We start from the raw sequence: 57397 nt of genomic DNA on the forward strand, positions 1-57397 counted from the left end.
GTACTTGCGGCGTGTCCCGCGATGGTGGGCGGGCGAGGGCCCTGCAGCCAAGCCTAAGATCATCGGCTCTACAAGCGATCTATCTGCATCGTCCAAACGTTCCTAACTTTCCGTGTGTCCCACGATGCTGGGCTGGCAAGGGCCCTGCAGCCAAGCCGAAGATCATCGGCTCTACAAGCGATCTATCTGCATCGTCCAAACGCTCCCAACTTTCCGTGTGTCCCACGATGCTGGGCGGGCGAGGGGCCCTGCAGCCAAGCCGAAGATCATCAGCTCTACAAGTGATCTATCCGCACTCCTTCAGCGCTTCAACCGAGATCTCATAGCCCTGCTGCCGTAAAGCGGACGGTCACGCCTGTAACTTTTCCCAGGCCGGTTGGTCCGCGCAAACTGCTGCTGCAATCTGCCAGAATCGGCCGTCTTGTCTTGTCTGGATGCCGATCAACGATGACTGCTGCCGCGCCGCTTGCTTCGCCCATCAATTCGCCTGCGCGCGTGCTATTCGCCAGTTTGATCGGCACCACCATCGAGTTCTTCGATTTCTATATTTATGCCACTGCCGCAGTGCTGGTGTTCCCAACCTTGTTCTTTCCTGCCGGCGATGGCAGCGCCGCGATGCTGCAGTCGTTGGCGACATTTGCCGTCGCATTTGTCGCGCGGCCGGTGGGCTCGGCCGTGTTTGGCCACTTCGGCGATCGGGTCGGGCGCAAGGCCACGTTGGTGGCGGCGCTGCTGACGATGGGCTTGTCCACGGTGGCGATCGGCTTGCTGCCCAGCTACGCGCAGATCGGCGTGTTTGCGCCTGCATTGTTGGCGTTGTGTCGCTTCGGACAGGGCCTGGGTTTGGGCGGCGAGTGGGGCGGGGCAGTGTTGCTTGCCACCGAAAACGCGCCGCCTGGAAAACGCGTGTGGTACGGCATGTTTCCGCAGCTGGGCGCGCCGCTGGGCTTCCTATTGTCCACTGGCACCTTCCTGGGCATGGGCGCAGTGCTCGACGATGCGCAGTTCATGCAGTGGGGCTGGCGGGTGCCGTTTCTGGCCAGTGCATTGCTGGTGCTGACCGGCTTGTGGGTGCGCCTGAGCATCACCGAGACACCCGATTTCCAGAAGACCCTGGACCACAAAACACGCGTACGCCTGCCATTGGGCACGGTGATCACCCAGCACTGGCCGGCCTTGATCATCGGCACGCTGGGTGCGTTCGCCACCTTTGTGCTGTTCTATCTGATGACGGTGTTCGCGCTGGGTTACGGCACCAAGACGCTGGGCTACGACAAGGAGCAGTTTCTGCTGCTGCAGATGGCCGGTATCGTCTTTTTCGCGATCGGCATTCCGCTTTCGGCCAAGTTTGGTGATCGCCATGGCGCACCGCTGGCGATGATGCTGGCCAGCATCGCGATCATTGCGTTCGGGCTGGCATTTGCGCCGCTGTTCCAGGCCAATCATCCGTTGCAGGTGTTGATCTTCCTGGGGTTGGGCTTCTTTTTCATGGGCCTGACCTACGGCCCCTGCGGCACGCTGCTGGCCGAGTTGTATCCCACCGAGGTGCGTTACACCGGCGCCTCGTTGTCGTTCAATCTGGCCAGCATTCTGGGTGCGGCGCCGGCGCCGTATGTGGCCACGCAACTGGCCGCACGTTATGGCGTGCAGGCAGTCGGGCAGTATCTGGGTGGCGCTGCGGTGTTGAGTCTGTTGGCATTGATCGCGGCGCGTGCGATGCGGCGCCGCTCCAGCGAAGCGCATCCGTTCGTGTAGGAGCGCGCTGGCGCGCGATGAAGCGCTATCGATCATGCTTGATTGCATGCCGGCAGGCGCTTGCTGCGCGGCTCAGCCGGCCTCGATCAGACTGCCAGACGTACCTGATTGCGACCGCCGGCCTTGGCCAGATACAGGTGCTTGTCCGCCTCATTCAACAGATGATGCAGCGACTGGTCGCCTTCGCTGGCGATGCACACGCCGATGCTGACCGTCATGCTCAGCGTTTCGTCGCCCACGCGTACGCGCAAGGCGCTGATGCGCTCACGCAAGGTTTCGAAATAGTCGCTGGCGTTGGCGATATCCAGCCCCGGCACCAGCAGGCAGAACTCTTCGCCGCCGAAGCGCGCTACCAGATCCTGCGGCCGCGCATGCCCGGAGACCGAGGCGGCCACCGCACGCAATGCCTGGTCGCCGGCCTCGTGGCCCCAGGTGTCGTTGATATGTTTGAAGTGGTCGATGTCCACCATGGCCGCGGTGACCGTCTGGTCCTGTGACAGCAGGGTGGGGATCACCCGCTGGCTCTGTTCCAGAAAATAGCGCCGGTTGGGCAGGCCGGTGAGGAAGTCCCGGGTGGCTAGGTCCTGCAGCGTGCCGATCAGTTCCAGCTGGTCCACGTTCTGCGACACGCGGCAGAAGAATTCTTCGCGTGAGAACGGTTTGCGCAGGAAATCGTTGGCACCGTTCTTGAGAAAACGCGGGATCAGCGACGAATCGCTGTTGCCGGAAATGCCGATCACGGCAACCTTGTCGCGCGACCGGATCGCACGCAGCCGGCGGGTGAATTCCACGCCTTCCATGCCGGGCATTTCCTGATCGACGATGGTCAGGCGAATGCCGGGGTCGCGCTCGATCGCCTGCAGGCCAGAGGCACCATCGGCAGCGAGCACCACGCGGTAGCCGTACATCGACAGCAATGCGCCGGCATAGGTACGCGCAGACAAGGAGTCGTCCACTACCAGAGCGGCGATACGGCGATTGCGCTCCAGGCGCTGCACCAGCCAAGCCAGATATTCGATGGCACCTGGCGCATTTTTGAGCACGTAATCGATGATCTGCTGCTGCAGCACGCGCTGGCGCAGATCCTCGTCGTAGACCCCGCTGACCACCACGGTGGGCAGTTTGCGCGAGAGGAAAAATTCCACGACCTTGTCGCGGTCGCCATCCACCAGCACCAGCCCGGTCAGGACCAGGAACCAACCATCTTCTTCGTCCAGTACGCGTGCCGCTTCGGCCAGAGTCGAGACAACCGTCACGGGCAGTTCCACGCGTTGCTCGATGGCTTCGCGCAGCATGCTGGTGAACGTGCGCGAGTTTTCCACCAGCAACACGCGTTGCGGCAAGACTGCGCTTTCACTATTGCGATGTAGGGTGCCTGGGGACATCGGTTAGCCGTGCGGATCGAACCGTCATACCAGCTAACGGCTCTGCTCGCCAAAACTTGAGCGCTTCGTCTCAAAGTGGCGAAGACTAAGAGCGGTTAACAAATGAGTGCAGTGGTTTTGTCGGCGGTATGTTGGTGGATGCAGTCAGAGGTCCAGATCAAACGCTGCGTGGGTCGAGGGCGCGGTGCCCTCACCGCTCGCGGGACACGCCGCAAGTACGTCCATGTAGGCTCGGTGGCGGCATCCATGCCGCCACACGGTCCCGCAATCGGTGAGGACACCGCACCAGAGAGTTTGTCGGTTGCTTTCTTAAAGCTTGTCCATCGCTCGGCTTACATTGAGAAGATGAATCAGGCGTGCCGTTATCTAAGCAACCCACGTAAGGCATTGCTTGCACCATGCACACCGACCATCTTGACTGGTCCTTGCCCGCCCACCGTCGCGGGACCTTACGCGGCATGGATGCCGCGTAAGAGCCTACACGGACGTACTTGCGGCGTGTCCTGCGATGGTGGGCGGGCAAGGGCCCTGCAGCCAGGCATCAGATCAGCCGGCCCGCAGTAGACTGGCGTGAAGTAGTTTGGTCAGCCGCTCTTGGGCCCAGATCACCACAGCGCATCGCGTAGCCGGTACCAGCTCATCGCCGCCACAAGTAGCGGGGTGCGCAGCCGCCGTCCGCCGGGGAAGGGCAGGTGCGGGATGCGCTCGAACACGTCCAGACGCTGGCTTTGACCGGTGATGGCCTCGGCGATGACATGACCGGCAAGACCGGTGGCTGCCACGCCATGGCCGGAGAAACCCTGCGCGAAATACACGTTGGCCGCCAGCCGGCCCCAGTGCGGGGCGCGGTTGCGCGAGATGTCCACGTAGCCACCCCACAGCGTTTCCAGCGGCACACCGCGCAACTGCGGGAACACCGTGTGCATGCGCTGGGTCATCAAGCGATTCAGGCCAGGCGGCGGACGTGAGGAATAACTGGCGCGGCCGCCGAACAGCAGCCGGTGGTCGGCGCTGAGCCGGTAATAATCCAGCGCCCAGTTGGTATCGGCCACGGCCATGTCGTTGGCGATCAAGGCGCGTGCGCGGGCCTCACCCAGCGGCGGGGTTGCGCCGACATAGGTGCCCACGGGCATGATGTGGCGTTCCAGCGATGTAGAAATGCCGTGCAGCAAGGCGTTTCCGGCGATCACGCCGAAGTCGGCGCTGACGCTGCCCTGGGCGGTGTGCATCACCACGCGGTCGCCGTGCTCCTGCCGGGTCACCGCCGAGCCTTCGTAGATGCGCACGCCGGCCGCCAGCGCCGCGCGTGCCAGGCCGAGCGCGTAGGCCAGGGGATGCAGATGGCCGCTGGCCGGGTCGAACATCGCGCCCAGATACAGCGGGCTGTCCAGTACCTGCCGGGTGCGTGCGCGGTCCCACCATTCCAGCGGGTAGTCGTAGCGCTCGGCCATGCGCACGATGCCGTGCTGCAAGGCCTGCACCTGGCGCGGTTTCAGCGGCACGTGGGCGTGACCGTCGCGCCAGTCGCAGGCGATGGCATGACGCTCGATGCGCGCGCGCAGCAGGCGCATGCCGTCGCGTGAGAAGTCGAACAACAGCCGCGCATCGGCATTGCCGACCAGTGCTTCCAGCGTTTCCTGCTCGCAGCCGTAGCCCACGATGGCCTGGCCGCCGTTGCGCCCGGACGCGCCCCAGCCGATGCGCCTGGCTTCCAGCACGATGACCTTGTAGCCGGCCTCGGCCAGGGCCAGGGCCGCAGTGAGGCCGGTGTAGCCGGCGCCGAGAATGCAGACATCGGCGCGTTCAACGCCTTGCAGGCGCGGCTGCTCCGGCAAGGCGGGCGTGCTGCGCACGTACCAACTGTCGGGATAGCCGTTGCCCGGCGTGTCGGTGTCTGGCAGTGATGTGGCCGTGCGGCTCATCAAACGGTCCGCAGATACCGGGCGTAATCCAGATCCGGCACCAGCGCCTGGTAGTCGAGCAATTCGCGTTGTTTTTGCTGGCCGAACACATGCTGGAACTGGCTGCCGAACTGCTCGCCGATGAAAGCGCTGGCGCCAAATGCATCGACTGCGCCTTGCCAGGTACGCGGCTGGAACACCGCTTGCGCATAGGCATTGCCGGTGACCGGCGCGGTGGGCTCGCCGGGGTGCTGCAGGCCATCCAGCATGGCGGCGAGCACGGTGGCGGCGACCAGATACGGGTTGGCGTCCGCGCCGGCAATGCGGTGTTCGATCCGGGTATTGCGTGCATCGCTATGCGGGATACGCAGCGCCACGGTGCGATTGTTGAAGCCCCAGCTCGCATCCAAGGGCACGAAGGCATTGCTGACAAAACGTCGATAACTATTGGCGTGCGGTGCGAACACCAGCAGCGAGGCATCCGCATGCCGCTGCAGCCCGGCGATGGCGTGGCGCAGGCTGTCGGCCGTCGCATCGGCGCTGCTGGCAAACACGTTGTGGCCATCGCCATCGAGCAGGCTCACATGCAGATGCAAGCCGCTGCCTGCCTGGCCCGAGAACGGCTTGGCCATGAAGCTGGCGAGCTTGCCCTGCTGCTGCGCGATCGCCTTGATGGTGCGCTTGAGCAGCAGTGCCTCGTCGCAGGCGGCGACCGCGTCGGCGCGATGTTGCAGGTTAATTTCGAACTGCCCGGGCGCGTATTCGGCCACCGCCGTATCGGCGGGGATGCCTTGTTGCCGGCAGGCGGCGGTGACCGCATCGGTGAAGTCGCGCTGGTCGTCCAGGTCCTGCAGCGAATACACCTGGGTGCTGTCGCTGCGCTCACCGGTGACGGGGTCGCGCGGGGTCTGCGGACGCCCCTGCGCGTCGGGCACCGCGTCGAACAGATAGAACTCCAGTTCCACTGCGATCACCGGGGTCAGGCCCAGCGCAGCGAAGCCACGCAATACACGCTGCAGCACCGCGCGTGGTGCGACCTCGAACACGCTGCCGTCGGGGTTGTGCATCGCCAGCAGCAACTGCGCCATCGGCTGCGGTGCCCACGGCACCGGACGTAGCGAGCCTTCGATCGGCCGGCAGATGCGGTCGGCATCGCCGATGGCGTAGCCCAGCCCGGTTTCTTCCACGGTATTGCCGGTGATGTCGGTGGCGATCAGCGACATCGGCAGGCACACGCCATCGCGATAGATCTTGCCCAGCGCCTCGCCTGTCACACGTTTGCCACGCAGCACGCCGTTGGTGTCGGGCAGCAGCAGGTCGACCGATTCGCAGCCATCGATGCGCGCCAGCGTGGCGGCATCGGCAGCAGGCAAGGACGCGACGAAGTTTTCGGAAGCCATGGGCACCACCTGCGAAGTCGCCGCCCAGCCTAGCAAAGCCTGCGTGAGCAGTCGCAACCGCAGTCGCGTTGCGCTTGGCAATGCGTGCGGCGGCGCGGTAAGTTCGGCTGCATCGCAAGTGCATTGCACCTGACGTTCAACGCTCTACACCGGGATGTCTGCATGGCTGTCGTTCCACTGGTCGGGTTGCCGACCGATCGCATCCAGCAAGGGCCGCATCCGTTTCTGGCCGCTGGCGAAAAATACATTCGCGCGGTGGTGGAGGCGGCGGGCGCGATGCCGGTGTTGCTGCCGAGCCTGCAGCCCACGCTGGATGCAGACGTGTGGCTGGATCGGTTGGATGGCCTGTTGCTCACTGGTGCGGTGAGCAATGTCGAGCCGCATCACTACAGCGACGAGCCCAGTTGGGAAGGCAACCTGCATGATCCCGCACGCGATGCCACCAGCCTTGGCCTGATCCCGCAGGCGTTTGCACGTGGCCTGCCGGTGCTGGCGATCTGCCGCGGCCTGCAGGAGGTCAACGTGGCGCTGGGCGGGCGCTTGCATCAACGCGTGCAGGAGGTGCCCGGCCTGGCCGATCATCGGGAAGACCGCAGCGCACCGCTGGACACGCAATACGGCCCTGCGCATCTGGTGCAGCTGCAACCCGGCGGCTGGTTGGCCGGCATGAGCGAGACCGATCAGGTGTGGGTGAATTCGTTGCACGGGCAGGGTATTGCGAAGCTCGCCGACGGGCTGGTGGTCGAAGCCACTGCACCGGATGGCCTGATCGAAGCCTTTCGTGGCGCCGGGCCGGGCTTTTTGCTGGCGGTGCAATGGCATCCGGAGTGGCGTGTCACACAGCATCCGTTCTACCGTGCCATCTTTCAGGCCTTCGGCGATGCCTGTCGTCAATACGCCGCTCAACGCGGCCAGTGAGGTTGCATGTCCATCCGCACACGTTCGCGCAAATCCACGCCCAAGCAGCCGGAAAGCGCGCTGCGCCGCTGGCTCAAGGAGCGCAACATCACCGAGGTGGAGTGCCTGGTGCCGGACATCACCGGCAACGCGCGCGGCAAGATCATCCCCGCCGACAAGTTCTCGCACGACTACGGCACCCGCCTGCCGGAAGGCATCTTCGCCACCACCGTCACCGGCGATTTCCCGGACGATTATTACGAGCTGACCTCGCCCTCTGATTCGGACATGCACCTGCGCCCGGACGCCTCCACCGTGCGCATGGTGCCGTGGGCCGCCGACCCCACCGCGCAGGTCATCCACGATTGCTACACCAAGGATGGGCAGCCCCATGAGCTTGCGCCCCGCAACGTGCTGCGCCGCGTGCTGGACGCGTATGCCGAGGTGAAGCTGCAACCAATGGTGGCGCCGGAGCTTGAATTCTTTCTGGTGCAGAAGAACACCGACCCGGATTTTCCGTTGCTGCCACCGGCGGGGCGCTCCGGCCGCCCGGAAACCGCGCGGCAGTCGTATTCGATCGATGCGGTCAACGAGTTCGATCCGATCCTGGATCTGATGTACGACTACTGCGACGCGATGGAACTGGACGTGGATACCTTGATCCACGAATCCGGCGCGGCGCAGCTGGAGGTCAACTTCACCCATGCCGATGCGCTGTCGCGCGCCGATCAGGTCTTCATGTTCAAGCGCACCATGCGCGAAGCCGCGTTGCGGCATGGCGTGTACGCCACGTTTCTGGCCAAACCCATGGAAACCGAGCCGGGCAGTGCGATGCATATTCATCAGAGCCTGTTGCATACCGGCACTGGCAAGAATGTGTTCAGTGGCAAGCGCGAAGGCGGTTTCAGCGACACCTTTGCGCATTATCTCGGTGGCCTGCAGAAATACATTCCGATGGCGATGGGGTTGCTGGCACCCAATGTCAATTCCTATCGAAGGCTGATGTTCGGCGAGGTGTCGCCCAGCAATGTGCTGTGGGGGTTCGACAATCGCACCTGCGGGCTACGCGTGCCGATCGACACCCCGCAGAACATGCGGGTGGAAAGCCGCTTTGCCGGCTCCGATGCCAATCCGTATCTGGCGATGGCAGCGACCTTGGCGTGCGGGTTATTGGGTATCCGCGAAAAGCTGGAACCGACCGCGCCGATCAGCAGCAACGGCAAGGAGCAGGGCTACGATCTGCCGCGCTCGCTGGGTGAAGCTCTAGACGGATTGGAGGGCTGCGAGGCATTGCAGGAGATGTTGGGTCGGCGGTTTGTGCGCGCCTATATCTCGGTGAAGCGGAAGGAATACGAGACGTTCTTTCGTGTCATCAGTTCGTGGGAACGGGAGTTCTTGCTGTTGAATGTCTGAGGCGTTTTCGACTCGCGCAGCGTGCTGCGTCGTCTCCTTCTCCCATCGGGAGAAGGTGCCCGAAGGGCGGATGAGGGTACGGCATATAAGGATGCATGATGCCTCGCGCATTGGACATTGGGCACCGCGCCCCGTTCGCGCGTTTCACTCCTTGTTCGGCATGCGCCACTGAAAGCATCTTGTGCCCGGCCGATCGACCGTAGACTGCACGTACCCCGTAGCCGGAGTGCCCATGGATCCGCAAGCACTGAAGACCTTGCAGCAACTCGATGCCGCCCATCACCTGCATCCGTTCAACGACAACGCAGCATTGGCCGAGAAGGGCACGCGCATCCTGACGCGCGGGCAGGGCGTGTATGTGTGGGATGCGGACGGCAACAAGTTGCTGGATGCGTTCGGCGGATTGTGGTGCGTGAATGTGGGCTATGGACGCAAGGAGCTCGCGCAGGCGGCGGCGCGGCAGATGGAGCAGTTGGCCTACTACAACAGCTTCTTTCAGTGCACCACCGAGCCCACCATCCATCTCGCCGCCAAGCTGGCCGAGCTGACGCCGGGCGATTTGAACCATGCGTTCTTCGCTAACTCCGGCTCGGAGGCCAACGACACCATCCTGCGGCTGGTGCGGCACTTCTGGGCGGTGCAGGGGCAGCCGGAAAAACGCATCTTCATCGGCCGCCACGACGGCTATCACGGCACCACCATGGCCGGTGCCAGCCTGGGTGGCATGAAAGGCATGCACAAGCAGGGCGGCTTGCCGATTCCGGATATTCATCACATCTCGCCGCCGTATCACTTCGGCGATGGCGGTGAGATGGATCCCGAAGAATACGGGCTGCTGGCAGCGCGCCGCTTGGAAGAAAAGATTCTGCAGCTCGGCCCCGAGAACGTGGCAGCCTTCATCGGCGAGCCGATCATGGGCGCGATCGGGGTCTATATCCCGCCGCGCAGTTACTGGCCGGAAATCGAGCGCATCTGCCGGCGCTACGACGTGCTGCTGGTCGCCGACGAAGTGATCTGCGGCTTCGGCCGCACCGGTGCGTGGTTCGGTGCGGATTACTTCGGCTTCCAGCCCGATGTGATGACGCTCGCCAAGGGCATCACCTCCGGCTATATCCCGTTGGCGGCAGCGATGTTCAACGATCGCGTGGCCGGTGTGCTCAAGACGCACGGCGGCGAGCTGGCGCATGGCGGCACCTATTCCGGGCATCCGGTGTGTGCGGCGGTGGCGTTGGAGAATGTGCGGCTGTTGCAGGACGAAGGCATCGTGGAGACCGCACGCACCCGGATTGCGCCGTATCTGGCGCAGCGCTGGGCCGAGCTGGGCGAACATCGCCTGGTGGGCGAGGCACGCATCGCCGGGCTGGTCGGCGCACTGGAACTGGTGCCGGACAAGCGCCAACGCGGCACGTATTTTCCCGAGCGCGGCCGTGTAGGGGCGCTGTGCCGCGACTTCGCACTAAAGCGCGGGCTGATCCTGCGCGCGACTTACGACGCCATGCTGCTGTCGCCACCATTGATCATCACCTGCGAGCAGGTCGATGAGCTGTTCGACAAGGCCTGGGCGGCGCTGGACGACACCGCGCAGGCGCTGGGCAGATGAGTGGCCCTCATGGCGCGCGCACGTCAGCCGGGTGCGCGTGACGCGCGGAAACCGCAATGGTCGAATGCGGCATGCCACCCCGTCCAATGGCCGCGCCCGCCAGGCGCAGCAAACCTCGTTTTCGATAGCCGCTGCAAGCCAGGGAAATAAGCTGGGCAAACAGAAACCCGATGCGTAGGCTGGAACCTCGACCGGCCACACCGCCGGCCCCGCCATGACCGCACTGCTTTGGAGATCCACATGACGTTGCGATTGCTCGCCCTGACGCTGTCCACCACCTTGTTGGCCGCCTGCGGTGGCGGTACTGCGCCAGGTAACGCCGACGCACGGGCCAAGGTGCTCAACGTCTACAACTATTCAGACTACATCGCAGAAGACACCATTCCCGCGTTCGAAAAGAGCAGCGGCATCAATGTCACCTACGACGTGTTCGACAGCGACGAGATGGTGGAAGCCAAACTGCTCGCCGGCGGCAGCGATTACGACGTGGTGGTGCCCACGCTGAGCTTCTTCGGCCGGCAGATCCAGGCCGGGGTGTTCCTGCCGCTGGACAAGAGCAAGATCCCCAACCTGGTCAATCTGGATCCGGACATCATGCGCCGCATCGCCGCGCAGGATCCGGGCAATGCCTTTGGCGTGCCGTACATGATCGGCACCACCGGCATCGGCTACAACGTGGACAAGCTCAAGGCCGTCTTCGGCAGCACCGAGGTCGCCAACAGCTGGGATCTGGTATTCAAGCCGGAAAATCTGTCGAAGTTGAAGGACTGCGGCGTCACCATCCTCGACACGCCCTCGGACATGATTCCGATCGCGCTCAATTATCTGGGTCTGGATCCGCACAGCACGGTGCCGGCGGAGATCGAAAAAGCCGCCGCGCTGATCAAGACGATTCGCCCGTATGTGCAGAACTTCCACTCCAGCCAGTACGTGACTTCGCTGGCCAATGGCAATACCTGTCTTGCAGTGGGCTGGTCGGGCGACATCATCCAGGCGCGCGACCGCGCAGTGGAGGCCGGCAACACCGTCAAGGTGGCCTATTCGATCCCGAAGGAAGGCGCGCCGCAGTGGTTCGACATGCTGGCCATTCCCAAGGACGCCAAGCACCCCGACAACGCCTATGCCTTCATCAACTATCTGTTGAAGCCGGAGGTGGCCGCAGCCAACAGCAACTTCATCCACTACGCCAATCCGGTGCGCACTGCCACCCCGCTGGTGGATGCGGCGATCCGCAACGACTCCACCATCTACCCGCCGCCGGAAGTGACCGCCAAGATGTTTACTTACGCGATCAATCCGCCGGAAGTGGACCGGCTGTACACGCGGCTGTGGACCGAGATCAAGACCGGTCGTTGAGGCGTCGGTGGGTTGAAGGCGCGGCCGCGTAGCCAGGTCTTCATAAAGAACCAATCAGTCCAAGCGGCAGCTGACCAGGCTCGTCACGCAATCTGTACCGGGCGGTTCAAATAATTGTATGGTTGCGCCGCCTTCGCCGGAACCGCTGCTGCGGCACGTCGTTGCGCGCGCCTCGCCCACGACACAGGACGCCTGACTTTGAGCAACCACGATCACCAGTCCAACGACGGCCAGGCTTCGGCCCAGGATGCCCAAGGCAACGCTGCACACAATCAGCAGGAGCCGCCCGAGCCCTCGCCGTTGAAGAACCCCAAGGTGAAGTGGACGCTGATCGTGGTCGGCCTGCTGGTGGTGGTGTTGCTGGCGCTGTGGCTGGCCTACTACCTGATCAAGGGCCGCTACATGCAGAGCACCAATAACGCTTATCTGCAGGCCGATTCGGTGGCGGTTGCGCCGCGCGTCAGCGGCTATGTGACCAAGGTGATGGTGGGCGACAACCAGATCGTGGAGGCCGGCCAGCCGCTGCTGCAGATCGACGACCGCACCTACCAGGCGACCCTGCAGCAGGCCGAGGCCGCAATCGCCGCGCGCCAGGCCGATATCGCTGCGGCAACCGCCAACGTGTCCGGGCAGGAGTCGTCGCTGGTGCAGGCGCGTAGCCAGGTGACCTCGGCAGCAGCAAGCCTGAAATTCGCCCAGGCCGAAGTGAAGCGCTTCGCCCCGTTGGCCGCCTCGGGTGCAGACACCCACGAACATCAGGAAAGCCTGCAGCACGAACTGGCCCGCGCACGCGCCCAGTACGACGCGGCGCAGGCACAGGCCAAGGGCGCGCAGAGCCAGATCCTGGCCAGCAATGCACAGCTGGAGCAGGCGCAGGCCGGCGTGAAGCAGGCCACCGCCGATGCCGACCAGGCCCGCGTGGCGGTGGAAGACACCCTCCTCACCAGCCGCATCCGTGGCCGGGTCGGCGACAAGACCGTGCAGGTGGGCCAGTTCCTCGGCGCCGGCACCCGCACCATGACCATCGTGCCGCAGCAATCGCTGTACCTGGTCGCCAACTTCAAGGAAACCCAGGTCGGCCTGATGCGTCCGGGCCAACCGGCCGAGATCGAGGTCGATGCGCTGTCGGGCGTGAAGCTGCACGGCAAGATCGAAAGCCTGTCGCCGGGCACCGGTTCGCAATTCGCACTGCTGCCGCCGGAAAACGCCACCGGCAACTTCACCAAAGTCGTCCAGCGCATTCCGGTGCGGATTCGCGTGCTGGCCGGTGACGAGGCGCGCAAGGTGCTGGTGCCGGGCATGTCGGTCGAAGTGACGGTGGATACGCGCTCGGCCAAGGACGCCAAGCAACGGGCCGAGGAGGAATCCGATCGCGTGCAGGCGCAGGAGCGCGCGCGATGAGTGCAGCCGCAGCCACCGGCCCGCGTGCCGGCGGCAGCGCCCAACGCGAGAAGGCCGAACCGGGCGCCTGGCTGGCGGTACTGGCCGGCACCATCGGCTCGTTCATGGCGACGCTGGATATCTCCATTGTCAACGCGGCGCTGCCCACCATCCAGGGCGAAGTGGGCGCCAGCGGCACCGAAGGCACCTGGATTTCCACTGCGTATCTGGTCGCCGAGATCATCATGATCCCGCTGACCGGCTGGTTCGTGCGCACGCTGGGCCTGCGCAACTTCCTGCTGATCTGCGCAGTGATGTTCACCGCGTTTTCGGTGGTGTGCGGCCTGTCGACCTCGTTGACGATGATGATCATCGGCCGCGTCGGGCAGGGTCTGGCCGGCGGTGCGTTGATTCCCACCGCGCTGACCATCGTCGCCACGCGCCTGCCGCCCAGCCAGCAGACCATGGGCACCGCCTTGTTCGGCATGACCGTGATCATGGGCCCGGTGATCGGCCCGCTGCTGGGCGGCTGGCTCACCGAAAACGTCAGCTGGCATTACGCGTTCTTCATCAACGTGCCGATCTGCGTCGGCCTGGTGGCCTTGTTGCTGCTCGGGTTGAAGCATGAAAAAGGCGATTGGGCCGGCCTGCTCGATGCCGACTGGTTGGGCATCTATGGCCTCACCGCCGGCCTGGGCGGGCTCACCGTGGTGCTGGAAGAAGGCCAGCGCGAGCGCTGGTTCGAATCCAGCGAGATCAACATGCTGAGCCTGATCTCCCTGAGCGGCTTCATCGCCTTGGTGATCACCCAGTTCCGTCGCCGGCCGCCGGTGATCCACTTGTCGTTGTTGCTGCATCGCAGCTTCGGCGCGGTGTTCGTCATGATCATGGCGGTGGGCATGATCCTGTTCGGGGTCATGTACATGATTCCGCAGTTTCTGGCGGTGATCTCCGGCTACAACACCGAGCAGGCCGGCTACGTGCTGCTGCTGTCCGGCCTGCCGACCGTGCTGCTGATGCCGATGATGCCCAAGCTGCTGGAAGTGGTGGATGTGCGCATTCTGGTGATCGCCGGGCTGATCTGTTTTGCCGCGGCCTGTTTCGTCAATCTGTCGCTGACTGCCGACACCGTGGGCATGCATTTTGTCGCCGGCCAGTTGCTGCAGGGCTGCGGGTTGGCGCTGGCGATGATGTCGTTGAATCAGGCCGCGATTTCGTCGGTGCCGCCGGAGCTGGCCGGCGACGCATCGGGCTTGTTCAACGCCGGCCGCAACCTGGGCGGCTCGGTGGGCCTGGCGCTGATCTCCACGTTTCAGGAGCGCCGCATGACCTTCCATACCGAAACCATCGGCAGCGCGATTACCGCCAACGCCTCGCGCGCGCAGGAGTTCTTGTCAGGTCTGGGCGCGCAGATGCAGGGCAGCGCCGGTGCGGAGGCCGCGATCCGCTCGATCGCGCAGCTGGCGCGCCTGGTGCAGCAGCAGGCGCTGGTGATGACCTATAGCGATCTGTTCTGGATCTTCGGCGTGATCGTGGTCTGCACGATTCCGCTGGCCTTTTTGCTCAAGCCGTTACCCAAGGGGGCGCACCTTGCAATGCACTGATTCCATGCGCCTGATCCGCATGCCGCTAGCAGCCGCGCTGAGCGCGGTGCTGCTCGGCGGCTGCATGCTCGGCCCCAACTACACCAAGGCGCCGGTCGTGGCCGATGCGGCCATGCAGGCGCCGGCATTGCATCGCGCAAGTGGCGCCGAGGTGGTTGCCGCTGCGCCGTTGAATCACTGGTGGGAGGAGCTGCACGATCCGATGCTCACCCAACTGGTCACCCAGGCGTTGGCCGACAGCCCCGATCTGCGTGCCGCGCAGGCGCGGTTGTTGGCTAACCGCGCACTGGCACGCCAGCGTCGCGCCGAGCGTCTGCCCAAGCTCAATGCCAGCGCCTTGTACGCGTATGCCGAGCCGCCGCAGACCATCGTCGATACGCTCGGCGAGTTGCAGAATGGCCAGAACAGCCAGCCGCCGGCCGCGGGCAACGAGGAGGCGAGTCTGGACAAGACGCAGATCTACAGCGTCGGCTTCGATGCGAGCTGGGAGCTGGATCTGTTCGGCCGCCGCCGCCGCGCCGCCGAAGGTGCGCTGGCACAGGCGCAGGCCTCCGAAGCCGAGCTGGCCGATGCGCAGGTGCAGCTGGCTGCCGAAGTCGGGCAGGTCTATCTCAACTACCGCGGGCTGCAGGCGCGTCTGGCCATTGCCGACGCCAACCTCGACAAGATCGGGCAGACCTTGCGGCTGACCCAGCAGCGCCGCGAACAAGGCGCTGCTTCGGATCTGCAGGTCGAGCAGATCGCCACGCAAGTGCAGCAGCAACAGGCGCAACGCCTGCCGCTGGACATGCAATCGCAGGAGGCATTGGACCAGCTGGCGTTGATGGTCGGGCGCGAGCCCGGTGCACTGGATACGCAATTGAGCACAGCGCAGCCGTTGCCGATGTTGCCCACCCAGGTGCGTGTGGACGATGCCGGTGCGTTGATCCGTCGCCGCCCCGACGTGCGCAAGGCCGAGCGCGAGCTGGCTGCCTCCAGCGCGCAGATCGGCGAGGCATTGAACGGCTATTTCCCGCAGGTGACCCTGCTGGGCGGTCTGAGCTGGGTGGCAGGTTCGCCAGGCGATTTCAATTCCGATGCATTGACCACGTTGGCGGTGCCGATGTTGCGCTGGTCGATCTTCGATTTCGGCCGCACCAAGGCCCAGGTGGAGCAGGCGCGTGCCGGCAATGCCGGCCGCGAGGCCGCGTACGAGGGTACCGTGCTGGGTGCGTTGCAGGATGCCAATTCCGCGTTGGCGCGCTTCGGCTCGGCGCGCAAGCAACTGGTGGTGGCGCGGCAGGCCGAAGCCTCGGCCACGCGCTCGGCCGGACTGATGCAGCAGCGGCGCGATGCCGGCGCCACTTCGTCGATCGACCTGCTCGATGTGCAACGCCAGCAACTATCCGCGCAGGACGCAGCCGCGCAGGCGCAGGTGCAGTTGCTGGTGAACTACGTGGCCTTGCAGAAAAGCCTGGGCCTGGGCTGGAGCGAACCGGCGCAGGAGGCGCGCTGAGCGATTCCTGATGCGGCGGGCGCAAGCGCTGCAGCCGCAGTCGGGTTTTGCCATGATGCGGTGAGTGGTCGCCAGTGCGGTCCTCGCGCCTTCGCAATCGAGAGGTTTCATGGCAGTTCCCGAGCAGCTCTCCACCGGCGACACCGCGTATCTGAGCATCAGCGAGGTCCGCAAGGAGTTCGACGGCTTCGTCGCGGTCGACGATGTCAGCCTGCAGATCCGCAAGGGCGAGATCTTCGCGCTGCTGGGCGGCTCGGGCAGCGGCAAGTCCACATTGCTGCGCTGCCTGGCCGGCTTCGAACGGCCGACCAAGGGGCGCATCGTGCTCGATGGCCAACCCATCGACGCGCTGCCGCCGTACGAGCGCCCGATCAACATGATGTTCCAGTCGTATGCGCTGTTTCCGCACATGAGCGTGGAGCAGAACATCGCATTCGGATTGAAGCAGGAAGCCTTGTCCAAATCCGCCATCGCCGCGCGTGTCGGCGAGATGCTGGAGCTGGTGCAGCTCGGCAGCTTGGCCAAGCGCAAGCCGCATCAATTATCCGGCGGGCAGCAGCAACGCGTGGCGTTGGCGCGCTCGCTGGCCAAGCGGCCCAAGCTGCTGTTGCTGGACGAACCGATGGGCGCGCTGGACAAGAAGCTGCGCTCGCAGATGCAGCTGGAACTGGTCAACATCATCGAAACCTCCGGCGTCACCTGCGTCATGGTCACCCACGACCAGGAAGAGGCCATGACCATGGCCACCCGCATCGCGCTGATGGACAAGGGCTGGATCCAGCAGGTCGGCACCCCCGACGAGATCTACGAACAACCGGCCAACCGCTTCGCTGCCGAATTCATCGGCTCGGTCAATCTGATCGACGCGGTCATCGTCGAAGACGAGCCGGATTACGTCAGTTTGAAAACATCGGCATTCGCTGCACCCATCCGCATCGGGCATGGCATCACCGGGTTCGCAGGGCAAACGGTGGCGTTCGCGCTACGTCCCGAAAAACTCGCCATCGGCAAGGACGAACCCGCGCAGACCTGCAACAAGGCGCACGGGGTGATCGAAGACATCGCCTATTTCGGCAGCCATTCGGTGTATCACGTGCGCTTGCCGAGCGGCTTCAAGTTGATGGCCCATTTCGCTAACCGCCAGCGTTGGGCCAGCGAAGCGCTGACCTGGGGCGATGCGGTGTGGGTGGGCTGGGGCGAGGACGATGGCGTGGTGCTGACCGCATGAGAGCGGCCAGCAAAACTACTGCGCAGCCGCCAGGGGCGCGCGGCCGGTGCTCGGAATCCTCATGTACCACTCGTACACTGCGGTTCCTCCGCGCCGTCCGCGCCCCCCTGGCGACTGCTCGCTACGTTTTGCTAGCCACTCTTCGCCATGCACTGCCGGGCGCACGCTGGGGCGTGATCGCCGCACCGTATCTGTGGCTGCTGCTTTTCTTCGCGATTCCGTTCCTGATCGTGCTGAAGATCTCCTTCGCCGAGCACGCCACCGCAATGCCGCCGTACACGCCATTGTTCGCCGTGGCTGCCGATGGCGCGGTGAGCATCAAGCTGCATCTGGGCAACTATCTGGTCTTGTTGCGCGACAGCCAGTACGTGGCGGCGTATGCGAGTTCGATCAAGATCGCAGCGATCTCCACGGCGCTTGCGCTGCTAATCGGCTACCCGATGGCCTACGTGATCGCGCGCCTGCCGCTGGCCACGCGCAACGTGGCGATGATGCTGGTAGTGCTGCCATCGTGGACCTCGTTCCTGATCCGCGTGTACGCCTGGATCGGCATCCTCGACGGCAACGGATTGCTCAATCAGGCGCTGCTGGCACTGGGCGTTATCCGGCAGCCGTTGCACCTGCTGTACACCCCGATCGCCGCCTACATCGGCATCGTCTACTGCTATCTGCCCTTCATGGTGTTGCCGCTGTACGCCAATCTGGTCAAGCACGATCAACGTTTGCTTGAGGCGGCCTACGATCTGGGCGCGCGGCCGTGGCAGGCGTTTGTGCGCATCACTTTGCCGCTCTCGCGCAACGGCATCGTGGCCGGCTGCATGCTGGTGATGATTCCGGCGGTGGGCGAGTTCGTGATTCCGGAAATGTTGGGCGGCCCCAACACCTTGATGATCGGCCGCGTGCTGTGGGGCGAGTTCTTCAACAATCGCGACTGGCCGGTGGCCGCTGCAGTAGCCACTGTGATGTTGTTGTTGTTGCTGGTGCCGATCGTGATCTTCCACCGTTATCAACAGCGCGAGCTGGAAGGGCGGCTCACATGATGCGCGCCTCTCGCAGTAGACGCGTGCTTGGCGGCAGCGTGCTCGCGCTGGGTTTCGGCTTTCTGTACCTGCCGATCCTGTTGCTGATGGTGTACTCGTTCAACGCCTCGCGCCTGGCCACCGTGTGGGGCGGTTTTTCCACGCGCTGGTATGGCGAATTGCTGCGCGACCGGCAGTTGCTGGACGCGGGCTGGGTCAGCCTGGAAGTGGCATTCTGGACCGCGTGTGCATCGACAGTGCTGGGCACCATGGCGGCGATGGCAATGGTGCGCATGCGGCGCTTTCCCGGCAAAACCTTGTTCGGTGCGTTGATTACCGCGCCCTTGGTGATGCCGGAAGTGATCATCGGCCTGTCGATCCTGCTGTTGCTGGTGTCGATGGGCGGGGTGCTCGGTATCGCACCGCGCGGGGCGGTCGCGATCTGGGTGGCGCATGTCACCTTCACCGTCTCGTTCGTCACGGTGGTGATCTCCTCGCGGCTGCAGGAGCTGGATCGTTCGCTGGAAGAAGCCGCGATGGATCTCGGTGCGACACCGCTGAAAGTGTTCTTCCTGATCACCTTGCCGATCATCGCCCCCGCATTGGCCTCGGGCTGGCTGCTCGCCTTCACGCTATCGCTGGACGATGTGGTGATCGCCAGTTTTCTGGCCGGGCCCAATTCCACCACGCTGCCGATCAAGGTATTCGCCTCGGTGCGGCTGGGCATCAGCCCCAAGATCAATGCGCTCGCGACGGTGATGGTGCTGGCGGTCTCGGTCGCCGCGGTGATCGGGTGGTGGCTGTTGGCGCGCAGCGAAAAACGCCGTCAACGCGATGCGCAATTGGCATTGCAATCCGCTCTCTGAGCGCGTGCCGGTATTGAAGCGGTAGTAGGCAGCGCTTACATCGAAGTGGACTGCACCGCTCGGAACTGCGGTGCACGCAGGGTACATGTGGGTGACGGGCGCCTGCCTTGCTGCTGCGCTGTTGTTTCGTTGGCCGCGCTTACTTGGCCGGAGGCGTATAGCCGCTATCCCATGGCTGCGGTTTGGTCAAAAAGCACTGGTACTCGGCGCTGATCTCGTAACCCTGCTGCTCGGTTCTGGGCTGCTCGGCGGGCCGATCATCGCGGTTGCTTTTGCCATCGCGCTTATTGTCTTTGCGTTCCTGTTTGCTCGGATAGATCGTGACCATGTTCGGCAAGGAACTGGCGGTCACGAACTGGCGGATGGCAGTGTCCGAGCAGGCCCGCACTGCCTCCTCCTCGCATGGCTGGGCAGGGTTGGGCAGGTTGTTGGTGCAAGTCACGGTCACGAATCCGTTCGCGCTGGGGCGTGGTCCGCGCATCACGTCCTGGATGAACGCGCAACCGGGCAGGAATGCGCTTACGACGATCGCCAACGCAGTGCAAAAGAACAAACGCATCGAGGTTCTTCCGTGAGTGATCGATTCTGATCAGAGCCGGAATGCTAGAGCATTTCTGGCCCTGTCATGCCATTGCGCAAAGTAAAGTTGGGCCACTGGCGACAGTCTGTTTCGGGCAGGCGCTTCCGGGCGGTCATGTTGGGGTCGCAAGCGCCATGTGATCGCGCTGCGGCATTCCGTCGGGGTGCGGGCAAACACAGCGTTGCAGCGATTTCAGATGGTTGTGACGCGGCTGCAACTTCCCGGCGACTAGCATGACCGCCTTGCTACAGGAGACCGTCATGTCCTACGACACCGTCAACCCGGCCAATGGCCAGGTCGAGCACACCCAGCAAACCCTGGATGCCGCCGCCATCGAGGCGCGTCTGGCCGCTGCTGCCAAGGCGTTTCCCACCTGGGCGGCGCTGCCGCTGGCCGAGCGGGGCGCCTTGCTGCGCCGCGTCGGTGAAGAGCTGAGCAAACGGCGCGACGATCTGCAGCGCATCATGACTGCCGAGATGGGCAAGTTGCGCCATGAAGCGCTGGCCGAGGTCGACAAGTGCGCGCAGGGTTGCGCGTACTACGCAGATCACGCGGCCGAGTATCTGGCACCGCGCGACATCCCCACCGAAGCGCAATCCAGCTACGTACGTTACGAGCCGTTGGGCTGCGTCTTTGCGGTGATGCCGTGGAATTTCCCGTTGTGGCAGGCGTTTCGCTTTCTCGCACCGGGCCTGATGGCCGGCAACGTCGCGTTGCTCAAGCACGCCAGCAATGTGCCGCGTTGCGCCGATGCGATGAAAGAAGTGCTCGATGCTGCTGGTATTCCGCCGGGCGTGTTCGATGTGCTGCATATCGACAACGACCAGGCGGCTGACGTGTTGCGTGACGATCGCATCGCCGCAGTGACGCTCACCGGTAGCGAGCGTGCGGGCCGGTCGCTGGCCGCAAACGCGGGCGACCAGTTGAAGAAATGCGTGATGGAACTCGGCGGCAGCGATGCCTTCGTGGTGCTGGAAGACGCCGATCTGGAGCACACCGTCACGTCTGCCGTGCAGTCGCGTTTCGACAACAGCGGGCAGACCTGCATCGCCGCCAAGCGCTTCATCGTGGTGGACGCGATTGCCGATCAATTCATCGAACGCTTTGTCGCTGCCGCGTCCAAGCGTGTGCTCGGCGACCCGCAGCAGGAAACCACCACGCTCGCGCCGATGGCACGCGCCGACCTGCGCGACGAGTTGCACAAGCAGGTGCAGGCCAGCGTGGAGAAGGGCGCAAAGGTGCTGCTCGGTGGCGAGCCTGTGGCTGGCTCGCATTCAGGCTATCCCACCACCATTCTCGACCGTGTTGCCCCGGGCATGCCGGCTTACGAGGAAGAGTTGTTCGGCCCGGTCGCCTCGGTGATCCGCGTGGCCGACGAAGCAGAAGCGGTGCGTGTGGCCAACGACACCACCTTCGGTCTGGGCGGCAGCGTGTGGACGGCAGATGCCAAACACGGCGAGCGCGTGGCGCAGCAGTTGCAATGCGGTGCGGCGTTCGTCAATTCGGTGGTCAAGAGTGATGTGCGTTTGCCATTCGGTGGGATCAAGCGCTCCGGTTTCGGGCGCGAGCTGGCCGAGCATGGCATTCATGAGTTCATGAATATCAAGACGATCTATGTGGCTTGATTGCAGGGATTGGTGAGTCGGGATTGGGGATTCGCACAATCAGGATTTGTACAAGCGATGCACTTCCCTTCTCCCGTCGGGAGAAGGTGCCCGAAGGGCGGATGAGGGTACGGGTTACACGCCCGGTCAACGATGCGGCTCTAACCAATCCCGAATCCCAACTCCCCAATCCCGGCCGCAAAGCGGCCTCACAGCCACCGCGCGCGCTTGAACAGGCGATACAGCACCAGGCACGAGCCAACCACACCGGCTACCAGCAGCGGGTACGCGTAGCGTTTGTCCAGCTCGGGCATGTGGGTGAAATTCATGCCGTACCAACTGGTGATCAGGGTAGGGGCGGCCAGCAATGCAGCCCATGCGCCTAAGCGTTTGACGGTCTCGCCCTGGGCCAGGGTCACCATCGACAGGTTCACACTCAGCGCAGTGCCCAGCATTTCGCGCAAGGTGTCGATGGCGTCGTTGATGCGCACGGCGTGATCGAGCACGTCGCGCAGGTAGATGCCGACTTCTTCGTGGATCAGTGAGCCCGGGTTGCGCTTCAGGTGTGAGAGCACGTCCTGCAGCGGCGCCACCACCAGCCGCATCTTGTTGAGTTCGCGCTTGAGTTCGTACAGGCGCACCACGGTCTCGCGCTTGTAGTTATCGGCAAAGATGTCTTTTTCCAGGCCTTCCAGCGTGTCGCGGAACTCATCCATGATCGGCAGATAATTGTCGACCACAAAGTCGAGCACGCCGTACAGACAGAACGAGGCGCCCATGCGCAGCATCGCCGGTTCGCGTTCGACCCGGTGCCGCACCGGCGTATACGACAGCGAGGCACCATGCCGCACGGTCAACAAGAAGCGTGTGCCGAGAAACGCGTGCGTCTCGCCATAGCGGATGCGCTCGTTCACCAGCTGGGCAGTATTGACCACCACGAACAGCGAATTGCCGTAGCTCTCGGCCTTGGGCCGTTGGTGCGCCTTGAGCGCATCTTCGATCGCCAGATCATGCAGGCCGAACTCGTCCTGCAGCTTGTGCAGCACAGATTCCTGCGGCTCGTACAGACCGACCCAGACAAAGCCATCCGGGCGCTGCAGCACGTCGCTGATCTGCTCCAGGCTGATGTCGTGGCGTTCGGCATCGCCGTCGTAATACGCGCAGGTGATGACGCAGGACGGGTTGTCCGGATGGCGGCCGTGATGGTTCATGGGCGCATCCTGGATCAGCGCGTGCGGATGGACAAGTCACGCCGCCGCAAGGCGATCGCGAGCGCTGCGTGGATCGGCAACAGCAGCAGTACCCATTGCAGGTTGTCCTGCGCCTGGAACGACAACCAATGAATCAGCAGGGCCACCAATGCGGCGGCGGCAACCACCCAGCGCAGCACGTCGAACCAGCGTCCGGGCCGGCGCCCGCGGAGCACTGCGATACCGCCGATCAGCAACAGCGCGCACAGCGGGTTGACCAATAACAGGTTGCGGTTGGCCCAGGCCGATTGATGCGCGGTGAAGCCCCATAGATACACCAGCAGCCCGCCGCCGATCGCGCACAGCAGCCAGTACGGCAGCGCAAGTGCGGCCAACAGCCGCTGCCTGCGACCGAGTGCCAGTACGCCGGCAGCGACGATCAGCCCGGTCAGCAGCCACGGCCACCAATGACGTTGCTGTTCGTCCGGCTCCGGTGCGATGCGATGCGGTAGCAACACCTGGGTGGATTGCACCAACGGGCGGCCGACGCTGTTATGCACCTGGGTGAGGCTATCGGCCAGACGCATCGGCACGAAAGCTTCTTCCCAGCGCGACAACGGGCGATCTGCGTACGGCCCCAGGCCCAGGTCGAAGCCCAGCCACATCCACGGGGCAGGGGAGGCCAGGCGCACCGCTTCGCTGCGGAAGGTGTTGCCGCGCGAACGACCGGCCAGCTGCGATTTCAGCGCGCCGCCCATCGCTCTATCCAGCGTGTCGCGGACCATCGTGGCGCAGTTGGCCACGAAATAATCGTAGTGATAGCGCGCGTTCTCGGGCTGGCTGCGCACGGCCAGCCCATCGGCCAGTGCGCGCGCCTTTTCGGGCGGCAGATCCAGCCACTGGATGCTGACCCCGCGGCCGACGTTACGGTACTGCGACAGGTCTTCCTCCAGCGGCAGCGCCACCAGGTAATACATCATCTCGCCGCGGGTAAAACGCGGCACGAAGTCCGGCTCGCTCGGGTCGAAAAAGCCGAAGTTGTACGAGGTGGCCTGCTGGGTGACCGGGTCGACCACCACGATGGCATCGTGGCCGAAGCGTTCGAAAAACACTTCGCCGGGCTGCATGGTGACCACGCCAACGCGCGGTGCTGGCCCGGTCGTTTCGACGGGCGCCTGAGCGACTGCCACCGGTGCGATCAGCAACGCCAACAACGCCAGGATGCAGAACGCAGCCCATCGCCGAACGCTGCCGCGGCGTAACGCTGCAGCGGAAATGCCATGCAACGGGTTCAAGCGTCGTCCTGCGGGTCGGGCGGCAATATGGTGACGTGGAAGGCATGCACGCGCCGCGCATCGGCCTTGGCCACACGAAACGCAAAGCGCCCCAGGGTCAGCTCTTCACCGGTTTCCGGCAGGTGGCCGATCGCATCGGTGACCAGGCCACCGACGGTGTCGTACTCGTCATCGGGGAAGTCGGCACCAAAGCGCTCGTTGAAATCTTCGATCGGCGTCAGCGCATCGACCACGTAGCGGCCATCGGCCTGAATCGCGATCAGCGAATTCTCTTCTTCGGCATCGTCGTGCTCGTCGTCGATCTGGCCGACGATCTGCTCCAGCACGTCTTCAATGGTGACCAGCCCGGCGACGCCGCCGTACTCGTCCACCACGATCGCCATGTGGTTGCGCGACAGGCGGAATTCCTTGAGCAGCACGTTGAGCTTCTTCGACTCCGGGATCAGCACCGCCGGGCGCAGCAGCTCGCGCACGTTGCCAGGGCCGTTGTCGGCGACCACGCCGCGCAACAAATCCTTGGCCAGCAGGATGCCGAGCACTTCGTCCTTGTTCTCGCCGTGCACCGGGAAGCGCGAATGGCCGGATTCGACCACCTGCTGCATCAGGTCCAGAAAGCGCGCCTCTACGGGGAGCGAGACCATTTGCGAGCGCGAAATCATCACGTCGCCCACGGTGAGCTCGGACACGGAGATCGCGCCTTCCATCATGCGTAAGGTGTCAGCGGCGATGAGACCGTCTTGCTCGGCGGTCCGCAGCAGCGCGACCAGTTCGTCGCGGGTATGGGGTTCGCCAGAGAAGGCAGCGCTCAGGCGCTCGAGCCAGCTACGGCGTTTTTCGGGTGTTTCTTGGGATTGGCTACTGTCGTCTTCTGACATCGTGACGGTGGACGGCACCCGGCAAACCAGGCGATAGCGGTCAGTCTAACAGGAAGCCGCTAAGGCGCTGTGGACAGGGCGCAGGGGCGCCCGCTGTCAGGGTAGATCCAGGCTGTAACCGCAGCCGACCACGGTCTTGCCGGGGTGGGATTTCACGTTGGAGACGCTGAGCACCACCGATTCGATCATCGCCTCGCCGGTCTTCGGATTGGTGGTGTCTTCGCTGACCAGCTCGCGGCCGTACATGATCTTGTCGGCGTTATCCACACCCAGTTCCAGGTTCAACTGCTTGGCCAGCGGGCGCGGGTCGGGCAGGTCCAGTAACGCCATGATGCTGGCGCCGGAAAACGCGATGTGGGTGGTGCTGTGGCCGAACACGCTGATCGGCGTGTTGAGCGTGTATTCGGTCATGAACAGGTTGGCCTGCTCCAGCGGCGTCCAGCCCAGCGCGACCGCTTTGAGCGGGTCGGCCAGTACCGGCGCCAGCGCGCTGAAGTCGCCGATGCGCTGGCGGCATTCGATCAACGCGGACAGATCGGGCCGCACCGGCGCGGCCTGGGCCCAGGCGGTGGAGGAGGTCAGCAACAGCAAAACAGCTGCGACGCCGGCACGCATCAAAGTTCCCCCGCGTACGGGTCGTCGATGCCGAGATCAGCCAGGATCTCGCGTTCGAGTTGTTCCATCGCATCGGCCTCCTTGTCGTCTTCGTGGTCCCAGCCGAGCAGATGCAAGGTGCCATGCACGGTCAGATGCGCGTAATGCGAGGCCAGCGATTTGCTTTGTTCGGCCGCCTCGCGCGCCACCACCGGCGCGCAGATCACCAGATCGCCCAGCAGCGGCATCTTGACGCCCTTGGGCAGGCCTTCGGGCAACTCGGCCGGGAAGCTCAGCACATTGGTGGCGTAATCCTTGCCGCGGTAATGATGGTTGAGCGAGCAGCCTTCCTTTTCATCGACAATGCGCACCGCCAGATCGGCCTCGCGGATGCGTCCCTTCAGCGCGGCAGCCACCCACTTGCGAAAACTCACCGCCGAGGGCAAACCGGCGCGCGGCAGCGCGTAACTGACAGCGACGTCGAGACGGACAGGTCCACGGGTCATGGCGAGAGTTTCCTGGGCAAGAGGGATTCAGTGGGAGCAGGTGATCGGCGACTTCACTGCGGGCCCGCCGGCAACGCCGTCACTCGCACGAGCGAGCGGGCCACGGCTGCAGCCACGATTGTAATCCCGGACATTCACGGTTGAAACGACGCCGGATTGTCGCGGTCTGCGGCTCCCGCGAACGACCTGCCTGCCGGCACAGGGCCGGCACGGTGCTGCATCACTCCGTCTCGCTCTTGGCAGCGTCCTGCTGATCGCGGCGTTCATACGCAGTCACGATGCGCTGCACCAGCGGGTGGCGCACCACGTCGCGTGCTTCGAAAAAGGTGAAGCTGGCGCCGTCCACATCGCGCAGCACTTCCACCGCATCGCGCAGGCCGGATTTGACGTGTTTGGGCAGGTCGATCTGGGTCAGGTCGCCGGTGATCACTGCGGTGGAGCCGAAGCCCAGGCGGGTCAGGAACATCTTCATCTGCTCGATGGTGGTGTTCTGCGCTTCGTCGAGAATCACGTAGGCATCGTTGAGCGTGCGGCCGCGCATGTAAGCCAGCGGCGCGATCTCGATGACGTTGCGCTCCAGCAGCTTGACCACTTTTTCCACGCCCAGCATTTCGTACAGCGCGTCGTACAGCGGGCGCAGGTACGGGTCCACCTTCTGGCTCAGATCGCCGGGCAGAAAGCCCAATTTTTCGCCGGCTTCCACCGCTGGACGCACCAGAATCAGTCGCTGCACGCGCGATTCGTTCAAGGCTTCCACAGCGCAGGCGACCGCCAGGAAGGTCTTGCCGGTACCAGCCGGGCCGATGCCGAAGTTGATGTCGTGGGTGGCGATCGCATGCAGGTACTTGGCCTGATTGGCGCCGCGTCCACGCACAGTGCCGCGCTTGACCTTGATCGCCACGTCCTGGGCTTCGTAGGAACGCTCGACCACGTGTTCGACGTTGGCATCGTTCAGGCGCAGATGGATCGCGTGGTTGTCGAAAAGGGTGGAGGCGGCCTCGTCGTACAACGCGATCAGCAGCGTCTGCGCGGCGGTGATGGCCGGCTCCGGGCCGGTGACACGGAAGATGTTGCCGCGGTTGGCGATCTCCACGCCGAGCTTGAGTTCGATCTGGCGCAAGTGCGCGTCGAATGGGCCGGCCAGATTGGCCAGGCGCTCGGTGTCGTCGGGTTCCAGGGTGAAGTCGCGGTGTGCAGATGAGTTCATGGTCGGCTCGGACAGCGCATGCATGCGGCGTCGGTAGGGCGGGGCGAAAAGGGTAGCGCGCAGCGTGTGATCCCACCAACACGCCCGGCGGCACGGCGGCGTGACCATGCGCGTGCCCGCCTGCGCGTTCGAGTTCTCCACAAGCGCTGTGGAGTCACGCATCCACAATCTGTGGATAGAATTGGTGACGCTTACTGGCGTAAGGCCTGGCAGGGTGGTGGTGAAAAAAACGCCAGTGCGCACGCGCTTGTCCACAACCGATGTGGATCGAATTCGGTAAAGCCTGTGGGTAAGTGTCACGCGGCCTTGTGTAGCAAGGCGTTGTGGATGGGTGGCGAATTTTTCGCCACCAGTGCGCGCAGCGAGCGACGCGACGGATCATGTCGATGCTTGTCGTTGTCTGCGACTGCAAAGAGACAGCTCAGGTGAGCCGTATGAGCGTGGCTGGCGCAGGTTGTATGGATCGCCGGCAGTGCGTGCTGCACACAATGCCTTCAACATGGCGCCGAGCAATCCGGCGCCTGCGCTGTATCAGCGTGCGCTTTCATCCAGATGGATGCGACCACGCAGCGAATTGCTCATCGCCTCGGTGATCAGCACATCGACGAATTGCCCGATCAGGCGCGCATTGCCGGGGAAATTCACCGGGCGCATGTTCTCGCTCTTGCCGGTCAATTCGTTGGGATCGCGCCGCGAGGGGCCTTCCACCAACACCCGCTGCACGCTGCCCACCATGGATTGCGAAATACTCGTGGCATGCGCATTGATCTGCGCCTGCAAGCGTGCCAGGCGCGCCTGTTTGACGGCGTCGGGCGTGTCGTCCTGCAGATCCGAGGCAGGCGTTCCAGGACGACGCGAATAGATGAAGGAAAAGCTCTGATCGAAGCCCACATCTTCGATCAACTTCATGGTCTTTTCGAAATCCGCTTCGGTTTCGCCGGGGAAGCCGACGATGAAATCCGAGCTGATCGAAATGTCCGGGCGCACCGCGCGCAACTTGCGGATCTTGGATTTGAATTCCAGCGCGGTGTAGCCGCGCTTCATCGCCGACAGAATCCGGTCGCTGCCGGCCTGCACCGGCAAGTGCAGATAGTTGGCCAGCTGCGGCACGTCGCGATACGCATCCACCAGCGAATCGGAAAATTCCAAGGGATGCGAGGTGGTGAAACGAATGCGACCGATGCCGTCGATCTGCGCGATGGTGCGAATCAGCAAGCCCAGATCCGCGTATTGCGCGGCGTCTCCCGCATCGGCGCCATACGCACCGCGATACGCGTTGACGTTCTGGCCAAGCAGATTGATCTCGCGCACGCCTTGCGCGGCCAGTTGCGCCACTTCCACCAGCACGTCTTCGAACGGCCGGCTCACTTCTTCGCCGCGGGTATAGGGCACCACGCAGAACGAGCAGTATTTGGAGCAGCCTTCCATGATCGACACGAACGCCGAAGGGCCATCGGCACGCGGCTCGGGCAGGCGATCGAACTTTTCGATTTCCGGGAAGCTGATGTCCACCTGCGACTTGCCCGATTCGCGCCGCGCGCGGATCAGCTCGGGCAGGCGATGCAGCGTCTGCGGGCCGAACACCAGATCCACATACGGCGCGCGCTTGACGATGGCTTCACCTTCCTGCGAGGCCACGCAGCCGCCAACACCGATGATCACCGGGGTGCCGCCGGCCTTGTGCCTGCTCTCCTTGAGCAGGCGCCAGCGGCCCAGCTGGCTGAACACCTTTTCCTGCGCCTTCTCGCGGATGGAGCAGGTATTGACCAGCACCACGTCGGCGTCTTCGGGGTTGTCGGTCAGCTCCAGGCCTTCGGAGGCGGCGAGTACGTCGGCCATCTTGGCCGAGTCGTACTCGTTCATCTGGCACCCGTGGGTCTTGATGTACAGCTTGCCGCGCACCACGGCAGGCGCTGTCGGGCGTGCTACGGGCAGCGGCAACAGGTCGGGTGCGTCCACGGCGGTGGCCGCGGACAGATCGGAAACGGATGTCCCGGGCATGGCGCTTATTCCAGGCGGGTAGAAGATAGCCGCGTAGTTTACCCGCTTGCGCCGGCTGCGTCCGGATGCTCAGGACCTGGCATTGATCGCCTCGGCGCGGCCGACTGCCGGCCGGTCGGCCATGCGTGCAATGTAGGCGCGGGTGGTGGCAGGCGGGTCGACCAGGCCGAAATCGACCATCCAGCCAAGCGCGCCGCCCCACAGCACATCGGCCGCGCTGCAACGATCGCCCAACAGATAGTCGCCCTTGGCCAGCTGCGCATCGACCACCTGCAGCACCGTGTCGCAGTCGGCGTACGGCGAGATCGCGCGCGGCGGGGCGTCGCGCTTCATCGCGCGGTCGATGATCGCCGGTTCGAACGCCGAACCGTAGAAGGCCAGCCAGCGCAGATAGGCGCCGCGATCGGCATCGCCCGGTGCGGGCGACAGGCCGGCTTCCGGATACAGCTCGGCCAGGTACTGATAGATCGCGCCCTGTTCGGTGACCACGCTGTCGCCGTGCCGGATCGCCGGGATCTTGCCCATCGGGTTGATCGCCAGATACTCAGGCGCGAGCTGCTCGCCTTTTTCCAGATCGAGGATCTGCAGGCTGTAGCTGGCGCCGAGCTCTTCCAGCAAGACCAGCACGCCGCGCGAGCGCGAGCGGGGATTGTGGAAAAGTGTGATGTGGCGGTCGTCGGGCATTGCGGGTCCTTGGTGGCCAGGAAGAAGAGTGCAAGTAGCGGGCATTGGTGCAGGGACACGTGATGACGCAATCCTATACAGCTATTGCGGACACTTTCTGTCCGCAATACGGTGAGGCGATGGCCTCGACCGCTGCCCGCCTGTTGCGTCTGCTTTCTCTGCTGCAAGGCGGCCGGAGCTGGTCCGGCGTGGCCCTGGCTGAGCGCCTGGAAATTCATCCGCGCAGCGTGCGGCGCGATATCGACCGCCTGCGCGAGCTCGGCTACCCGATACAGGCCGCGCCCGGAACCGGTGGCGGCTACCGGCTGGGGCAGGGCGCAGCCGCCTTGCCGCTGTTGTTCGAAGAAGACGAAGCGCTCACCGTGGCGATCGCCTTGCGCGCGGCCGCGCCGACGATCCGCGACATGGACGCGGCAGCGGCGCGGGTGCTGGCCAAGCTCGATCCGCTGTTGCCGCGACGCAGTGGCCAGCGCGCCAGCGCCGCGCATGCGGCCATGGCCAGTCTGCCGATCATGGACGCCAGCGCGTTGGTGGACGCGGCACTGCTGGCGCAACTGGCCAGTGCCTGCCGCGACCGCATTACCTTGCGGCTGGACTATCGCCGCCACTCTGGCGCGCCGATCACCCGCTGCGTCGAGCCGGCGTTGCTGGTGAATTACGGGCGGCGCTGGTACTTGCTGGTCTGGGACTGCGAGCGCCAGGACTGGCGCACCCTGCGTGCCGACCGTATCGATCAGGCCGTCGCGACCGGCGCGCAGTTCGCCGCCCGCGCGCTGCCGGAAGAACCGCTGCAGTTGTTGCGCAAGGCGATCGGCGAGTCGCCATTCCCATGCCGGGCGCGGGTACGCCTGCAAGGCACGCTGGATGCACTCGCCGCGCGCATTCCGCCCTGGCTGGGGGCGCTGGAAGCCGACGGCCCCGCGCATTGCTGGCTCGGTCTGGGCGCCCCGAGCATGCCGGCCCTGGCGGCCAATCTGCTGCTGCTCGAACTGCCGTTCGAGGCGATCTCTCCCGCCGATATGCGTGAACCGCTGACCCAGGCCCTGAACGCGTTGCGCGCGCAACTGGACCAGCTACCCCGGTAACGCCGGCCGACACTTGGCAAGCCCAGGGCAAGCTGGGACACTCCGCCACATGAAGGGGATGTCAAGAGTGCTGGGGCTGTTACTTGTCACGTTGTCGGCGGCGCCGGCCAGCGCCGGCACCTTGTACAAGTGCGTCAGCGGCGACGGCATCACCAGTTATTTGAGCAAGCGCCAGAGCGGCGCCGCCTGCAGCGTCATCAGCAGCTATACCCCGGATCGATCTGCGCGCCGCACGCCGCCGTCTTCGGTGCGCGCGACGCCAGGCTCGATTGCCGGCCCGGCACGCAGCATCGCCAATATCGACAGCGGCGCGCCGGCCACCATCATCAGCCAGTCGGTCAGCCAACCGGTCAGCCAACCGCCACGTCGCGCTGCCGAGGTCGCTTCAGCGGTGGTGCCGCGCGCGCTGCCGGTGTCGGAGACGTCCATCGTGCAAACGCCTGCCGCCGCAACGGCGGTCAATCCGCGTCGGGTGGTCAGCGGGCAGGTCTATTCCTATATGAAGGACGGCGTGCGCCACTACACCAGCGCCCGCCCGCGTCAGGTCGCCAGCATCGAAGGCCTGCGCACCATCCATTACAGCTTTATCGAGACCTGCTACGCCTGCGGCGCCAAGCCCGGTGTCAACTTCGGTGCGATCCGGCTCAACACCAATGCCTACCAGCAGGAAATCACCGCGGCGGCACGTGAGTTCGGGGTCGAAGAAGCGATCGTGCGCGCGATCATCCACGCCGAGTCGGCCTACAACCCGCTGGCGCTCAGCCGTGCCGGTGCGCAAGGGCTGATGCAGCTGATGCCCGGAACCGCGCGCCGCTTCGGCGTCAGCGACGCCTATGATGCATCGCAAAATATTCGCGGCGGCGTGCAGTATCTGTCCTGGTTGTTGAAACGCTTCAACGGCGATCTCACGCTTGCCGCTGCCGGCTACAACGCGGGCGAGGGCGCGGTGGATCGCTACGGCGGCGTGCCGCCGTACAGCGAGACCCAGCGCTATGTGCAACGCGTCGGCCTGCTGGCCGGTCGCTATCGCGGGCAGACCACGGCAGCCAACTGAGCTGCGTGCGTTATCGACACGCATCTGCATGCAGCGTTTGCACAGCGCAGCTCCGACTGCGTACATTGCATTGTCTGTGCATTAAGCGTTCCGCTACACTGCGGTCGATTCATCGCGGCTGGACCCCCCGCCAGCCGTTGGCAGCCTCACGCTACCTAATCAAGATCGGAGAGCCGGATGGCCAACGATGGGGTTAACGCACCTGCTGATCTCGGGCGTCGTCGGTTTTTGACCGCGACAACCTCCGTGGTCGGTGCGGTCGGAGCAGGATTTGTTGCAGTTCCGTTCGTGAAGTCGTGGAATCCCAGTGCACGCGCCAAGTTGGCCGGCGCACCGGTGACTGCCGACATCAGCGCCTTGCAGGAAGGGCAACGGCTGGTTCTGGAGTGGCGCGGTCAGCCGATCTGGATCGTCAAGCGCTCCAAGGCGATGCTCGACGCACTGCCCTCGCTGGACGACCGGCTCAAGGACCCCAAGTCCGAGAACAAGGACCAGCAGCCGGACTACGTGCTGAAGAATCCCGAGTACCGCTCGATCAAGTCCGATATCTCGGTATTGGTGGGCCTGTGCACGCATCTTGGGTGTTCGCCGGAGATGGTTGCCGAGATCCGGCCCGAGCCCTACGACCCGCAATGGAAGGGCGGCTACTTCTGCCCCTGCCATAAATCGCGCTTCGACATGTCCGGCCGCGTCTTCGACGGCGTGCCGGCACCGATCAACCTGCTGGTGCCCCCACACCACTACGTGGACGACAACACGCTGGTCATCGGTGTCGATCCGGATGGCGCCGGTACGTCGGCCAAAAGCACGGGGGCTGCCTGATGAGCAATATTCTTGTCCGTACCGCGAACGGCGTGTTCGAGTGGGTCAACGAGCGCGCGCCCGGCTTGATGCCGGTCTATCGCAAGCATGTCAGCGAGTACTACGCGCCGAAAAACTTCAACATCTGGTACTACTTCGGCTCGCTGGCGATGGTGGTGCTGGTCAACCAGATCGTCACCGGCATCTTCCTGACGATGCACTACAAGACCAGCGCCGCCGATGCGTTCGCTTCGATCGAATACATCATGCGCGATGTGGAGTGGGGCTGGCTGATCCGCTACATGCACAGCACCGGCGCCTCGCTGTTCTTCATCGTGGTGTATCTGCACATGTTCCGCGGGCTGATGTACGGCAGCTACCAGAAGCCGCGCGAGCTGGTGTGGATCCTCGGCATGCTGATCTATCTGGTGCTGATGGCCGAAGCCTTCATGGGCTATGTGCTGCCCTGGGGGCAGATGTCGTTCTGGGGCGCGAAGGTGATCATCTCCTTGTTCGGCGCCATTCCGGTGATCGGCAATGGCTTGACCGAATGGATCATGGGCGACTATCTGCCCGGCGATGCCACGCTCAACCGCTTCTTTGCGTTGCACGTCATTGCGTTGCCGTTGGTGCTGTTGCTGCTGATCGTGCTGCACCTGGGCGCGCTGCATGAAGTGGGCTCCAACAATCCCGATGGCGTCGACATCAAGAAAGGTCCCAAGGGCAATCGCTGGGATGCGCATAAGCCGGCCGACGGTATCCCGTTCCATCCGTATTACACGGTCAAGGATCTGGTCGGTGTCGGCTTTCTGCTGCTGATCGCGGCTTTCATCATTTTCTTCGCGCCGGCCTTCGGCGGTCTGTTCCTGGAGCATGACAACTTCACCGAGGCCAACCGGCTGGTGACCCCGGAGCACATCAAACCGGTGTGGTACTACACGCCGTACTACGCGATGTTGCGGGTGGTGCCCAACAAGCTTGGCGGCGTGGTGGTGATGTTCTCGGCGATCGCGATCCTGTTTCTGGTGCCATGGCTGGATCGCGCCAAGGTGCGTTCGATCCGCTACCGCGGCTGGATCTCCAAGGTCGCGCTCGGCGTGCTGGTGGTGTGCTTCGTATGGCTGGGCGTAATCGGCTCCGGTCCTGGCACCGACGCACACGAAACCTATGTCGGGCGGGTGCTGACCTTCCTGTATTTCGCCTTCTTCATCACCATGCCTGTGTGGACACGGATAGATAAGACCAAACCGGTACCGGAGCGGGTGACCACGCATGACTAAGCACATCGTGAAGTCATGGAAGTCACGCATGGTCGCGCTGCTATGCGGCTTGGTGGTTGCCGGCGGCGCGATGGCGGCCGAAGGCGGCGCAGTACAGCAGGCCGGAAACGATCTAAGCGATCGTGCCTCGCTGCAACGTGGGGCGCAGTTGTTCATGAACTATTGTTCGGGCTGCCACTCGCTGAAATACCTGCGCTATTCGCGCATGGCCAGCGATCTGGGCTTGAGCGAAGCGGAGGTCATGGCCAACCTCAACTTCACCGGCGCCAAGATCGGCGAGCACATCGAAGGCACCATGCCGCACGATGCAGCGACCAAATGGTTCGGCAAGGCGCCGCCGGATCTGACCCTGATCGCCCGCGTGCGCGGCACCGACTGGGTCTATACCTACCTCAAGTCGTTCTATTTGGATCAGACCCGTCCATTGGGCTGGAACAACCAGTTGTTCCCGAACGCGTCCATGCCCAATCCGCTGTGGGAACTGCAAGGCCTGCAGCAGGCGCAGTACGGGCCGCCGGATAAAGCGACCGGCGACAAGCCGGTGCAGGCGCTCAAGCTCGGTCAAACTGGACGCCAGACACCAGTCGAGTTCGATCAGACCGTGCGCGATATCTCCAACTTCCTGGAATACGCGGGCGAGCCGGCGGCGCTGAAGCGGCAAAGCATGGGCGTGTGGGTGATTCTGTTTCTGGCCCTGCTGACCTTCATCGCCTATCTGCTCAAGAAGGAATATTGGAAGGACGTGCATTGATCGCGCTGTGAGTGCGGCAGCGACCGTGCAATGTCGCGGCCGCCCGACGCAGCGAACACAGCTTGGCGATCGCCAAGCGTTTGTGGAAGCTGCGGAAGAACCGGACTGGACGCGTGGTGCGTGCCGATTTCCGCCACCAGCTACGTCCGTCCGGCTGTCGCGCAATCAGTTCTGTTAGCCGTCTTTGGCGCTATCTCGATGGTCCCAGGCCGTGTTGGCCAGTTGGTCGAGGGCGCGATGCCCTCACCGCTTGCGGGACACGCAGCAAGTACGTCCATGTAGGCTCGGTGGCGGCATCCATGCCGCCACACGGTCCCGCAATCGGCGAGGACACCGCACCAGACAGTTTGCTGGTTGCTTGAAAACATGCACACCAACTATCTCGACTGGTCCTTGCCGGCCCACCATCGCGGGACCTTACGCGGCATGGATGCCGCGTAAGAGCCTACACGGACGTACTTGCGGCGTGTCCCGCGATGGTGGGCCGGCAAGGACCCTGCAGCAAATCCGCAGATCAGCCGCGAACCAACATGCCGATGACGCTACAAGGGCGTGCTTGCGGCGTGTCCCGCGACGGTGGGCAGGCAAGGGCCCTGCAGCAAATCCGCAGATCAGCCGCGAACCAGCATGCCGATGACGCTACAAGGGCGTACTTGCGGCGTGTCGCGCGATGGTGGGCGGGCAAGGGCCCTGCCGCAAACCCGCAGATCAGCCGCAAACCCACCTGTCGATGATGCGTAATCGCCTGGCACGCCCGTCATTCAACAAGACAACATGGCCTGTTCGTGTTTTGAGGCCTTATCACCCTTGGCTTTTGCGTGACGTGATTGCACACTCGAAGGACCGTGGTGACGGTCGGCGTTGGGCCGGCTGCGCCGATGCGGCCGGCGGATTCCGGTCGTCGGAGAGCCTTGAATGGCGACGAGTGTGCGTATGCGAAATACCTTGACTTTGTTTTCGTCCAACGACGACGTGTTGTGCCACCGGGTCCGCTTGGTCCTGGCGGCGAAAGGGGTGACCTACGACCTGGTGCCGGTCGACCCACAAAATCCTCCCGAAGATCTGATCGATCTCAATCCCTATCACTCGGTTCCCACCCTGGTCGAACGCGACCTGGTGCTATACGCCGCATCGGTGGTCAGCGAGTACCTGGACGAGCGCTATCCGCATCCGCCGCTGATGCCGGTCGACCCGCTGTCGCGCGCGCGCCTGCGTCTGGCGATGCTGCGGATCGAGCACGACTGGGTGCCGCAGGTGCAGGCCATCCAGCTCGGCAACAAGACCCAGGCCGAAGCCGGCCGCAAGCGCCTGAAGGAACTGCTCACCGCATCGGTGCCGTTGTTCAAGGCCAGCAAATTCTTCCTCAATCCGGAAATGAGTCTGGCCGATTGCGCCATGGCGCCGATCATCTGGCGACTGGACGCATTGGAGATCGGGCTGCCCAAGGACGGCAAGGCGATCGAGGACTACGGCAACCGGATCTTCCGCAATCCCGGCTTCATCCGCAGCCTGACCGATCAGGAACGCAAACTGCGCGACATGCCGGGCTGATGCCAGGGCTGTATGCCAACAGACCGAGGTCCGATCGTAGCGCCGCCGCTGCGGGCCGTGTGCGGGTAAAATGACGCCATGAGCGAAGATTTCCCCCGCATGACCAGCCATCGCCCGTACCTGTTGCGGGCCTTGGTCGAATGGATCAACGACAACGGCATGACGCCGCACGTTCTGGTGGACGCAGGATTGCCTGGCGTGCAGGTGCCTGCCAGTGCCGTCAAGGACGGTCGCGTCGTATTGAACATCGCCGAGCGCGCCGTGGTCGGGCTGCAGGTCGACAACGAAAGCGTGCGCTTTACTGCACGCTTCGGCGGCGTCAGCTATCCGGTGATGGTGCCGATGGCCGCCGTGCTGGCGGTGTACGCACGCGAGACCGGGCAGGGCATGGCCTTGCCGGACGACATCCCGGGTACCAGCACCGAGCCACCGGATCCCGGTGCACCGCCGCCACCGAGCCCGCCTACGCCGGACGAGCCGCCAAGCGCCGGCAAGCGCCCCCATTTGCGTGTGGTCAAGTAAGTGGGCGTCCGGGCGCGCATTGCGCGTCCGGCGTTTGATGTGTGGCAGGCGCTTCGGTTACTGATGCGCACTGTGCGCATGCGGCACAGATGGACAATGGTGCTGCGACAAGCAGACATGCTGCTGGGCAGGCACGCTGCAGTCGACGCATCGGAGCTGTCGATGCGTCATCAGCGCAGCGCAGACTTCAGTGGCACATGCTCAAGCGCAGACGATGCATTCGGATCTGCGCAAACCAGTCAAGCCACACTTAATTCAAGCGCTGATGATCCGGGTTCAGCGGCGTCACCGTGCCCACTTGCGGGCCGGTAAAGGCGATCAGCTGGTCGCCGCGCAGCACCAGACGGCCACTGTGGCGGTCGACACCATCGTGCGAATACTCGAAACGAAACGTCCGCTCGAAGCCCAGCCAACCATTGGGTTTGCGACAAATACGGATGTTGGTGGAATGCACGCTCTGGTCCAGCCACTGCACATCGGCAGCGCGGCAGGCATTGCGGCCGAGGATATCGGCGCGTTCGGCAGCGGCACGCGAGGAGTTCCAGAACGCGTACAGCGCGGCGCCGGCAATCATGAAGAGAATAAGGCTGGGCATGGGCGCCAATGTGCCACGGCATGTGCCTGATCGACAATCGTCATGCCGGGCCGCAGCGTTGCGTTGGCCGGTAGCAGGACATCCTGCATCGCCCAGTATCCGACGATCACGCAGCTAGCGTCCTCGTTGCACCGGCAATGGCAGCGTCCTCGCTGTCCCAGCAATGGCTGAGCACACGTCGCAAACGTGCATCGGCTTGGCGCGAACGGCGCGCATAGGCCGATATGTATCCGCGATACGTCGATTGCGAGCGCTGAACACACTCGTCTGAAGGCTAGGCAGCAGCATCGATCACCGCACTAAACGATTCACCGCCATCGCGGTGGCTGGCTTGCGTCGGCGACCGCGCACCCCCATCCAGTGAACTCCCGCCGAGTTGAATCCGCGCACCGCTCGCTCTAACTTGACGCGACGGTTCGGGGCATCGCCTATGCATCCTGTTCTGCAGCAGTTCCATCCTGTCGTGGCCGCGTGGTTCGCGCAGACCTTTGCTGCGCCCACGCCGGCGCAGATTGCCGCGTGGCCGGCGATCCAGGCCGGTCGGCACACCCTGGTGGCTGCGCCGACCGGTTCGGGCAAGACGCTGACCGCGTTCTTCGCCGCCATCGATGCGCTGATCCGCGATGGTCTGGCCAACGGCGGCGCATTGCCGGACGAAACCCGCGTGGTCTACGTGTCGCCGCTGAAGGCGCTATCCAACGACATCCATCTCAATCTGGACGCGCCGCTGCAAGGCATCCGCGCAGCCCTGCGCGCAGACGGTTTGCCGGATGTGGCAGTGCGCACCGCGGTGCGTACCGGCGACACACCGCAGCGTGAGCGGGCCAGACTGCGGCGCGTGCCGCCGCATATTCTGGTGACCACGCCGGAGTCCTTGTATGTGCTGCTGGGCTCGGCCTCCGGGCGCAACGCGCTGCGGCACGTGCGCACCGTCATCGTCGATGAAATCCATGCGGTGGCGGCAGACAAACGCGGTAGCCATCTGAGCCTGACGCTGGAGCGTCTGCAACGATTGGCCGAGCGCCCGATCACCCGCATCGGGCTGTCTGCCACGCAGAAGCCGATTGAAACGGTCGCGCAATTTCTGGTCGGCGTCGGCGAAGCCGGGCAACTTCCACCGCAGTGCGAGATCGTGGATATCGGCTACACCCGCACGCGCGATCTCGCGCTGGCCTTGCCGCCGACGCCGCTGAGCGTGGTGATGTCCAACGACCAGTGGCTGCAGGTATACGCCGAGGTAGCCGCGCTGGCGCAGCAACACCGCACTACGCTGGTGTTCGTCAATACCCGGCGCATGGCCGAGCGGGCCGCGCGGCATCTGGGCGATCTGCTCGGCAAACAGCGCGTGGCCGCACATCACGGCAGCCTGTCGCGCGAGACGCGCCTGCTGGCCGAGCAGCGCCTCAAGGCTGGCGAATTGACCGTATTGGTGGCCACCGCATCGCTGGAACTCGGGCTGGATATCGGCGATGTCGACTTGGTCTGCCAGCTCGGCTCGCCACGTTCGATCGCCACGTTTCTGCAACGCGCCGGACGCGCCGGGCATGCGGTTGGTGGCACGCCGAAGGCGCGGCTATTTCCGCAGACCCGCGACGAGTTGGTCGAATGCGCTGCGCTGCTCGATAGCGTGCGCCGCGGCGAGCTGGACGCGCTACGGATTCCGCTCGCGCCGATCGATGTGCTTGCACAACAACTCGTGGCCGAGGCCGCCTGCGAGGACTGGGACGAAGATGCGCTGTTCGCGCTGGTGCGCCGCGCGTGGCCATTCGCTCAGCTGCGCCGGGAGACGTTAGATCGCGTGGTGGGCATGCTGTGCGATGGCTTCAGTACCCGGCTCGGGCCGCGTGCGGGGTATCTGCATCGCGATGCGGTGCACCGCCGCCTGCATGCACGCCGTGGCGCGCGCATGACCGCGCTGACCTCCGGCGGCACCATTCCCGAAACCGGCGATTACAGCGTGGTGCTGGAGCCGCAGGCGGAAAAGATCGGCACGGTGAACGAGGATTTCGCGGTCGAAAGCCTGACTGGCGATGTGTTTCAGCTCGGCAATGCCAGCTACCGCATCCTGCGCGTGGATGCGGGCCGCGTGCGCGTCGAAGATGCCAAGGGCGCGCCGCCGAACATTCCGTTCTGGCTGGGCGAGGCGCCGGGCCGCAGCGATGAATTGTCGGCGGCGGTGTCGCGGTTGCGTGGCGAGATCGCCACACAGCTGGACAGCATGCCCCTCGATGCCACGCCGTTCGAAGGCGCGCTACTCGACAGCACGCCACGCGCCACCGCGCCACATCAAGCCGCCTGTGATTGGCTCTGCAGCGAGTTGGGTCTGGCCGCAGAAGCCGCGCGCCAGCTGGTGGACTATCTCGCGCACGCCCGCGCGGCGCTGGGCACCATGCCGACCCAGCAGTGCCTGGTGATGGAGCGCTTCTTCGATGCCAGCGGCGGCACCCAGCTGGTGATCCATTCGCCGTATGGCAGCCGCATCAATCGCGCGTGGGGGCTGGCGTTGCGCAAGCGCTTCTGCCGCACCTTCAACTTCGAATTGCAGGCGGCGGCGACCGAAGATGCGATCGTGCTGTCGCTGTCCACCAGTCATAGTTTTGCATTGGAGGAGGTTGGCCGTTATCTGCACTCGTCATCGGCCGAGCATGTGCTGATTCAGGCGGTGCTGGATGCGCCGCTGTTCGGAGTGCGTTGGCGCTGGAATGCGACCAATGCGATGGCGTTGCCGCGCTTCACCGGCGGCAACAAGGTGGCGCCGCAGTTGCAGCGGATGAAGTCCGAAGATCTGCTGGCGAGCGTGTTCCCCGATCAGGTCGCCTGCGCGGAGAATCTGTTCGGCGAGCGGCAGGTGCCGGACCATCCGTTGGTGACGCAGACGCTGCAGGATTGCCTGCATCAGGCCATGGACAGCGAAGGCTGGTTGCAGGTGCTGCGTGGGCTGGAATCCGGCGCAATCACGGTGGTGGCGCGCGATCTGGCCGCGCCATCGCCGCTGGCGGCCGAAGCCTTGAACGCGCGTCCGTACGCGTTTCTGGACGATGCGCCACTGGAAGAACGCCGCACCCAGGCGGTGCAAAGCCGCCGCTACACGCCGCAGACCAGCGATGATCTGGGCCGGCTCGATCCGGACGCCATCGCCTTGGTGCGCGAGGAAGCCTGGCCGCAGCCACGCGATGCCGAAGAAATGCACGAAGCGCTGGTCGGGCTTGGCGTATTGCCCGTGGACGAAGCCGCCGATGCGCAATGGCAGGCCTGGTTGGCTGCACTGGCTGCCGATGGTCGTGCCAGTTGTCTCGAATTGAACGGTGTGCCCGCGCTGTGGATCAGCGCCGAGCGCATCGACTGGTTCATGCCGCTGTATCCAGATGCGTCGCCACAACCGCCGTTGCAGGCCCCGGCCGATTGCCGTGTCGCCGAGTGGGAACGCGACTGGGCTGTGCGCGAACTGCTGCGCGGGCGCCTGTCTGCGATCGGCCCGGCGCAGGTGCCGGCATTGGCGGGCGCACTGCATTTGCCGCAGGCCGAGATCGTGCTCGCGCTGGCGGCATTGCAGCGCGAGGGCTATGTCATGGCTGGGCAGTTCAGTGCGCAGGCGCAGTCGGAGGAATGGTGCGAACGCCATCTGTTGGCGCGCATCCATCGCTACACCCTGGGGCGCTTGCGCCGCGAGATCGAACCGGTGTCGCAACGCGATTACGCGCGCTTTCTGTTCGAGTGGCAGCACCTCGACAGCGCCAGTCGTGTGGCCGGGCCGGATGCATTGGCCGGTGTTGTCGGGCAGCTGGAAGGTTTCGAAGCGCCCGCGCTGCTGTGGGAGAGCGAGCTGCTACCTGCGCGGGTACGCGACTACCAACCCGCATGGCTGGACGAGTTGTGCACGGCCGGGCGCACCGTGTGGGCACGGCTGCGTCCCGGCGGTGGCCGCAGCAGCGCCGCGTTGCGCGCAACACCCATTGTGTTGCTGCCGCGTCGCGAAGCGCAGCGCTGGAGCAGCTTGGCACGCGGTGTCGATGACGCCCCGTTGGGCTCGCGCGCGCAGCGCGTGGCGGAGGTGTTGCAGCAGCAAGGCGCGTTGTTCTTCGATGAGATCGCCGATGCCGCCCGCTTGATGAGCACCGAGCTGGAAGACGCGTTGAGCGAGCTGGTGATGCGTGGCCGCGTGCATTGCGATAGTTACGCCGGCCTGCGTGCGCTGCTGGTACCGGCGTCGAAGCGGCCGAGCGCGCTGTCGCGCCACCGTCGCCGCGCCAGTGCACTGGGCATTCGCGATGCCGGTCGCTGGGCGCCGGTGCGCACGCTGCCGGAATTACCGTTGGCCGAAGCCGGCGAGCGGCATCAGGAAACCCTCGAACACGTTGCGCGCACGCTGCTGCGTCGTTATGGCGTGGTCTGTTGGCGCTTGCTCGAACGCGAGGCCGCATGGCTACCGCCGTGGCGCGAATTGCTGCGCATGTATCAACGGCTGGAAGCGCGCGGCGAGATCCGGGGTGGTCGTTTCATCGGGGGCCTGTCTGGCGAACAATTCGCGTTGCCGGATGCGATTGCCGCGTTGCGCCGGGTGCGTGCGCAGCCGCTGCAAGGGCAGTGGGTGTGCGTGAGTGCGAGCGACCCCAGCAATCTGCTCGGCAGTCTCCTGCCGGGCGAGCGCATCGCGCGCGTGCCGGGCAATCGCATCGCTTATCTCGATGGCCTGCCGGTGGCGGTGTGGGCGGCAGATCGCTTCCAGCCGCTGCAGGAACTCACCGCTGAGCAAGCCGAACAGGCACTGCGCTTGCTGCAACGTGGCCCGGGCGCTGCCGAGCAGACGCCGATGGAGCAATGGCTGGCTCAGTCGCCCGGCAGCACCGCGCGCGCGCCGGTCACGCGCGGAAGCGGGCGCGACAAATAGCGGCTATCGGGGACCACCCAGCGCCACGGCGCATCCACCGCCTTGCGGATGCCGATGCGCGGCGTTGTCAGCTGAATCGATGGCGGCGGCAGGCCATCGTCTTCGATCCATAGCCGCGCGCTTGCGCTGGTCAGATCCAGCCCGTTATCGGCAGCCGTCACGCCGAAGGCCTGGGCCAGGCGACCGGGGCCGGTGGTCAAGGTCTTGAGCGGGGCAGCGTTACGTGCAGCCTGCATGGAGGCGATCCCGGCCAGCGGCTCGAGCGCGCGAATCAGCACCGCATGGCCAGGTGCGCCGCCGCACACCGCGTTGATCGCCCAATGCATGCCGTAGATGAAATACACATACAGATGCCCGGGCGCACCGAACATCACCTGCGTGCGTGGAGTCATGCCGCGGAACGAATGCGCTGCCGGATCTTCGCTGCCGCAATACGCCTCGACCTCGGTAATGCGCCCACGTCGTCCGTCCGCACTGACCAACACCTTGTTGAGCAATTGCGGTGCGACGCTGCGTGCGTCGTGATCGTAAAACGTGTGCGGGAGTGGCCGAGGCGACATGCACGCAGCCTAGCGGCGCGGGCGTGATGTCGCTGCGGGTGTCCCTCAGGACTGTCCCGGACAACGCGTGAATCGCGGGTAGGATTTTTCCGAATGTGGGCTATTGCGAGCGCATGACCGGTCACAAAAGCGCACATCCAACTGCCTGAATAGGCATTGCGGTAATGCCCGCATCTCAAGCGCGTTTTGCTGGCGCCGATAGCCATTAACGAACGGTTTAGAAACGCCGCGTCGTCGTGATCGCTACCTCGCAGCACGCCATCGCTTGTCCTTGCAGCGCTTGTCGCGCGCACCATCCTCAAGAGAACTTTCCAATGTTAGGCAACTTCAGAATCGGAACCAGGCTGATCGTCGCGTTCCTGATCGTCTCGGCGATCGGCGCATGCATCGGCTGGGTGGGCTATTCCAACTCCGGTCGTATCAGCGACCTGTCGAGCTCGCTGTACGAGCGCGAATTGCTGGGCTTGTCGAACGTGAAAGAGGCCAATATCAACCTCATTTATGCAGGCCGCGCACGTGCCAATCTGTTGTTGGCCAGCAGCGCCGAAGAACGCCAGTCGCATGTGCAGAGCATCGACAAGTACACCGCCAGGGTGGTCGATCACATCACCCGTGCGCGTGGCAGTTTCGAAACCGAAGAGGGCAAGACCAAGCTGGCGCAGTTCGATCGCGCCTGGCAAAAGTATCTGGATGAGCGCGGCCGCTTTATCGAGGTCGCCAACCGCGAGGCCTTGCGCGAAACCAATCCGGAATTGGCGGCGCTGTCGCGCGCCGTGCGCGCCAGTTCGGATGAAGTCGATAACCTGATGACCGATCTGAGCAGCCTGCGCGAGCGCAGCGCGGCATCGGCCAATGCCGAAACCGGTGCTATCCATGCACGCGCTTCGAAACTGCTGATCGCCATCATTTGTGGAGGTGTGCTGCTTGGCGCGATATTAGGTGTGGTGATCAGCCGTAGCGTCACCGGCCCGATCCGCCGTGCAGTGGCAGTTGCCAATGGACTGTCGGAAGGTGATCTGAGCATGCGCATCGAGGTGCAGGGCCGCGATGAAACCGCGCAGTTGCTCGAAGCCATGCGCACCATGGTGCAGAAGCTGTCGCAGGTGGTCGGCGAGGTCAATACCAGTGCCGAGACCCTGGCCAGCGCATCGGAAGAAGTCAGTGCCACTGCGCAGAGCCTGTCGCAGGCCGCCAGTGAACAGGCCGCCGGTGTGGAAGAAACCAGCGCCTCGCTGGAACAGATGACCGCATCGATCAGCCAGAACACCGAGAACGCGCGCATCACCGATGGCATGGCCACCCAGGCCGCGAAAGAAACCATCGAAGGTGGCGAAGCGGTGGTCGCCACCACCCAGGCGATGAAGCAGATCGCGCAGAAGATCGGCATCATCGACGACATCGCCTATCAGACCAATCTGCTCGCGCTCAACGCGGCGATCGAAGCGGCGCGTGCCGGCGAACATGGCAAGGGCTTTGCCGTGGTCGCCGCCGAGGTGCGCAAGCTGGCCGAACGCAGCCAGGTAGCCGCGCAGGAGATCGGCGAAGTGGCAAGTTCCAGCGTGGAATTGGCCGATCGTGCAGGGCGTTTGCTGGACACCATCGTGCCCAGCATCAAACGCACCTCGGATCTGGTGCAGGAGATTTCTGCCGCCTCCGAAGAGCAATCTTCCGGCGTCAGTCAGATCAATTCGGCGGTGGTGCAGCTCAGTCAGACCACCCAGCAGAATGCCAGCGCGTCCGAAGAACTGGCCGCCACTGCCGAAGAGATGAGCGCGCAGGCCGAACAACTGCAGCAGAGCATGGCGTTCTTCCGCCTGGGCGGGCAGGGGCCTGCGAGCACGCCGCCCAAGCGTGGCAAGGCGGTCGCTGCACGTCCGGCACGCGCCGCAGCTGCACGTGGTTGGCGCAGCACTGCAGCGCCGGCCTACGCCATGTCCGAGGGCCCGGACGAAGGCCAGTTCGCCCGCTTCTGAGAGACCGATCGATGACTGCACAGACCCCCGATGTGATGCCTGGCGACGCCGATGCGGCGGCCCAGTACCTGACATTTCAACTGGCCGGCGAAACCTTCGCCATCAGCATTCTCGGCATTCGCGAAATCATCCAGTACCGCGCCCCCACGCCGGTGCCGTCGATGCCGGCCTGCGTGCGCGGGGTGATCAATCTGCGTGGTGCGGTGGTGCCGGTGGTGGACCTGCAATCGCGGCTGGGGCGTGCCGACAGCGCCATCGGCAAACGCAGCTGCATCGTGATCCTGGCCACCGAACAGGCACAGGGACCGCAGGTGATCGGAGTGTTGGTCGATGCGGTCAACGCGGTGATCGAACTGGCCGATCAGGACATCGAAGCCGCGCCCGCGTTTGGTACGCATATCCGCCGCGATCTGCTACGCGGCATGGGCAAGGTCGGCGAGCGCTTTGTGGTGTTGCTGGAGATGGAGCAGGTGCTGCATGTCGAGGAGATTGCCGGCACTGCCGATGCACTGGCCGCCTGAGCTGCAGTCTCGCCAGACGCCTGAACCGGGCATTTGGCGAGCGCTACCAATCAATCCTGCAGGTACCAACCGACGAAGCGATGCACGCGGTTGCGCCCGCTGCGTGCCGCGATCTGCAATGCATGCCGCGCGCGCGCAAGCAAGGCGTTGGTGTCGTGCAAATCGCAGGCAGGTGCATCCACCAGCCCGATGCTGACCGTCAACGGAGCATTCGGCCAGATGGCCGTTTCGATTGCCGCACGGATCCGTTCGGCGGTTTCCACAGCGACCTGCGCCGACGTCGACGGCAATGCCACACACAGCTGATCCGAATTCAATCGGGCCACGCTTGCGGTAGGCGGCAGCTGCGCTTCGATCATTCTTGCGGCCTTGACCAGTGTTGCATCCGCCGCAGCCGCGCCGGCCTGCAATTTCTGCCGTTTGAAACCATCCAGATCGATCAGCAGAAAGCCGAGCGATGGCTCAGCCGAAGCACTCGGCGCGTCTGCAAGCGCGTGAACTGCGCGCTCCAGACCGGCGCGATTCCACAAGCCGGTGAGTTCGTCGCGCAGCGCGTCCAGCTCCACCAATTTGGCTGCGTGGCGCAACTCGATGGTAGTGACCACTTGCCGCGCAAGCGCCTTCAGCGCGTCGCGTTCGGCCACCGACAGGCGACGCGGCGTGCGGTCCAGCACGCACAGGGTCCCCAGCGCGATACCGTCGGAGGTCAGCAGCGGGGCACCTGCATAGAAGCGGATCTGCGGTTCGCCGGTGACCAGTGCATTGTCGACAAAACGCGCGTCCATATGGGTGTCGCCGACTTCCATCACCTTATCGGGTTCGAGAATGGCGTGCGCGCAGAACGACAGATCGCGCGGCGTCTCGCGCGGCTGCATGCCGATCCTGGATTTGAACCACTGGCGTTGTGTGTCGATCAGCGAAATCAGCGCCATTGGCGTCCGGCACACTGCCGCAGCAATCGCAGTGAATTCGTCGTAGCTGGGCTCGGGCGCGGTATCCAGGATCTGGTAATCGCGCAGTGCGGCCAGGCGATCGTCTTCATTGGCCGGCATGCGCGCGCCGAAGGTCGCATTGATGCCGCCGGGCAACAGTGTCGCGTGGATCAGGCTCAACGCGGGCGCGTCGGGATTCTGCATGCAAAGGACCACCGGAACAGGGCGCCGTCAGGCGATGAAAGACAAGGTGCGAGCACGGCGATGGCCGGTACAACCGAGCCATCGCCTGACTGTTGGAACTAGCGCGCCAGCCACCCTAGCGGCGAGCGCGTGCCTAGATCTTGCCACAGGAGCCACTGCGCGTACGCATCGAGTCATATTCGAGCGGCTAACAAAACGTTGCGAGCGGTCGTTAGGTGGCTGCGGGCAGCGCGCAGGAACCGGAGTGTACGAGTGGTACATGCCGATTCCGAGCATCGACCGCGCGCACCTGGCGGCCGCGCAGTAGTTTTGCCAGCCGCTCTTAGTCCCGGCTGACTGCGTGCCGACATCGCAGTGGCATCACTCGCCCTGACCGGCGTTGCCGTGCGGACGGCGGTTGTTTTCTTTGTCTATCTGCAAGTCCCTCTGGCCCGGGCGCTGCTTGGCCGCCTCATCGTGCTGACGGTCCTGCTGGCTTTCGGCAGCGCCATGCTGATTCTCTGTGACGTTGTCGGGCTGTTTCTGCTCATTGCTCATGGCGTGCATGTCCAGGGTGAATGAAAAAACGGACGTTAGCGCGCGGGGTGTGATCCTGGCGGCATGGTTCCGTTGTCACGGCTGCGCACGCTCAAAAACCCAGGTCGGCGCCGAGTGAGTAACCCGAATGCCGCCAGCCCGCGACAAACAAAAAATCCCCGGCAACCAGTGGTTGCCGAGGATTCTTTGAAAAACAATGGTGGAGCGGAAGGGGATCGAACCCTCGACCTTCGCGATGCGAACGCGACGCTCTCCCAGCTGAGCTACCGCCCCACGTGCCTTGGATTCTAACCATATGCCGCGCGGTTCGCCAAGGGCTGGCTTGCGGTGTCGGACCGCACCGTCAAAGATGCGATCCGGGTCAATGACGCGCTGCAATCACTCGCCGATCAACGGGAACTTGAGGTCCGGGTTCTTGGCCTTCCATTCCTTGTACGACACCGAGCCTTCCCATGCAGCGAAGGCCTTGGGGGTGCGGCCGCGACCGGACCAGGTTTCGCCGGTGTGTGGCAGTTCGTACTTCGGCTTGACTTCGCTACGGCCGCTCTTGACCACTTCCTTGCGTGCGGTGCCGGTGCCCAGGTAGCCGGCGATATCGTTGCGCTGCTTGGTGTTGAAGTGGCCGGCGAACTGTTCGAGCAGCGAGACGATGGTGGCATGCGCAGACGATGCCTCGCTTGCGCGCTCGGTCTTCTCCTGTTCTTCCAGCTTCTGCAGTTCCTCCAGCAGCTTGGCTTTGGCTTGTGCGATGGAATCCAGTTTCGAAGTGGTATTGCTCACAGAGGTATAGCCTCGGAATAAAAAAGTTGTGGAGACGCCGCCCAGAGGGCGCGCGTCATTATGGCATGCGGCCTGTGGGCGGCCGTTAGTCGCGCGGGTGCCTGCTCAGGGTGTGAAACCCCTGTCGCCGGGCCTGTGCGGTCGCTTTTTGCAGTACCGCGACAGGTGCCGTCCAGGTCTGCACGTGCAGCCAACCCGGCGGTCACCATACAGCGAGCGATACCTTACTGCGATCACCGCGCGGTAGCGTCATCCAGCAGCGGCAGCACTTGCGCCTCCAGCACCTCGCGGCGCCATTGGCCCAGCGGGGCAGGCCAGCTGTGTTGTTCGATCAGGCTCTCCAGGTGCCGGCGCGAGGCTAGGATGCCGTCCGGCAGGCCCAGTTCGCGGCTGCGCTGCGCCACCGCGTCCTGCAGACGCTTGAGTACCGCCTTGTTGCCGTCGGTGGCGGCCTGCGCCAGCGGCGCATGGTCCTCGTCCGGCAGCGGCGTGTTGAGCGCGTCCCACACTGCGGCGGCGAGCTTGCGCGGCGCCTTGGGGAATTTGTCGAACTGGCGCAGCAGTGCATCCAGATCGTCGGGCGGAAAACGTGCAAGCTGGCTGGCCAGTTCGTTGTCCAGGATCCAGCTGCGTGGGCGGTCGCTCTGGCGCGCCTGCAGATCGCGCCAGCGCAGCAGCCGCAGCAGCCGACGCTGCGCGGCAGGTTCCAAAAATTGCGCGGTGCGCAGGCTCACATGCGGCCAGCGCTCGCCATCGTCATGCTCCACCGTGGCGAGCAGGCGCTCGGCATCTTCGGCCAGCCAGCCCAGGCGATCCTGCTCGGTCAGGCGGCGGCTGAGTTCGTCATGGATTGCAAACAGATAGCGCACATCGTCGGCGGCGTATTCCAGCTGTGCGGGCGAGAGCGGGCGGCGCATCCAGTCCGAGCGCGTCTCGCCCTTGGTCAGCAAGGTACCGGTCACTTCCTGTACCAGCTTCTGATAGCCCATGCCACCGCCCACGCCGGCCAGCGCGGCGGCGATCTGGGTATCGAACAACGGCCGCGGCAACACCCCGCAGGCGCATTTGAAGGTGACCAGATCTTCGCTGGCGCTATGCATCACCTTGACGATATCGGTGGCGGTCAACCATTCCCCAAGCGCCGCGTTCATGCCCGGAATCAGCGGATCGATCAGCAGGATCTCCTCGCCGATGGCCATCTGCACCAGCGCCAGTTGCGGCCAGTAGGTGCGTTCGCGAATGAATTCGGTGTCCAGGCCAATGCGGGACGGACGCGCTGCGTGCAGGCGTTGCGTCAGCTCGGAGGGGTGGGTGATCCAATGGGGCACGTGATTTCCGTCGACAGCGAGGGTTTGCGCAGAACGCGCAGAATAGCCTAACGTCGCGATCGCCTGTCGTGCGGCAGAGCACTGGAAGGAGCAGGTGGTGGGTGAGTGCGGTAACCGGATGGCAGCGTGGGGACTGGTCGCGCTAAGCCTGTGCGCCTGTTCGCGTGCACCCACGCCAGCGCCTGCCGCTGCGCCACAACCTGCAGCCGCAGCTGCGGTGCCGAGCAAGCCGAATGTCTCGATCAGTGGCGAAGAATCCGCCGAGACCGTGGCGCAATGGCAACCGCCGGCAGTGGACCTGGGCGACGAACCTTTGGCGCAGGCGCGCAAGCGTGCCGACCAGGCCTTGCAGGAAGATCGGCTGTTTCGCAGTGCCGACGATGCGATCCCGTTATATCTGGCGATCCAGCAACGTGCCGACGGCAAAGATGCGGCCAGCCGTCGCGGGCTGGAGCAGGCGCGGCGCCGGCTGATCGAGCGCGGCGAGGACTTGATCGAACAGACCGAGCGCCAGGACGATGCGCTCGAACAGGCGCGTGAGCTGGCCATCGTGGCGCTTGCGCTGGCGCCGCAGGATCCCAAGGTGCGCGCGCTGCAGAGTGCGGTTGAAACTGCGCAGCGCGTGCTCGGCTTCAACCGTGCCGGCGAAGAAGATCTGCGCGGTGGGCGGCTGGGCGAAGACGGCAATGGCGCGCTGGTGAATTTTCGCGATGCGGCCCGGCTGGACCCCGACAACCCACGCACGCGGCAGGGACTTGCGGCCGTGGAAAGCGGCTTGCTGGCACGTGCCGAGCAGGCTGCCGAGGCAGGCGATTTCATCGCTGCGCGTTACTGGTTGCAGATGGCCGGGCAGGTGCGCGAGCGCGCGCCGACCATTGCCGATGCACGGGCACGCGTGGAGCGCATGCGCCACGCACAGATCGCCGCCTTGCACGATGCCGGCCTGCATGATCTGAACTCGCCGCGGGGGCTCAAGCCGGCCGGCGAGAAATTGGCCGAAGTGTTGCGCATCGCCGACCCGGGCGACCCGGTGGCCGGCGATCTGCGCCGTCGTCTCGAATTGGCCACCCATTACGGCAGTTTTCGCCCCGGGCAGGTGTTCACCGATGGGCTCAAAGTGGGAGGGCGCGGGCCGCAGATGATTGTGGTGCCGCATGGCGCATTTCAGATGGGTGCAGGCGACGCCGAGCCGGGGGCGTCCGACAACGAGCGCCCCGCGCATTACGTGCGCTTCGCTCGTGGCTTTGCGCTGTCGATCACCGAAGTGACCGTCGCCGAGTTTCGTCAATTCATCGAGGCAACCGGCGCACGCCCGCGTGCCACCCGACGCGGTCACTCGGTGGTGTACGACGAGCGCAGCGGCAACTTCATCCGCCGCAGCGGGGTGGATTGGCAATCCGACTACAACGGCGCGCAGGCCGCGCCCAACAGCCCGGTGATGCACGTCAGCATCCGCGACGCCGAAGCCTATGCGAGCTGGCTATCGGAACAGACCGGCCGCCATTACCACGTGCCCAGCGAGGCCGAGTTCGAATACGCGGTGCGCGCCGGCACCACCGGGCGTTATCCGTGGGGCAATGCCGGCTCGCCGCCGCTGGATGCGGGTAATTTCACCGGCGGCAACGATGTCTCGCGCAGTGGCCGGCACTGGAACAATGGCTTTGTCGGCTATGGCGACGGTTTCTGGGGGCCGGCGCCGGTGGGCAGCTTTCGCGCCAATGCCTGGGGCCTGCACGACATGGGCGGCAATCTGAGCGAGTGGGTGGCCGACTGCTGGCATGCCAGCTACCGGCGCGCGCCGGCCGACGGTGCCGCGTGGTTCAACCCCGGTTGCCGGCAGCGCATGATCCGCGGCGGCAGCTGGGCCAATTCGCCGCAGCAGACGCGCGCGGCCTGGCGGCAGTCGCAGGACTCCGATAGCACCAGCGCACGCATCGGTTTCCGCGTGGCGCGCGGTATCTAGGGCGGCGGTCCGGGCGGCATGCCTGTCGCCGCCAATGTGATCGCCGCAGCGCAGATCGACGTTCTTGGCGCCAGTCGGGGTGCGATTGCCGCGCGCCGCTTGCAGCTCCCGGTGAGCGCCGGTCCGGTGTTGTTTACCGCTGACCACGGGTCGCCCGGTGTGCAGGCTTAACCCCAGCGAACAGCCCCCGAACCGCTCCGGAACCCACGGGCGTTCGCTGCGGTCTGCAGTGCCAGCACTTCTGAAGGATGGCTGCGATGAGCTGGGGAATCCGTTTGTTTCGTTGGCTGATCGCAGTGCTGCTGATCGGTGGCAGCGGCTACGCGGTAGCGCGGCATCTGCAGGATGGAAATACTGCCGGGCATTACGGCTCGGTCGAAGTGGTGCGCCCCGAGGGCACGCCCAAGGCGATGGTGGTGCTGTTGCCCGACAGTGGCCATCCCCAGGACGGCCAGCGGCTTGCCGAGATGCTGAGCAACGACGGCGCGTTGGTCGCGGTGATCGATACCGCCAGCTACCGCGAACGTGTGCGGTCTCACCGCGCCGCCTGTAGCTCGCTGGCCGACGATGCCGAGCGGCTGGGCAAGAAGTTGCTGCGCGCCGAGCACGTGGATGCGTTCCTGCCGCCGGTGCTGGTGGGGCAGGGCGGTGGTGCGGTGCTGGCACGCCAGGCGCTGGCCTCGGCCGCGCCGGACGTGCTGGGGGGCGCGGTTGTCGCCGATGGCGGCGCCAGCGATGTCGGTCTGGCCTGCGCACGCGATGTGCCCGATGCGAATCAGGGCTTCCTCGATGATCTGGTCGACGACGCCAGCCCGATGCAGATTGCCGCCGCCACCCTTGGCCATTTCCAGGCAGCGCAGGCGCAAGGGGTGGGCGATCTGCCGTTGGTGGAACTGCATGCGCCCGGCAGCGACCGCCTGGTGGTGATGCTGTCCGGCGATGGTGGTTGGCGCGAACTGGACAAAGGCATCGCTGCGCAGTTGCAGCAGCAGGGCGTGTCGGTGGTTGGCTGGAACAGCCTGCGTTACTTCTGGGGCAGCCGCACGCCGCAGCAGGTCGGGGCGGATCTGGATCGGGTGATCGCCACGTATCGGCAGCGCTGGCATATCCAACACGTCGCCTTGGTGGGCTACTCGTTCGGCGCCGACGTGTTGCCGTTCGCCTATCCTGAGCTGTCGCCGCGCCAGCGTGCCTCGGTGCAATTCGTCAGCTTGCTCGGTCTTGGTCACCAGGCCGATTTCAAGGTGCGCGTCGGCGGCTGGCTGGGGTGGCACAACGATGCCGAGCGCGATGTGGAACCGGCGATCCAGTCGCTGGACGCGCATCGCCTGCAATGCATCTACGGCGATCAGGAAAAGGACACGCTGTGCCCTGAGTTACGCGCACGCGGTGTCGAGGTGGTTGCGCGCCCGGGTGGTCATCACTTCGATCATGATCCTGCGGTGCTGGCCGGCGTGTTGCTGCAAGGCTGGCAGCATGCGGTGCAGACGTCCACGCCCAGCCGTGGTTGAGGGGCGACGCGACTAACAGCACACGACCGAGTCGCCAGCTGCGATGTCCTCACCGCTTGCGGGACCCTTGGCGGCAGGGATGCGGTCAAGGATTCTTCATGGAATGATTTACGGCGTGTCCCGCGCGCGGTGAGGGCATTGCGCCCTCGATGCGCTGAACTTTTGAACCAAGCATTTGATTGCATTTCGACGACGCTACGACGCGAATTCTCGTTTGTCCTGGAGTGATCGAATACCTCGATACATCACTTGCAGAGCGGCTGATCTGTAAGTTGGCTGCAGGGCCCTTGCCCGCCCACCATCGCGGGACACGCCGCAAGTACGTCCGTGTAGGCTCTTACGCGGCATCCATGCCGCGTAAGGTCCCGCGACGGTGGGCGGGCAAGGACCAGTGGGGAAGGTCGGTGCGCTTGGTGCGAGCCGTGCATGCCGCGAGTTTTGTCCGATGACGGGCGGTCTGGTCAGCGCTTTTCGATTCGATCAATGTCGCTGCCATTCTCGACATCATTCCACGCGTCAACGAAGCTGGGTGCACCAGACATGGTGCCGCCATCGATACAGCGTTCAAGAGGGCGTGTTAGCCGCTCTTAGCCTTCACTGCGTTCCACCCGCACATCGATGCTGCCATCGGCCAGCTGCGCACGCAGGCGCTCGCCGGGGCTTACTTCGCCGGCGCTGCGCACCACGCTGCCGTCGACGGGTCTGGTCACGATGGCGTAGCCGCGCCCCACCGTGGCCAGCGGGCTGACCGCTTCCAGCGAGCGCGCAAGACCACGCAGCCGCAGTTGATCGTGTTGCAAGCGTCGCTGCATGGCTGCCTGCGGGTGCAAGGCCTGCAGGCGCTGCTGCAAGTTGGCCAGATCGCGTTGCGGGTTGTGCGCATGCAGGCGTGTCTGCCCACGTTGCACACGTGCTTGCAGTCGCTCCAGTACCTGGGTCATGCGTGCACGCAACTGGCGGCCGGCATCTTCCTGTCGGCGGTGCAGCAGTTGCAGCCGCGCCTGCGGGCTATGCGCACGCAGACGCAATGCAAGCCGGTCAGCGCGCTGCATCGCGTTGCCCAGCGCGTGTTGTTGCAGCTGGGCCATGCGCGCATGTGCACGCCGCACGCGGGCGACCAGCTCGCGTTGATCGGGCACCAGCAACTCGGCGGCCACCGAGGGCGTAGGCGCACGCACATCGGCAACGAAGTCGCTCAGGCTGAAGTCGGTCTCGTGACCAACCGCCGACACCACCGGTGTCTGCGCGGCGGCAATTGCGCGGGCCAGGCGCTCGTCGTTGAACGCCCAGAGATCTTCCAGCGAGCCGCCGCCGCGGGTGATCAGAATGACGTCGTAGCGCCCGGAGGCGTCTGCGCGCTGCAGCAGCGAGGTGATCTGCGCGGCGGCGCTGTCGCCTTGCACCAGCGAGGGCAGCAGGTCCACTTCCAGCAGCGGGAAACGTCGCGCCAGCACGCTGAGCACATCACGCACTGCTGCACCGCTGGGTGAGGTAATCACCGCCAGGCGCCGCACATGCGCCGGCAACGGCTGCTTGCGCTCGGCATCGAACAAGCCTTCGGCGGCCAGGCGTGCACGCAGTTCGTCGAAGGCGCGGCGCAAGGCGCCTTCGCCGGCTTCTTCCATGTGGTCCAGCACCAGCTGGTAGTCGCCGCGCGCTTCGTACAGGGTGAGACGTCCGCGCGCGAGCACGCGCAGGCCTTCGCGCGGCTGGAACTTCAGCCAGGTGCTCTTGGGCTTGAACATCGCGCAACGGATCTGCGCGCGTGCGTCCTTGAGCGTGAAATAGAGATGGCCCGAAGACGGGCGCGTGACGCTGCTCAGCTCTGCTTCCACCCAGACCAGCGGGAAGCTGCCTTCCAGCAGGTCGCGTGCCAGCGTGTTGAGCTGGCTGGGGGTGAGGATCTGTTCGTTGCGGTCGGCCATCGCGGCATTATCCCGCAGCGGCGATGCGCATGCGTGAGTGCATCACGCGGATGCTCACAGGCCGTGTTGCGCCAGCGCCCAACCCACGTGTTCGCGTACCAGTTCCGAATCGTCGTTGCGACGGGCTTCCAATGCTGCCAACACCTCCGGCGTGCCGGGCGCATTGCCCAGCCCCACTGCGATATTGCGCAGCCAGCGTTCGTGGCCGCTGCGCCGGATCGGGCTGCCCTCGGTACGGCGCAGGAACTCGTCCGTGTCCCATGCGAACAGCTGCGGCAGCGTCGCCACATCCAGGTCGTTGCGGGCACGGAAATCGGCTTCGTCGGTGCGTTGGGCGAACTTGTTCCAGGGACAGACCAGCTGGCAGTCGTCGCAACCGAAGATGCGGTTGCCGATCGGCTTGCGCATCTCCTCAGGGATTGCGCCATCGTGTTCGATGGTGAGATAGGCGATGCAGCGGCGCGCATCCAGCCGGTGCGGGGCGATGATGGCCTGGGTCGGGCAGATGTCGATGCAGCGCGTGCAGGTGCCGCAATGCGCGGTGGCCGGGGTATCGATGGGCAGCGGCAGATCGAGGTAGATCTCGCCCAGAAAAAACCATGAACCGCCATTGCGATCGATCAGGCAGGTGTGTTTGCCGATCCAGCCCAGCCCGGCGTTGCGCGCCAATGCGCGCTCCAGCACCGGTGCGGAATCGACGAATACGCGATAGCCGAACGCGCCGACTTCGCCCTGGATGCGCTCGGCCAGTTTCTGCAGCCGGTTGCGCATCAGCTTGTGGTAATCGCGCCCCAGCGCATACCGCGCCACATAGGCGCGGCGGCCGTCGTGCAAGGTGTTCCAGGCTTCGGTGTCGTCCTTGCGGCCGTAGTCCATGCCCACCGACAACACCCGCAAGGTGCCGGGCACCAGCTCCTGCGGGCGCGAGCGTTTGTCGCCGTGCTGTGCCATCCAGTGCATGGTGCCGTACAGGCCTTCTTCCAGCCAGCTGCGCAGATGCGCCTCGTCTTCGCCCAGCTCGATGCCGGTGATGCCGCAACGTTGAAAGCCGGCCTCGCGCGCAAGCGTACGGATGCGCGCGGCGGCGTCGGTGGGGTCGGGGCGGGCGAGGACGGCAGACATGGCGACAAGTATAGAATTCCCGGCATGTACGTACCGCTCGATCTTTTACCGCTCGATCTTTACGACACCGCCGCTGCGCGCCGGCTGGATGCACAGGCCACCGCGCTGCTCGGTGGCGATGGCTATTTGTTGATGCAACGCGCCGGGCAGGCCGCCTGGCAGTACCTGCTGGAGCGCTGGCCGCAAGCGCGCCGCATCGTGGTGGTGTGCGGCACCGGCAACAACGGTGGCGATGGCTATGTAGTGGCGCGCCTGGCGCAGCGGGCCGGGCGTGATGTGCGGGTGGTGCATCTTCCAGAGCACGGCCCTGCCTCGGCGCTGGCACAGCGGGCCTGCACCGATTACCTGGGCGTTGGTGGCGCGATCGCATTGTTTCCGTCTCCGTTGGCGCAGGCCGATGTGATCGTCGATGCGCTGTTCGGCATCGGCCTCAACCGCGCGCCGGATGCCGAGACCGCGAGGTTGATCGAGGCCATCAACGCCGCTGGCGTGCCGGTGTTCGCGCTGGATGTGCCCAGCGGTATCGATGCCGATCACGGCGTTGCCTTCGATGCCGCGGTGCGCGCGGAGGCCACCTTGCAGTTCATCGTGCCGCATATCGGGCTGTACACCGGCGATGCGCTGGAGCATGCCGGCGAGCGCGCGATTGCCTCGCTTGAGGTGCCGGATGCCGCATTCGACGGGCTGGAGCCTGCCGCACACAGTTGGGACATCGACGCCTTGGCCGCGCAGTTGCGGCCGCGCCGACGCAATACGCACAAGGGCGAATCCGGGCGGGTGCTGTGCGTGGGCGGCAATCTCGGTAGCGGCGGCGCGATCATGCTGACCGCCGAAGCGGCCTTGCGCAGCGGCGCAGGGCTGGTGCAGGTCGCCACCCGCGCCGAGCACGTGGCGCCGCTATTGGCGCGCTGCCCGGAGGCAATGGTGCGCGCGGTGCAGGACGACGACGACATCGCCGCACTGGCCAATGCGGCCGACGTGGTCGCACTGGGGCCGGGCCTGGGTCAGGACGCCTGGGCACAGGCGTTGTGGCATGCGGTGCTGGCCTCGGATGCCGCGGTCGTCATCGATGCCGATGGCCTGAATCTGCTGGCTGCCAACGCAGTGCCGAGACGCGGGCCGCGCGTATTGACCCCACATCCCGGCGAGGCGGGCCGTTTGCTTGGCCTGTCCACCGCACAGGTCCAGCGCGACCGTCTGGCCGCCGCAGACGCCTTGGCCAAGCGCTTCGACGCGGTTGTAGTGCTGAAAGGCGCCGGCAGCGTGGTCGCCGCGCCGCACGCAGTGCCACGCATCATCGACGCCGGCAATCCGGGCATGGCGGTGGGCGGTATGGGCGATCTGCTGACCGGCGTGATCGCCGCCTTGCTGGCGCAGGGCTGGTCGCCGCTCGATGCCGCCAGCCTGGGCGCCTTGTTGCATGCCTGCGCTGGCGACGCGGCCGCGCGCGCTGGCGAGCGCGGCCTGCTGCCAACGGATTTGTTACCAGAACTTCGCCGCCTCGCCAACGCCGGAGCCATTGCATGAGCCAACTCACCGCACAACTGGTCGATGCGCAGGCTACCGAAACCCTGGGCCAGGCCCTGGCCGCAGTGCGTCCCACGACTGCGATGGTGCAGTTGCATGGCGATCTCGGCGCCGGCAAATCCACCCTGGCGCGCGCGCTGTTGCGCGCACTC

At 64.7% G+C, this 57397-nt stretch carries 46 protein-coding genes, 1 tRNA gene and 2 other RNA genes (1 of these 49 running past the window's edge); 28 read left to right on the top strand and 21 right to left on the bottom strand.

Going from position 1 to position 57397, the window contains the following annotated elements; translation table 11 throughout:
• The first annotated feature begins 447 nt into the window (after positions 1 to 447).
• Positions 448 to 1755, top strand: coding sequence for an MFS transporter (locus AC1PLU_RS09640; RefSeq protein WP_268214837.1), 1308 nt, complete (start codon positions 448 to 450; stop codon positions 1753 to 1755).
• A gap of 86 nt (positions 1756 to 1841) precedes the next feature.
• Here the strand turns inward: AC1PLU_RS09640 and AC1PLU_RS09645 are convergent, their stop codons facing one another.
• The 3 genes from AC1PLU_RS09645 to AC1PLU_RS09655 all read right to left on the bottom strand — a co-directional run bounded on the left by AC1PLU_RS09645 (position 1842) and on the right by AC1PLU_RS09655 (position 6441).
• On the bottom strand, positions 1842 to 3140 hold the full coding sequence (locus AC1PLU_RS09645; protein WP_043909106.1) for a diguanylate cyclase: 1299 nt from the start codon (positions 3138 to 3140) through the stop codon (positions 1842 to 1844).
• A gap of 605 nt (positions 3141 to 3745) precedes the next feature.
• Positions 3746 to 5062: an NAD(P)/FAD-dependent oxidoreductase gene (locus tag AC1PLU_RS09650; RefSeq protein WP_481108318.1), complete on the bottom strand. Its 1317-nt coding sequence runs from the start codon at positions 5060 to 5062 to the stop codon at positions 3746 to 3748.
• Complete coding sequence (locus AC1PLU_RS09655; RefSeq protein ID WP_481108319.1) at positions 5062 to 6441, bottom strand: glutamine synthetase family protein; 1380 nt, start codon at positions 6439 to 6441, stop codon at positions 5062 to 5064. The genes AC1PLU_RS09650 and AC1PLU_RS09655 overlap by 1 nt, the downstream gene beginning before the upstream one ends.
• 162 nt (positions 6442 to 6603) lie before the next feature.
• Here AC1PLU_RS09655 and AC1PLU_RS09660 point away from each other — a divergent pair, with 162 nt between their 5' ends.
• From AC1PLU_RS09660 to AC1PLU_RS09710, 11 genes are all read left to right on the top strand, one after another.
• A complete protein-coding gene (locus tag AC1PLU_RS09660; RefSeq protein WP_481093417.1) occupies positions 6604 to 7359 on the top strand; it encodes a gamma-glutamyl-gamma-aminobutyrate hydrolase family protein in 756 nt (251 codons plus the stop codon).
• Positions 7360 to 7365: 6 nt separating this feature from the next.
• The gene (locus AC1PLU_RS09665) at positions 7366 to 8751 is read left to right on the top strand and encodes a glutamine synthetase family protein (protein WP_168957333.1); all 1386 of its coding nucleotides are present in this window, start codon (positions 7366 to 7368) and stop codon (positions 8749 to 8751) included.
• A 232-nt stretch (positions 8752 to 8983) separates the two neighbouring features.
• Positions 8984 to 10351: an aspartate aminotransferase family protein gene (locus tag AC1PLU_RS09670; RefSeq protein WP_481093416.1), complete on the top strand. Its 1368-nt coding sequence runs from the start codon at positions 8984 to 8986 to the stop codon at positions 10349 to 10351.
• Positions 10352 to 10591: 240 nt separating this feature from the next.
• Positions 10592 to 11707 (top strand): polyamine ABC transporter substrate-binding protein, encoded by a 1116-nt coding sequence (locus AC1PLU_RS09675; RefSeq protein ID WP_481108320.1) that lies wholly within the window; start codon positions 10592 to 10594, stop codon positions 11705 to 11707.
• A 198-nt stretch (positions 11708 to 11905) separates the two neighbouring features.
• A complete protein-coding gene (locus tag AC1PLU_RS09680) occupies positions 11906 to 13108 on the top strand; it encodes an HlyD family secretion protein (protein WP_481108321.1) in 1203 nt (400 codons plus the stop codon).
• The gene (locus AC1PLU_RS09685; RefSeq protein WP_104551716.1) at positions 13105 to 14691 is read left to right on the top strand and encodes an MDR family MFS transporter; all 1587 of its coding nucleotides are present in this window, start codon (positions 13105 to 13107) and stop codon (positions 14689 to 14691) included. Before AC1PLU_RS09680 ends, AC1PLU_RS09685 begins: the two co-directional genes overlap by 4 nt.
• A gap of 4 nt (positions 14692 to 14695) precedes the next feature.
• Positions 14696 to 16186 (top strand): efflux transporter outer membrane subunit, encoded by a 1491-nt coding sequence (locus AC1PLU_RS09690; protein WP_481108322.1) that lies wholly within the window; start codon positions 14696 to 14698, stop codon positions 16184 to 16186.
• 109 nt (positions 16187 to 16295) lie between these two features.
• The gene (locus AC1PLU_RS09695) at positions 16296 to 17414 is read left to right on the top strand and encodes an ABC transporter ATP-binding protein (protein ID WP_481093414.1); all 1119 of its coding nucleotides are present in this window, start codon (positions 16296 to 16298) and stop codon (positions 17412 to 17414) included.
• 61 nt (positions 17415 to 17475) lie between these two features.
• Positions 17476 to 17551, top strand: a non-coding RNA gene (locus AC1PLU_RS09700) — sX9 sRNA.
• On the top strand, positions 17543 to 18454 hold the full coding sequence (locus AC1PLU_RS09705; protein ID WP_481093413.1) for an ABC transporter permease subunit: 912 nt from the start codon (positions 17543 to 17545) through the stop codon (positions 18452 to 18454). Before AC1PLU_RS09700 ends, AC1PLU_RS09705 begins: the two co-directional genes overlap by 9 nt.
• Positions 18451 to 19299: an ABC transporter permease subunit gene (locus AC1PLU_RS09710; protein ID WP_481108323.1), complete on the top strand. Its 849-nt coding sequence runs from the start codon at positions 18451 to 18453 to the stop codon at positions 19297 to 19299. The genes AC1PLU_RS09705 and AC1PLU_RS09710 overlap by 4 nt, the downstream gene beginning before the upstream one ends.
• Positions 19300 to 19438: 139 nt before the next feature.
• Here the strand turns inward: AC1PLU_RS09710 and AC1PLU_RS09715 are convergent, their stop codons facing one another.
• Positions 19439 to 19858: a hypothetical protein gene (locus AC1PLU_RS09715; RefSeq protein WP_481108324.1), complete on the bottom strand. Its 420-nt coding sequence runs from the start codon at positions 19856 to 19858 to the stop codon at positions 19439 to 19441.
• A 254-nt stretch (positions 19859 to 20112) separates the two neighbouring features.
• Here AC1PLU_RS09715 and AC1PLU_RS09720 point away from each other — a divergent pair, with 254 nt between their 5' ends.
• A complete protein-coding gene (locus AC1PLU_RS09720) occupies positions 20113 to 21504 on the top strand; it encodes an NAD-dependent succinate-semialdehyde dehydrogenase (protein WP_481108325.1) in 1392 nt (463 codons plus the stop codon).
• Positions 21505 to 21692: 188 nt separating this feature from the next.
• On the opposite strand, the gene AC1PLU_RS09725 is transcribed toward AC1PLU_RS09720, so the two are convergent.
• The 8 genes from AC1PLU_RS09725 to AC1PLU_RS09760 form a co-directional block, all read right to left on the bottom strand.
• The gene (locus AC1PLU_RS09725; RefSeq protein ID WP_006449555.1) at positions 21693 to 22694 is read right to left on the bottom strand and encodes a magnesium and cobalt transport protein CorA; all 1002 of its coding nucleotides are present in this window, start codon (positions 22692 to 22694) and stop codon (positions 21693 to 21695) included.
• 14 nt (positions 22695 to 22708) lie between these two features.
• A complete protein-coding gene (locus tag AC1PLU_RS09730) occupies positions 22709 to 23896 on the bottom strand; it encodes a lipoprotein N-acyltransferase Lnb domain-containing protein (protein WP_481108497.1) in 1188 nt (395 codons plus the stop codon).
• 68 nt (positions 23897 to 23964) lie between these two features.
• Positions 23965 to 24843 (bottom strand): HlyC/CorC family transporter, encoded by an 879-nt coding sequence (locus tag AC1PLU_RS09735; RefSeq protein ID WP_104550075.1) that lies wholly within the window; start codon positions 24841 to 24843, stop codon positions 23965 to 23967.
• Between the two features lie 96 nt (positions 24844 to 24939).
• A complete protein-coding gene (locus AC1PLU_RS09740) occupies positions 24940 to 25458 on the bottom strand; it encodes a hypothetical protein (RefSeq protein WP_481108326.1) in 519 nt (172 codons plus the stop codon).
• A complete protein-coding gene (gene ybeY / locus AC1PLU_RS09745; RefSeq protein ID WP_481108327.1) occupies positions 25458 to 25943 on the bottom strand; it encodes an rRNA maturation RNase YbeY in 486 nt (161 codons plus the stop codon). The genes AC1PLU_RS09740 and ybeY overlap by 1 nt, the downstream gene beginning before the upstream one ends.
• A gap of 220 nt (positions 25944 to 26163) precedes the next feature.
• Positions 26164 to 27150 (bottom strand): PhoH family protein, encoded by a 987-nt coding sequence (locus AC1PLU_RS09750; RefSeq protein ID WP_481108328.1) that lies wholly within the window; start codon positions 27148 to 27150, stop codon positions 26164 to 26166.
• A 531-nt stretch (positions 27151 to 27681) separates the two neighbouring features.
• The gene (gene miaB / locus AC1PLU_RS09755) at positions 27682 to 29151 is read right to left on the bottom strand and encodes a tRNA (N6-isopentenyl adenosine(37)-C2)-methylthiotransferase MiaB (RefSeq protein WP_481108329.1); all 1470 of its coding nucleotides are present in this window, start codon (positions 29149 to 29151) and stop codon (positions 27682 to 27684) included.
• Between the two features lie 69 nt (positions 29152 to 29220).
• A complete protein-coding gene (locus AC1PLU_RS09760; protein WP_481108330.1) occupies positions 29221 to 29835 on the bottom strand; it encodes a glutathione S-transferase family protein in 615 nt (204 codons plus the stop codon).
• A 119-nt stretch (positions 29836 to 29954) separates the two neighbouring features.
• On the opposite strand from AC1PLU_RS09760, the gene AC1PLU_RS09765 reads away from it, so the two are divergent.
• From AC1PLU_RS09765 to AC1PLU_RS09795, 7 genes are all read left to right on the top strand, one after another.
• Complete coding sequence (locus tag AC1PLU_RS09765; RefSeq protein WP_481108331.1) at positions 29955 to 30920, top strand: helix-turn-helix transcriptional regulator; 966 nt, start codon at positions 29955 to 29957, stop codon at positions 30918 to 30920.
• Between the two features lie 49 nt (positions 30921 to 30969).
• The gene (locus AC1PLU_RS09770; RefSeq protein WP_481108332.1) at positions 30970 to 31974 is read left to right on the top strand and encodes a lytic transglycosylase domain-containing protein; all 1005 of its coding nucleotides are present in this window, start codon (positions 30970 to 30972) and stop codon (positions 31972 to 31974) included.
• Between the two features lie 177 nt (positions 31975 to 32151).
• On the top strand, positions 32152 to 32796 hold the full coding sequence (gene petA, locus AC1PLU_RS09775) for a ubiquinol-cytochrome c reductase iron-sulfur subunit (protein ID WP_043907856.1): 645 nt from the start codon (positions 32152 to 32154) through the stop codon (positions 32794 to 32796).
• A complete protein-coding gene (locus tag AC1PLU_RS09780) occupies positions 32796 to 34055 on the top strand; it encodes a cytochrome b (protein WP_006449543.1) in 1260 nt (419 codons plus the stop codon). The genes petA and AC1PLU_RS09780 overlap by 1 nt, the downstream gene beginning before the upstream one ends.
• Positions 34048 to 34806, top strand: a complete 759-nt coding sequence (locus AC1PLU_RS09785) for a cytochrome c1 (RefSeq protein ID WP_193726378.1) — start codon at positions 34048 to 34050, stop codon at positions 34804 to 34806. Before AC1PLU_RS09780 ends, AC1PLU_RS09785 begins: the two co-directional genes overlap by 8 nt.
• 915 nt (positions 34807 to 35721) lie before the next feature.
• A complete protein-coding gene (locus AC1PLU_RS09790; protein ID WP_006453247.1) occupies positions 35722 to 36357 on the top strand; it encodes a glutathione S-transferase N-terminal domain-containing protein in 636 nt (211 codons plus the stop codon).
• 78 nt (positions 36358 to 36435) lie between these two features.
• Positions 36436 to 36879 (top strand): ClpXP protease specificity-enhancing factor, encoded by a 444-nt coding sequence (locus tag AC1PLU_RS09795; protein ID WP_168957348.1) that lies wholly within the window; start codon positions 36436 to 36438, stop codon positions 36877 to 36879.
• 250 nt (positions 36880 to 37129) lie between these two features.
• Here the strand turns inward: AC1PLU_RS09795 and AC1PLU_RS09800 are convergent, their stop codons facing one another.
• Complete coding sequence (locus AC1PLU_RS09800) at positions 37130 to 37474, bottom strand: DUF3301 domain-containing protein (protein WP_481108333.1); 345 nt, start codon at positions 37472 to 37474, stop codon at positions 37130 to 37132.
• A gap of 430 nt (positions 37475 to 37904) precedes the next feature.
• Between AC1PLU_RS09800 and AC1PLU_RS09805 the strand changes: the two genes are divergently transcribed.
• A complete protein-coding gene (locus AC1PLU_RS09805; protein ID WP_481108334.1) occupies positions 37905 to 42362 on the top strand; it encodes a DEAD/DEAH box helicase in 4458 nt (1485 codons plus the stop codon).
• Here AC1PLU_RS09805 and AC1PLU_RS09810 read toward each other — a convergent pair.
• Positions 42302 to 42922, bottom strand: coding sequence for a DNA-3-methyladenine glycosylase (locus tag AC1PLU_RS09810; RefSeq protein ID WP_481108335.1), 621 nt, complete (start codon positions 42920 to 42922; stop codon positions 42302 to 42304). The two genes, AC1PLU_RS09805 and AC1PLU_RS09810, sit on opposite strands and share 61 nt — an antisense overlap.
• A gap of 314 nt (positions 42923 to 43236) precedes the next feature.
• On the opposite strand from AC1PLU_RS09810, the gene AC1PLU_RS09815 reads away from it, so the two are divergent.
• Positions 43237 to 44895 carry a methyl-accepting chemotaxis protein gene (locus AC1PLU_RS09815; RefSeq protein WP_023904244.1) on the top strand — a complete coding sequence of 553 codons (1659 nt, stop codon included), beginning with the start codon at positions 43237 to 43239 and terminating at the stop codon, positions 44893 to 44895.
• A gap of 11 nt (positions 44896 to 44906) precedes the next feature.
• Positions 44907 to 45416, top strand: coding sequence for a chemotaxis protein CheW (locus AC1PLU_RS09820; protein ID WP_074057318.1), 510 nt, complete (start codon positions 44907 to 44909; stop codon positions 45414 to 45416).
• Between the two features lie 50 nt (positions 45417 to 45466).
• Here the strand turns inward: AC1PLU_RS09820 and AC1PLU_RS09825 are convergent, their stop codons facing one another.
• Both AC1PLU_RS09825 and AC1PLU_RS09830 read right to left on the bottom strand, forming a co-directional pair.
• Positions 45467 to 46552 carry a sensor domain-containing diguanylate cyclase gene (locus AC1PLU_RS09825; RefSeq protein WP_481108336.1) on the bottom strand — a complete coding sequence of 362 codons (1086 nt, stop codon included), beginning with the start codon at positions 46550 to 46552 and terminating at the stop codon, positions 45467 to 45469.
• Between the two features lie 185 nt (positions 46553 to 46737).
• A non-coding RNA gene (locus AC1PLU_RS09830) (sX9 sRNA) lies at positions 46738 to 46813 on the bottom strand.
• 93 nt (positions 46814 to 46906) lie between these two features.
• Between AC1PLU_RS09830 and AC1PLU_RS09835 the strand changes: the two genes are divergently transcribed.
• A complete protein-coding gene (locus AC1PLU_RS09835; protein WP_161556270.1) occupies positions 46907 to 47113 on the top strand; it encodes a hypothetical protein in 207 nt (68 codons plus the stop codon).
• Between the two features lie 173 nt (positions 47114 to 47286).
• On the opposite strand, the gene AC1PLU_RS09840 is transcribed toward AC1PLU_RS09835, so the two are convergent.
• From AC1PLU_RS09840 to rnd, 3 genes are all read right to left on the bottom strand, one after another.
• Positions 47287 to 47362: transfer RNA gene (locus AC1PLU_RS09840), tRNA-Ala, on the bottom strand.
• A gap of 105 nt (positions 47363 to 47467) precedes the next feature.
• Positions 47468 to 47869, bottom strand: a complete 402-nt coding sequence (locus AC1PLU_RS09845; RefSeq protein WP_023904240.1) for an H-NS family nucleoid-associated regulatory protein — start codon at positions 47867 to 47869, stop codon at positions 47468 to 47470.
• A 233-nt stretch (positions 47870 to 48102) separates the two neighbouring features.
• Positions 48103 to 49197, bottom strand: a complete 1095-nt coding sequence (gene rnd, locus AC1PLU_RS09850) for a ribonuclease D (RefSeq protein WP_023904239.1) — start codon at positions 49195 to 49197, stop codon at positions 48103 to 48105.
• A 118-nt stretch (positions 49198 to 49315) separates the two neighbouring features.
• Between rnd and AC1PLU_RS09855 the strand changes: the two genes are divergently transcribed.
• Both AC1PLU_RS09855 and AC1PLU_RS09860 read left to right on the top strand, forming a co-directional pair.
• Positions 49316 to 51160, top strand: coding sequence for a formylglycine-generating enzyme family protein (locus AC1PLU_RS09855; RefSeq protein ID WP_180334220.1), 1845 nt, complete (start codon positions 49316 to 49318; stop codon positions 51158 to 51160).
• A gap of 257 nt (positions 51161 to 51417) precedes the next feature.
• Positions 51418 to 52671 (top strand): virulence factor family protein, encoded by a 1254-nt coding sequence (locus AC1PLU_RS09860; RefSeq protein ID WP_481093398.1) that lies wholly within the window; start codon positions 51418 to 51420, stop codon positions 52669 to 52671.
• Between the two features lie 587 nt (positions 52672 to 53258).
• Here AC1PLU_RS09860 and xseA read toward each other — a convergent pair.
• Both xseA and queG read right to left on the bottom strand, forming a co-directional pair.
• Positions 53259 to 54596, bottom strand: coding sequence for an exodeoxyribonuclease VII large subunit (xseA, locus tag AC1PLU_RS09865; protein ID WP_481093397.1), 1338 nt, complete (start codon positions 54594 to 54596; stop codon positions 53259 to 53261).
• A 54-nt stretch (positions 54597 to 54650) separates the two neighbouring features.
• Positions 54651 to 55718: a tRNA epoxyqueuosine(34) reductase QueG gene (gene queG, locus AC1PLU_RS09870; RefSeq protein ID WP_481093396.1), complete on the bottom strand. Its 1068-nt coding sequence runs from the start codon at positions 55716 to 55718 to the stop codon at positions 54651 to 54653.
• A 24-nt stretch (positions 55719 to 55742) separates the two neighbouring features.
• Here queG and AC1PLU_RS09875 point away from each other — a divergent pair, with 24 nt between their 5' ends.
• Together AC1PLU_RS09875 and tsaE are read left to right on the top strand one after the other, a co-directional pair.
• The gene (locus tag AC1PLU_RS09875) at positions 55743 to 57245 is read left to right on the top strand and encodes an NAD(P)H-hydrate dehydratase (protein ID WP_481108337.1); all 1503 of its coding nucleotides are present in this window, start codon (positions 55743 to 55745) and stop codon (positions 57243 to 57245) included.
• Positions 57242 to 57397 carry the beginning of a tRNA (adenosine(37)-N6)-threonylcarbamoyltransferase complex ATPase subunit type 1 TsaE gene (gene tsaE, locus AC1PLU_RS09880; protein ID WP_481108338.1) on the top strand. Its footprint extends 345 nt past the window's final position, so only the first 156 of its 501 coding nucleotides appear in the window; its start codon is at positions 57242 to 57244; the stop codon falls past the right edge of the window. The genes AC1PLU_RS09875 and tsaE overlap by 4 nt, the downstream gene beginning before the upstream one ends.

It is taken from the genome of Xanthomonas sp. NCPPB 2933, from assembly GCF_056725225.1.

What these genes read in the sequence shown, in the direction of transcription:
- AC1PLU_RS09640 (WP_268214837.1), top strand. Translation starts at nt 448, where the DNA reads ATGACTGCTGCCGCGCCGCTTGCTTCGCCCATCAATTCGCCTGCGCGC.
- AC1PLU_RS09645 (WP_043909106.1), bottom strand. Translation starts at nt 3,140, where the DNA reads ATGTCCCCAGGCACCCTACATCGCAATAGTGAAAGCGCAGTCTTGCCG.
- AC1PLU_RS09650 (WP_481108318.1), bottom strand. Translation starts at nt 5,062, where the DNA reads ATGAGCCGCACGGCCACATCACTGCCAGACACCGACACGCCGGGCAAC.
- AC1PLU_RS09655 (WP_481108319.1), bottom strand. Translation starts at nt 6,441, where the DNA reads ATGGCTTCCGAAAACTTCGTCGCGTCCTTGCCTGCTGCCGATGCCGCC.
- AC1PLU_RS09660 (WP_481093417.1), top strand. Translation starts at nt 6,604, where the DNA reads ATGGCTGTCGTTCCACTGGTCGGGTTGCCGACCGATCGCATCCAGCAA.
- AC1PLU_RS09665 (WP_168957333.1), top strand. Translation starts at nt 7,366, where the DNA reads ATGTCCATCCGCACACGTTCGCGCAAATCCACGCCCAAGCAGCCGGAA.
- AC1PLU_RS09670 (WP_481093416.1), top strand. Translation starts at nt 8,984, where the DNA reads ATGGATCCGCAAGCACTGAAGACCTTGCAGCAACTCGATGCCGCCCAT.
- AC1PLU_RS09675 (WP_481108320.1), top strand. Translation starts at nt 10,592, where the DNA reads ATGACGTTGCGATTGCTCGCCCTGACGCTGTCCACCACCTTGTTGGCC.
- AC1PLU_RS09685 (WP_104551716.1), top strand. Translation starts at nt 13,105, where the DNA reads ATGAGTGCAGCCGCAGCCACCGGCCCGCGTGCCGGCGGCAGCGCCCAA.
- AC1PLU_RS09690 (WP_481108322.1), top strand. Translation starts at nt 14,696, where the DNA reads ATGCGCCTGATCCGCATGCCGCTAGCAGCCGCGCTGAGCGCGGTGCTG.
- AC1PLU_RS09695 (WP_481093414.1), top strand. Translation starts at nt 16,296, where the DNA reads ATGGCAGTTCCCGAGCAGCTCTCCACCGGCGACACCGCGTATCTGAGC.
- AC1PLU_RS09710 (WP_481108323.1), top strand. Translation starts at nt 18,451, where the DNA reads ATGATGCGCGCCTCTCGCAGTAGACGCGTGCTTGGCGGCAGCGTGCTC.
- AC1PLU_RS09715 (WP_481108324.1), bottom strand. Translation starts at nt 19,858, where the DNA reads ATGCGTTTGTTCTTTTGCACTGCGTTGGCGATCGTCGTAAGCGCATTC.
- AC1PLU_RS09720 (WP_481108325.1), top strand. Translation starts at nt 20,113, where the DNA reads ATGACCGCCTTGCTACAGGAGACCGTCATGTCCTACGACACCGTCAAC.
- AC1PLU_RS09725 (WP_006449555.1), bottom strand. Translation starts at nt 22,694, where the DNA reads ATGAACCATCACGGCCGCCATCCGGACAACCCGTCCTGCGTCATCACC.
- AC1PLU_RS09735 (WP_104550075.1), bottom strand. Translation starts at nt 24,843, where the DNA reads ATGTCAGAAGACGACAGTAGCCAATCCCAAGAAACACCCGAAAAACGC.
- AC1PLU_RS09740 (WP_481108326.1), bottom strand. Translation starts at nt 25,458, where the DNA reads ATGCGTGCCGGCGTCGCAGCTGTTTTGCTGTTGCTGACCTCCTCCACC.
- ybeY (WP_481108327.1), bottom strand. Translation starts at nt 25,943, where the DNA reads ATGACCCGTGGACCTGTCCGTCTCGACGTCGCTGTCAGTTACGCGCTG.
- AC1PLU_RS09750 (WP_481108328.1), bottom strand. Translation starts at nt 27,150, where the DNA reads ATGAACTCATCTGCACACCGCGACTTCACCCTGGAACCCGACGACACC.
- miaB (WP_481108329.1), bottom strand. Translation starts at nt 29,151, where the DNA reads ATGCCCGGGACATCCGTTTCCGATCTGTCCGCGGCCACCGCCGTGGAC.
- AC1PLU_RS09760 (WP_481108330.1), bottom strand. Translation starts at nt 29,835, where the DNA reads ATGCCCGACGACCGCCACATCACACTTTTCCACAATCCCCGCTCGCGC.
- AC1PLU_RS09765 (WP_481108331.1), top strand. Translation starts at nt 29,955, where the DNA reads ATGGCCTCGACCGCTGCCCGCCTGTTGCGTCTGCTTTCTCTGCTGCAA.
- AC1PLU_RS09770 (WP_481108332.1), top strand. Translation starts at nt 30,970, where the DNA reads ATGAAGGGGATGTCAAGAGTGCTGGGGCTGTTACTTGTCACGTTGTCG.
- petA (WP_043907856.1), top strand. Translation starts at nt 32,152, where the DNA reads ATGGCCAACGATGGGGTTAACGCACCTGCTGATCTCGGGCGTCGTCGG.
- AC1PLU_RS09780 (WP_006449543.1), top strand. Translation starts at nt 32,796, where the DNA reads ATGAGCAATATTCTTGTCCGTACCGCGAACGGCGTGTTCGAGTGGGTC.
- AC1PLU_RS09785 (WP_193726378.1), top strand. Translation starts at nt 34,048, where the DNA reads ATGACTAAGCACATCGTGAAGTCATGGAAGTCACGCATGGTCGCGCTG.
- AC1PLU_RS09790 (WP_006453247.1), top strand. Translation starts at nt 35,722, where the DNA reads ATGGCGACGAGTGTGCGTATGCGAAATACCTTGACTTTGTTTTCGTCC.
- AC1PLU_RS09795 (WP_168957348.1), top strand. Translation starts at nt 36,436, where the DNA reads ATGAGCGAAGATTTCCCCCGCATGACCAGCCATCGCCCGTACCTGTTG.
- AC1PLU_RS09800 (WP_481108333.1), bottom strand. Translation starts at nt 37,474, where the DNA reads ATGCCCAGCCTTATTCTCTTCATGATTGCCGGCGCCGCGCTGTACGCG.
- AC1PLU_RS09805 (WP_481108334.1), top strand. Translation starts at nt 37,905, where the DNA reads ATGCATCCTGTTCTGCAGCAGTTCCATCCTGTCGTGGCCGCGTGGTTC.
- AC1PLU_RS09810 (WP_481108335.1), bottom strand. Translation starts at nt 42,922, where the DNA reads ATGTCGCCTCGGCCACTCCCGCACACGTTTTACGATCACGACGCACGC.
- AC1PLU_RS09815 (WP_023904244.1), top strand. Translation starts at nt 43,237, where the DNA reads ATGTTAGGCAACTTCAGAATCGGAACCAGGCTGATCGTCGCGTTCCTG.
- AC1PLU_RS09820 (WP_074057318.1), top strand. Translation starts at nt 44,907, where the DNA reads ATGACTGCACAGACCCCCGATGTGATGCCTGGCGACGCCGATGCGGCG.
- AC1PLU_RS09825 (WP_481108336.1), bottom strand. Translation starts at nt 46,552, where the DNA reads ATGCAGAATCCCGACGCGCCCGCGTTGAGCCTGATCCACGCGACACTG.
- AC1PLU_RS09855 (WP_180334220.1), top strand. Translation starts at nt 49,316, where the DNA reads ATGGCAGCGTGGGGACTGGTCGCGCTAAGCCTGTGCGCCTGTTCGCGT.
- AC1PLU_RS09860 (WP_481093398.1), top strand. Translation starts at nt 51,418, where the DNA reads ATGAGCTGGGGAATCCGTTTGTTTCGTTGGCTGATCGCAGTGCTGCTG.
- xseA (WP_481093397.1), bottom strand. Translation starts at nt 54,596, where the DNA reads ATGGCCGACCGCAACGAACAGATCCTCACCCCCAGCCAGCTCAACACG.
- queG (WP_481093396.1), bottom strand. Translation starts at nt 55,718, where the DNA reads ATGTCTGCCGTCCTCGCCCGCCCCGACCCCACCGACGCCGCCGCGCGC.
- AC1PLU_RS09875 (WP_481108337.1), top strand. Translation starts at nt 55,743, where the DNA reads ATGTACGTACCGCTCGATCTTTTACCGCTCGATCTTTACGACACCGCC.